The organism is Proteus sp. NMG38-2 (genome assembly GCF_020640995.1).
Lineage (GTDB): Bacteria > Pseudomonadota > Gammaproteobacteria > Enterobacterales > Enterobacteriaceae > Proteus.
Genome location: NZ_CP085481.1, coordinates 2,478,926 through 2,536,596, shown reverse-complemented (window position 1 = coordinate 2,536,596; position 57,671 = coordinate 2,478,926). Strand labels below are relative to the sequence as shown.

Genomic DNA, 57,671 nt, shown 5'->3' with positions numbered 1-57,671 from the left:
TATTTGATGATGAGAATGAATAAAACATTTTTTTAACAAATGTCACAAATATGTTGTTAACCCTATGCTATGCTTAATGGAAACACATCCTGTTTTAAGGGATATTTTCGGGAGGTTATATGAAATTAAGCAAGTTAGCAGGTCAAACAGGGATACTTGGTGTAGCTCTTTTACTTGCTGTTTCTTTTGGGGCATCTGCAGAAAGTGTCGATAATGTTAATAAAGATATTGTACGCTCTGCACCTTTTGCGAGTTGCGTTAATTTAGACAACAACCAACTTGTTACTAGAGTGAAGAATGATTATCTACAGAATCGTCTCCCCCGTTGGCAAGAAGATAAAAAGGCGTTGGGTCCGAAACCTGTAGCAAGTATCAATGCTAACGAAGTTATCAAGATGGATAATAACTATCAGATGGTGTTGAATGTTCGCGGAGCGAGAACAGATCTTCGTTACAATGTTCAAGTTAATTGCGACGAAAATACCATCACTTATGTTTCACCTAAATAATGAATAAGTGATAGTTTCCATTGTTAACAGATTGAAAAAAAGAGATAAACTTAAGTTTATCTCTTTTTTTGTCATTAAATTTTATCAAGAAAGTGCTATTATTTTTTCGCTTGAGGCTCATAAGGTAAACGAGAATAGTGTTGGCTTCTCGCTCGATAAAACATTAGCCTTTCTTGAAAATAAGCGTGAAGCGCTTGAGGCTGTTCTCGTAAAACTGCGTCAGCAACAACAGGCATATTATATCGCTCTTTAAAGGCAACACCTGAAGCGGCTAAGCTTACATTTATTTTGTCTTTTTCTTCTTGTGTTAATTCTGAAAGGTTATAACCCATCGTTCTCCTCCCTATAACAATACGAATAAAGTAAAAGAGCATGCTTATTAATGCAAGTAAATAAAGATATTAGTCATTATATAATGATAAAAAGCATCCGTATTATTTAGATGATTTTTTAATCAGTATCATTAAATATAACAATGAAAAATAAATATTCACTAATTGTTATACTACTTTATAGGTAATTTAAATAATGAAAATGATAAAAATCGCATTTATACACATAATTAAATCTATTTTAAAATAGACTAAAAAATAGTTTACCTTTGTAAAGAGTAAATAAATATAATGTTTAATTTGATTTAGATCAATGAACAAAACAAAGAAATTTGCATTAAAAATAGATAAATATTGTTAATTCATTGGGTGTGTGTGTGCTATGTGTTTGTTTTATATTACTTGATAGAGGGTTAAGGTAAGGTGTTGAAATATTGATATAAAAAAATGCCCTGTTGGGGAAACAGGGCGAAAAATAATACAACACCAGGGAAAAACATAGTATAAATAAAATTAACTAAATGGTTAATAGGTAAACTTACGTGATTCTTCATTTTTTTATTAATATAAAATAAATATTTAATACTCTTTAATTAGTACTTAAAAAAAAGGAGCGCTATTAATGAATAGTAAGTGAATAAAAAAGAGAACGGATACCAATCAATGATATTCGTACAGATGACAGACAAAAAGATATATTAAAATTTAAATATTTATATAATTTTATAAGGAAAGTTATAAAAAATACTTTTTGTCTTACTATAAAATATTATTAAGATTAAAGCACTTCATTGATTATGTAATACAAAGATTTTATTGTTAATGATTATAAAAAGCTTATTTCTTAAATGTTAATTATCATAATGATTAATCAAGATTAAAAAAATTACTTTAACGAATCGTTTTTATTTTTCATTATTAAATTTATTTTAGATAATAAAGAAAGTTATTTGTTGATGTTTTTTTGAGCTGTATGTTTTTTTTCTAAAATGACTGATTAACTTAATTATTAAAGTATTAACTTTTCTTTTTTGAGTTAATAAGATTAAGAGATATTTATTTATCTTAATGATATATATTGATTTTTTATTTTGTAATATTGTTTGTTTTAGTTAATGAGATAATTAAATTCAAATACTAACATATAAAAAAATAAACAAAAAACATACATTTCGCACAATCTTGTGTTACATTTAATTCGCTTTTTATACAGCAATTTTTGATATTACATAAAGACATACTTGGATCATTAATTGATTCAATTACACGGTGTTTATTCGTTTTTATTTCAATAGCGATGTAAGGATAAGTTATATACGTTATTATACAGGGGGATTAATTTGACTGGGCTAATAAACTTTGCAAATAGCATTTTATGGGGATATGTCCTTATCTACTTACTTCTAGGAGTCGGTATTTATTTTACTATCCGTACTGGGTTTATACAAATCCGACATTTTAATCATATGTTCTCTATTTTAAAAAATAGCCATAAGTCAGATAAATCAGGGATCTCTTCCTTTCAGGCATTATGCACAAGCTTAGCTGCGCGTGTAGGAACCGGAAATTTAACCGGTGTTGCCATTGCATTAACGGCAGGCGGGCCTGGTGCTATTTTTTGGATGTGGGTTGTTGCTCTAATCGGTATGGCAACATCTTTAATTGAAAGCACACTAGCACAGCTTTATAAGACAAAAGACGATGAGGGTAATTATCGCGGGGGACCTGCTTATTATATGACGAAGGGATTAAAAATGCGCTGGATGGGCGTTCTCTTCGCTATTTTCCTAATCATTGCTTTTGGTTTAGTTTTTAATGCGGTTCAAGCCAATTCGATTGCGCAAGCAACAGCATCAGCCTTTAATTTTGATCCATTTTATGTTGGCATCTTTTTAGTGATAACTAGCGGATTTATTATTTTTGGTGGTCTACGCTGGGTTGCTCGTGTTGCAGAGCTAGTTGTTCCTATTATGGCAACTGCTTATTTATTATTAGCCTTCTGGGTTGTTGCTGATCATATTGAACGTTTACCTGATGTTTTCCTTTTAATCTTTAAAAGCGCTTTTGGTTTACAAGAAGCTGCGGCCGGTGCGATAGGTTACGGCATTAGCCAAGCAATGACTCAAGGTATTCAGCGGGGCTTATTCTCTAACGAAGCCGGAATGGGATCGGCTCCTAATGCTGCCGCTTCTGCAACACCTTATCCGCCACATCCTGCCTCTCAAGGTTATATTCAAATGCTTGGTGTATTTATGGATACGTTGGTTATCTGTAGTGCAACAGCAGTGATAATTTTGTCATCAGGAGTACTCGATAGTTATCCAGAAGGCATTAATGGCATTCAATTGACGCAATTGGCGCTGTCATCAAGTGTAGGTGGTTGGGGAAGTACCTTTATTGCTATTGCTATTTTCTTCTTTGCTTTTACCTCGATTATTGCCAATTATGCTTATGCAGAAAGTAATATGATTTTCCTTGGGCGTAATCATACAACAGGGCTATTCCTTTTACGCTCAGCTGTATTAGCAATGGTGATGTTTGGTGCTTTGGCAGATATGCCTCTTGTTTGGAAAATGGCTGATCTCTCCATGGGATTAATGGCAATGACAAATTTAATTGCCATTATATTACTTTCAGGCGTTGCATTAAAATTAGTCAAAGATTACAACCAGCAACGACAAGCTGGTTTATTGCCAACTTTTGATATACGCCAATATCCAGAGCTACAAGCGGATATTGAAGATGGCATCTGGGAAAATAATATCATTCCTGATGAGCCTTTAGTTAGATGTGAAAAAGTCAGCAATAACTGAAGAATATAAAAAAAGAGTTAAAACGGGAAACCTATATTTTTTAATATGGGTTTTTTTATTACAATTTAACTTTGGGAACATTAACTCAAGGATCAGAAATGAAGTCTAGTCGGTATTACATTGGATTACTTATTGCTGTAAGTCTCTTAAGTAGTTGCGTTCAACAACCTGAGTATATTGATCGAGGCGATTATATTGCTAAAGTTATCCCTAATAAGCAGGATGCTAACGACTGTGTTAAATATTTAGTCATGCATTATACCGCGCTAGATGATGAGCGTTCATTGAAGGTTCTCACTGCTGGGCGAGTTAGTAGCCATTATCTTATACCAACACATCCCTCAACTATTGATGGAAAACCTGTTGTTATTTCATTAGTAGATGAAAGACAAATTGCTTGGCATGCAGGTGTTAGTCAATGGGGAGATGCGACAAGCTTAAATCATTGTTCTATTGGTATTGAGATTGTTAATCTGGGCTACCGTGATAATGGAAAATTTAGATATTGGTATTCTTATACCGCAGATCAAATTGTCACTATTTCAATGGTGATGAAAGATATTATTGAACGCTATGATATCGAGCCTCAAAACGTTTTGGGCCACAGTGATATTGCGCCTTTAAGAAAAGTTGATCCGGGTCCTTTATTTCCTTGGGAAAGATTAGCAAATCAAGGAATAGGTGCTTGGCCTGATAAACAGTTAGTACAAGCTTATTTAGCCGGTAGAGATCCTTCTGAGCCAGTTGATGTTGCAAACTTCCAAAAACTATTACAGCAATATGGTTATCAAACACCAACAGATGGCATATTAGATAATGATGCACAAAAAGTCGTTAAGGCTTTCCAAATGCATTTTAGATCAGCGAAAGCCAATGGGCTCCCTGATGCTCAATCAGAAGCTATTTTAAGGGCTTTGATTGAGAAATACCGAACTTAAAGTTTCCTTTGATGAATTGACAGTAAAAACACAAGGGATCAAAAAGCAAAAAGCGTCTCCACTATAGAAGTTGGAAGACGCTTTTTTTTGTGAACTTACAATCAGCGCTACAAATTACGAGCTATATACTAATTATTTTGCTGTATTTTCTACTGAAAGATTTTCTTCTTTAAGATTTAAGCTAACAAACAGTGAAATTATGAATGCAATTGCACCGGGTAATACCCAACCTAGACCATAATCAGAAAGCGGGATATAGCTAAATAATTGCAGTAAATCAGCATTTAACCATTTCAATTGTTTCAACGTATCGAAAAGGCTCATTAATACGATGATGGCAATAGTAAAGCGATAGGTAAAACGCGGTGATTTTAATTTGTTACGAATAAATTGCAGTAATACCAATGTGACTGATGTTGGATAAATCATCAATAACGCAGGAATGGTCACACGTAATAAAGTATCAAGGCCAAACGTTGATACAATTGTGGTCATTAATGTAAAGACAACAACCCAGAAGCGATAGCCTAAACGGTGGTGGAATGTTGCGAAATAGTCAGCTGCAGCACTTGTTACACCCACTAGAGTGGTCATACTTGCTAATAAAACAATCCCTCCCATTAGCCAAGTACCAACAGAGCCAAATAAAGCATCAACATAACGAGAGAATATTTGACCACCATTTGTGGCATTGAGTGCAGGATCTGCAAAAACAGAAACAGAATGGCTAGTGGCACCTAAATAGAACAGGCATAGATAAAGCGCAGCTAACAGTAAAACGGAAATGAGTCCTGCTTTTACGGTAATAAAACCGATTTGGCGTGGTTCAGTAATTCCTTTGGTATACAACGCACGCGCAACGATACCACCGAATGCCATGGCAGAAAGGACATCCATGGTTTGGTAACCGTCTATAAAGCCAGAGAAGAAACCATTAACAGCATAAAGACCTGTAGGCTCTCCAATAGGAGAAATAGGTTTAGCCACAACGGCAATGCCAACAACAACCAGCAAGACTAACAGTGCTGGAGTCATAAATTTACCAATAGCGCTGATCATCGTGCCTTGTTTTAGCATGAAGAACATACTTGTAATATTGAAAACAAGCGCGAAAGTTAGGTGTGTTGCGGTATTTTTCTCGATAAGACCTAATGGCAGGAAGCCCATTTCATAAGCGGTGTTAGTTACACGAGGCATCGCAAAAGTAGAACCTACGATAAGATATAGTGCAACCCAGAAAATGACAGCGACCCATGAAGGTAAATCAACAGAGAGACGTTCACCACGTCCTCGAATTGCAACAATGACTAAGGTAAGAAAAGGAAGTAAGACACCCGTAACAAGAAAACCTAAGGATGTGCTAAACCAAAGGCTTCCTGATTGAAAACCCGCCATTGGGGGGAAAATAATATTACCAGCGCCGAGGAAGAGTGCGAAAACCATCATTCCAAGAACGAGCATGTCTTTTGTAGAAAGCATAACTAAAACTACCTGTCTGTGAAGAAAATATATTAATGATTTATATTTGTTATTCTACTCTTAGCCTATTTAATAGCTGAATATGTTGTAAAAATGCAGTTTGAATAACGAAAAGTGAATTGATAGTAACAAATTCTGAAGGATATGTAAGAAGAAAGGCAGATTTAACGCTCATTTAACAGTAATTATAGAATAATAAAAGGCTATGTTTTTGGTCAAAAAGCAGTGTGATCCTCTGCTAAGGATCACAAATGCTATATAATTTTGTAGACATTCACGATAAAACACAAAAAAGATCGTGTTTAAATAAATTTATTGATAGCGACTGCAACACCGTGCTCTTCATTAGAAAGTGTGACGAATTTGGCGACTTTTTTCACTTCATCAGGAGCGTTTCCCATTGCAACACCTAAAGCAGCATATTTCAGCATTGCTAAATCATTACCTTGATCACCGATGCACATAATTTTTTCTGGAGTAATTTTTAAATGCTCAGCGACTTTTTGAACCGCACTTCCTTTATTGACATTAGTATTTAGTACTTCAATAAAATAAGGGGCACTACGTAATATGCTATATTGTTCGTAAATATTGGCAGGTAAATATTGGATGGCGTTATCTAAAACAACTGGCGCATCAACAATCATAAATTTACTAAAATACATATCAGATTGCATTTCATTAAGTGGGCGATAGTAAAGAGGTGTCCAAGATAAGAAGGCTTCTTGGCAAGTGAAATGGCTAATATGACGATTAGTAGTGTAAATTTTATTATCACTAATGACGTGAAAATGAACACCTATCTCACGAGCGAGATTTTCAAAATAGAGGTAGTCTTCAAAATTGAGTAAATCCTGAATAATGACTTCACCATTATCTGCTTGATGAATTTGGCTTCCATTATTGCTAATACAGTAACAATCAGAAGTATCAAGACCGAGTATCTTTAAATAAGGGGAGATGCCATTAAAAGAGCGTCCTGAAGCTAGCACAATCTTAACACCAGCGTCTTTTGCTCGTTGAACCGCATTGTGTACTTCGGGCGTGATTTCGTGTTGTTTGTTGAGTAAGGTTCCATCTAAATCAATAGCGATAAGCTTAATACTCATTAGCATCCCCATATTAAATAAAAGCAATCATGATAAAGGAAGGGCGAAGCGGTCTATCATCACATAGCTTGAGTATTATTTATGTGACATTAAGGGCTATCTGTATAATGTCACATAAATAGAAGAGTTAATCACAACAAGGTGATTGTAAATGTAAGGGTTGTTTGGTTTCTAATACGATCTCTTGATTTTGCCGAAAGTCGAAAGGCGTAATGCCATACTCTTTACGGAACATGTAGGTAAAGTGAGACTGTGAACCAAAGCCAAAATCGAGGGCGATATCAAAGATAGAGCGCTCACTGGTACGTAATAAATGAATAGCGCCAGCCAATCTACGCTGACGGATATACTTTCCTAAAGAGGTGCCTGTGACTTCTTTAAAGATTTTCTGCATGTGCCAAAGAGAATACCCAGAATAAGCCGCCAACTCTTCAAGATGGATAACACGGCCTAAATGCTCCTCAATCCATTTACTTAGCGCGCAAACCAATGCGAGATGATTATCTTGTGGCATTACAGTTCCATTTTATCAATGAAGTTAAGGTAAAAATCAAAATTAACTCCCTAATCTTATACAAAAAGTGGCAGACAGAGAAATCCATATTAATGGATAGCTATTTCTTATCATTGGCAAAATGTGTAATAAAAATAAAAAGTGTTCATTTTGCCGACAGTTTAGAGAAAAATAGTGCAAATTATCTCAATTCTGTCGAGGAAGCGTTTACCTTTCATTATGAAAGTTATGCTAAATTCACTCATAGAGATAATTGATTGCGAATTTTATAACAACAACTCTCCGTGTTGTTATCGTATTTAAGCGAATGCTTATAATGTTATTAATCATACTAACAAAATGTATTTAAAGGATTTTAAATTGAACGCAAAGAAAATAATTATTAGTTTAATTATTGCATTAGCCATTAGTTTAGGTCTCTATCTTATGGCTTTAGATAACTTTTGCGATCGCGGAGAAGACTTTCAGCAAGGTCTTTGTCGGTTTACCACATTATTCCCCTCCAAACATAGCTAAAAAATCGCTTTTCTTATTATTTTTCGCCTAGCATAAAATGTATTTGTTATTCAAGTCAGATTAGTGTTTTAATGGGGGCTTGAAATAAACAAAATCGTAAATATTAGTTTACACGTTAAGTTGATAAAATAATAAGAGAAGAGGATGTATGGCGAGAGAGTCGCAACAGACAGAACTTAAGCGCGGTCTGAAAAATCGACATATCCAGCTTATTGCGCTGGGTGGTGCTGTCGGCGCTGGTCTGTTTCTTGGTATAGCGCAAACCATTAATATGACTGGCCCATCAGTAATACTAGGATATGCTATTGGTGGTTTTATTGCGTTTATGATCATGCGCCAGTTGGGCGAAATGGTTGCCGAAGAGCCAGTTGCGGGTTCGTTTAGTCACTTTGCCAATAAATATTGGAGCCCTTTTGCCGGCTTCTTATCTGGTTGGAATTACTGGGTGATGTTTATTCTTGTTGGTATGGCAGAATTAACTGCAGCAGGAAAATACATTAACTATTGGTTGCCTGATATCCCTGTCTGGGTTTCCGTTGCTATCTTCTTTGTGGCAATCAACTTAATCAATTTGATTAACGTTAAAATGTATGGTGAAACCGAGTTCTGGTTTGCCATTATTAAAGTATTAGCAATTGTTGGGATGATTTTATTTGGGAGCTACTTGCTGGCAAGCGGTAATGGTGGACCTCAAGCTTCTGTAAGTAATTTATGGGAGTTAGGTTTCTTCCCTCATGGCTTTACGGGCTTTATGTCGGCATTGGCGATTGTTATGTTCTCTTTTGGTGGGCTTGAGCTGGTGGGGATCACGGCGGCTGAAGCTGAAAATCCAAAAGTCAGCATCCCGAAAGCGACTAACCAAGTTGTTTATCGTATTTTAATTTTCTATATCGGCTCATTGTTGGTGCTACTGTCGCTTTATCCTTGGACTCAAGTAGTAAAAGGTGAAAGCCCATTTGTCCTGATTTTCCATAATTTGGATAATTTCTTAATCGCAAATATTTTAAACGCTGTGGTATTAACAGCCGCATTATCTGTTTATAACAGCGGTGTTTATTCTAATAGTCGTATGCTCTATGGTTTGGCAAAACAAGGTAATGCGCCACATGCACTTTCTCGCATTAATAAACGCGGTGTGCCGGTTGTATCACTACTCTTGTCCGCAATTGCGACTTCATTGGGTATTTTAGTTAACTACTTATTACCTGATCAGGCATTAGAGCTATTAATGGCATTGGTTGTTACTACGTTAGTGCTTAACTGGATTATGATCTGTTTGGCGAATTTAAAATTCAGAGCCGCAAAAAACAAAGAGGGTGTAGAGCCTTTCTTTAAAGCGCTTTGGTATCCTTATGGTAATTATATCTGCCTTGCTTTCTTATGCATGATTTTAGTGATTATCTTATTTATGCCACAAGTGAATATTTCGGTGATTTTAATGCCATTCTGGATTGCATTCTTGTGGGTTGGATTTAAGATTTCCCGTATGAAGAAAACACCTAATAGTACTCAAGCAAGCCAAGATATTTAAAAACTGAGTTGATGGTAAGTTGGTGTGTTGTGGAAATATATATAGTGCGATAAATCTTAATAGACTCTTTAGCGTAGGACATATTATGTCTTGTCGGGTGATTAGCCAGACACTAATTTATTGCTCACATTTAGGGTTGCGAAAGTAAAGAGTAAAATTCGGGAGTACATCCGTACTCCCGTTTTCTTACAGGTGAAATTATGCAGATAATTAAACAATTAATAAAGAGAGTGTTTAGGCATTACTTGATGTAATGCAAAAAGGTTTTTGTGCTTACTGTGAATGTTCTTTAAAGCGAAAGCATATTGAACATTTTAGAACACGTGACTCTCATACAAATCTTACTTTTATATGGAGTAATCTTTTCGGTTCTTGCGGTGATTCAAGCCAAAAAGGTGGTTAGAATAGGTGTGGAATATATAAAGATAATGGTGCTGGTAGCTATGATGTTGAAAGCTTAATCAAGCCAGATGAAGATAATCCAAATGATTTTTTCTATTTTTAACAACAGGCAAGGTTCGAGCTAAAGATAACCTAAAAGATAAAGATTTAGTTAAAGCAGAAGAATCAATTCGTGTCTTTAATTTAAATGATGACTCAGTTTTGTTTAATAGTCGTAGAAGAAGTATTGAAAGTGAACAAAATGAAATAGATATGATGTATAGCTTATTTGATGAGTTTTCTGAAAAAGAGTGGGAAGAACTACTCACAACAGCATTAGAAAGAGTAAGTCAATTAGAATTTAGTACCGCTTTGACTCATGCTTGGCGTTATAACTGCCAGTATTAAAATAAAGATATACTCAGGATATTATCAAAATATTATTAAGTATATCTTTTGGTATTTTTATAGATCACTGCCAACGTAACCAAGCAAATAACACGTTACCGTTGTTATAAGTACCTGGTACATAGGTTGCTTGTAGTGAAAGATGCCCATAACCGACAGACACTAACGGCAAAGGAAGAGGCATCGGAATATAGTCATATTCATGGCGCGCAGTAATGCTCAGTGTAAATCCTGCCCCCATACGGAACCCGTCTTTATCGCCGGGATACCACATTTTCTCAAAACCATAGCCCATAATGGGCTGCACCCGGTTATTTGAATCCATAAATGCCATTGCATAAAGAGAGTGCCAATCGCCATCACTGTCATAACGATATTTCCCCATGCCAAAGCCCCAAGGCGTTTCGTTATAGCGATTAGTTTTTTCTCTATCGTAAGTAAAACGGTTATGCCAAGTCCATACTGGTAAATAGTAATTATATTGGTCGTTATCCCAAGTTTGATTGACATTACGCTTAAATTTCCCCCAATAACTCTCTTCGTTATTAGATTGAGATACATTATTGGTAGTTTGCTGTTTTTCTGTAGTAATAATCTGATGTGGAGGGGAATTATTTTCAGAAGCGAAAGCAGTTGTTGTTAACGTAAGCGAAAACAACGTGGTTGCTAAAACGCTAGGGTGAAAATAGGTTGAAAACATAATATAACTCCGAGTACGGCATTGCTATGATTCTGGTGATGACAAATAAACGTTACTAATAGTGTTATTTAATCGACAAGTATTTAAGATAAGAGGTATCTGAAACTTTACTTCTTAACTAAAATCTTAAGGGATATGAATCGGTTATAAAGAAAATAAACAAGTTTGTTGTATTTGTGAATGTGTTTATTTAAGACATTCAATATTGTTATCTTTTAATGGTAACGTATTGTTTTTAATTTAAAATTAATTTTTTATTAGATTGAAAATAAGGTGTTGATAAATAAGGGTAAAGAGATCTTATTTAAGATGAGTTATTTCCAATATAAAAAATTGACCAAATATCTATTTTTATGACTTAATTTAAATATTAGTAAAAATTTAATTTTAATAACATTAACTTATAAAAAAGGTATTTATTTTTGACAGGATGATAAAGTAATGAATAAAAAGAGTTAAATAAAAAAAAAGAAAAATTCTGTGTTGGTTTATAAATCGTTTAAGTTGTGTGGGTTTTATTTAGTGTGGTATCAGTTTTTTGGTGCAGATTATCCTAAAGCATAAACATTATTCACGCGTTATCAGGAGATAGATTACTTATTATTGAGATAATTTTTCTTGGCTAATGATAAGTAGCCGATGGGTATGCGTATCGCGATCTTTATCCCAGCAGAAAGCATCCCAGTTATTGTAAAAATCTTCAATACTGTTAATTAAGTGTAATGGTCTATCTTCCTCCGTTCCATCTGAGGCATAAATATAATGGCCTCTGCTAAAAGCCCATAAAATCATATCAATCCAAAAGCCTTTACCATCAGAAGTTTGCTCTTCATCAGTAACGACAATATTATGAATTTTTAAAAGATTACAGAAAAAAGTACGAGGTAATTCTCTTATAGCATCACGATGTTTAGGTATACGGGATCGCCAAACTTTTATTTGAGTACACGTTGTTTTTCCATAAACAATATCTTGTCGAAATCTAAGTTCAACAAGGTAGGCTGTTTCACTTTCTTTATCTGCGGTGATAAGTCTGTATTGATCTTTATGTAATGATTTAACTAAACGGTATCCAATTGGTGTGTCAAAACCTTCTAAATCAATATCTTTTACACCTTGGGTAATAAACTGAAGTGTATGTTCAATATTTTTAGCTGGTAGTTTCAACTTTTCATTAAAGTCTGCATCAGGAATAAGATAAGGCATTGATTGTCCATTATTCTGTTGCGATGGTTCATTTTTCATTTAGCCCCTCCGCATGGTGTGATTGTCCAGAAATGCATTATAAATACCTCATCTAGCAGATAATATATCGAACGTCGTTAAAACGAGTAAAATAAATTATTTTATTCTTCTTATTTGAGAATGACTAAAATATATTCTTTAAATTTATGTTTTCCACAATACAAGCCATCAGCTTAGTATTTATTATATACAACCTGAGCTGATTTATATTACTGAATAACAAGCCTCAAAAATAGAGAGTTAATAAATCGAGATTAGCTATCAAACTAGCATCTTTATCTTGAGCATGCGATACTCCTTATCGCCTGAATTTACAGGCTTTGGCTCGGGGCGCCTTATGGCTGAGATGAACCCGTATAACCTGATCTGGATAATGCCAGCGTAGGGAAGTCAAGGTAACTCTGCTGATTAACAGAGCCCGACTTTTCTGTAACTGGTAAAAGGAGGAGTTAATCAGTGAGATTCAATGCATTGTCTATCGCAGGCACCGATCCTAGTGGTGGTGCCGGTATTCAGGCTGATCTGAAAACATTTTCCGCACTGGGTGTCTATGGTACGACAGTAATGACAGCACTTGTTGCTCAAAATACCTGTGGTGTCCGTCGTGTCTATGATTTATCCCCCGATTTTGTTGCCGCTCAATTAGATGCTGTCTTATCTGATGTTCGAATTGATAGTGCCAAAATTGGTATGCTCTCTAATGCCACGATTATTGATGTGGTTTGTGACAAACTTCAGCAATATGCTATTCCTTTTGTTGTACTTGATACCGTGATGATTGCAAAAAGCGGTGATCCGCTATTACAGCCTGATGCCGTTAATAAAATGGTTAATCAGCTGTTGCCTTTAGTTGATTTGATCACGCCTAATTTACCTGAAGCGGCAGCACTGCTAGGTTGTGAGGTTGCTAAAGATGAAATAACGATGAAACAACAAGGTTATGCATTACTAAAACAAGGATGCAAAGCGGTGTTGATGAAAGGGGGGCATTTAACTGAAGATGAAAGCCCTGATTGGTTATTTACTCAAGATGGCGAGTGGCGATTTACTTCAAAACGCGTTAATACAAAAAATACCCACGGTACAGGATGTACTCTTTCAGCCGCTTTAGCGGCTATTCGTCCTCAAGTCGCTAATTGGCAAATTTGTGTTGAACAAGCAAAAGCCTATTTACAGCAAGCGCTAGAACATGCCGACAGTTTAGAAGTTGGGCAAGGTTTTGGCCCTGTACACCATTTTCATCGCTGGTGGTAATTTTACTTACACTATTACTTATCTTAAATAGAGCCTTTATGGCTCTATTTCTATTTGATGATCATACTCTTTAGATAATTAACACTGTCCTCAATATAAACAGCCTGTATATTGAGGAACTAAGGTAAGATATATTTTATTTTCAATAAGGGATGATATGAATACAGCCTTTCAAAAACCACGTTGGTTACGTGATTTACTTCGCTTTATTCCATTGAAAAGTCAGTTTGTGTTATTTGGTAATGTACGTGACTTACAAGCCAGTGAAGTTGCGCCTAATATGATAACGCCACTGCCTTTTAACCAGACACTTTATAACAGTTTGTATGAAGTGGGTTACGTTCATATCATCACTTATACGCCGTTAGCTGGATTTCAATGGATAGCTAATCCTACCCAATCTTTGCAAGATGGCGCAATGTTAATGCAACAACTAGGATTAACCGTTACGGGCGATCGCGCATCGGGTAATATTGATAGCTTAAATAGCGTATTAGAAAAATGGCAAACAATAACAGGCCAGCCGATTGCGTTATGTATCGATTTTGCCTCTTGCTTACTTTCTCATCGTGATAATCTGATGCCTGCCGAACATAGCTTGTTTACACAAGCATTAGTCACTTCTCATCAAGCTAAAGCAAGACCTGCAGGTGAACATAATCAGCCTTTCTTTAATACGGTTTTTTGGATCGTAGAAAAAGAAACTGATTTACCAGATTGGTTTACCGTTAATAATCCTCGTATTCGAGCCATTCCTGTTGCAAAGCCTGATAACCAGATCCGTAGAGTGCTAGCACCCAATTTATTGGTATCACTGGCGGGATTTTCATTACTGGCTGAAAATGAAAAAGAGCCACTTTTGAATGATTTTATTGATGAAACAGAAGGGCTACTACTGCTAGATTTAGTGGCAATAGTGCAATTAGCGCGTATTGAAGAAGTGGAAATAACGCGAATTAGTGATGCGGTAAGGCGTTACAAAGTAGGTATTACTGAAGATCCTTGGCAGAAAATCGATAAACAAAAAATTCGCAATGCACCACAAATTATACAGCGTCGTGTTAAGGGGCAACAACATGCCGTCACGCACTTACTCGATATTATTAAACGTGCAATGACGGGAGTAGGTAACAATAAAGGCGGAAGACCACGGGGCGTACTGTTTTTAGCAGGGCCAACAGGTGTGGGTAAAACTGAGTTAGCAAAAACAGTCACTCAACTGCTTTTTGGTGATGAAAGTGCTTATATTCGCTTTGATATGTCTGAATTTAGTGCTGAACATGCAGATCAACGTTTAATTGGCGCACCTCCGGGTTATGTTGGTTATAACTCTGGTGGTGAATTAACTAATGCTATTCGTGAAAAGCCTTTTAGCGTTGTATTATTTGATGAGATAGAAAAAGCCCATCCTCATTTAATGGATAAATTCCTACAGATTATAGATGATGGCGTATTAACGTCAGGACGTGGTGATCGCGTTTATTTTTCTGAAGCCTTAATTATATTTACCTCTAATCTTGGGATTTATCGCGTTGATAATAATGGCGAGAGAGTGGCAAATGTTCTACCTCATGAACCGTTTGAAAATGTCAGCCGTAAAGTAAAAAGTGAAATAGAACGTCATTTTAAATTGGTTTTAAATCGTCCTGAGTTATTAAACCGTATTGGTGAAAATATTATTGTTTTTGATTTTATTCGAGAAGATGTTGCAGAACAAATATTTGAACAAATGGTAGCAAATATCTTATCGAGCCTTGATAAGCAATCACTCATATTGTCGATATCAGAAACAGCTAAATCGACGTTAAAAACCTACTGTTTATCTGACCTATCAAATGGTGGTCGTGGTATTCGTAACCAATTAGAGGTTTATTTAATTAATCCTCTTTCAAGAGCTATTTTTGACAGTGATTTAGCAGTAGGAAAAGCCTATCAAATTGCGGATATTCAAATAGCTGAGATGACCAATATTATTTTAGTACCGCAGGCAGATTAATGCAGATCAGCTTATCTCGAATCCATTTCCCAGTCACAACATTGGGGCCAGGAAAACGAATTGGTATTTGGTTTCAAGGATGCTCTTTACGTTGTAAAGGCTGTTTATCACCAGATACATGGGAAAGAAAAGCCGAAAGCACCACAGTTGAGGCACTTATCCAACAAATTCAACCTTGGTTTGCATTTGCGAATGGTATTACGATTTCTGGTGGTGAACCTTTTGAACAACCAGAGGCGCTTTATGCGCTATTAATCGCATTGCGTCAGCAATTTTCGGGAGATATTTTTATTTATAGTGGTTATCACTGGAATGAGATAGAACCCCAAATCACTAAAATGTCAGGCTTAATTGATGCGTTAATGAGTGGTCGATATCAAGTAGAAAACACGCAAAGTTTGATGTTACGAGGTAGCGATAATCAGCAACTCCATTGTTTAACTGCACTGGGAAGTACACGTTTTAATGCTTTTGATAGAAGTGTGACCGAAGAAGATAAAGTGCTTGATCTCTCAATGGATAATCAAGGACGCATTTATCTTACAGGTATTCCTCAAAAGGGGGATATGGCTCGTTTGCGTGAATTATTAGCACAACAAGATGCACAATTAAAACAGATAAAAAGATAAGAGAGATGGAATAAAGGATGACCATGATACGTTTTTGTCCTCATTGCCGAACGGAGCGCCAGTTAACCGAAATTTTCTGTGCGGGACAGGTTAATAATAAGCCTTGTGGATGGGATCTAACAATTGAACCTATTCATGAGTCTGGGTGGCGTCCATCTCCTCCTATATCTTCATCCATTGATACACCTACGATTATTTCCGAGCTTAATCATGATCAGCCACGAAAATGCGTTAACGGGCATTTGATGGGGGAAGATGATTTTATCTGTTTTGAATGTGGTGCTGATCCTGCTGATGAGATTGAAAATAGCAGCATTACTGATAATGAAGCGTTTAGATTGATTGGTAATTGGCGTCTTGAGCAACGTATCAATTCTATTAATAGCGAAAGAGAGCGCTATAACGTAATCAATATCAAAACAGAGCAAGAAGGCGTATTAACACTCTATCTTAAAGGTGAAGAGCCTGATCCTGCTATTTATCAAGTCTTAAATCTGATCTCTACTGACCATATACCCGTATTTTATGAAACGGGTCGATGGGAAAACCGTGCTTGGCATGTTACCGAGCGATTAAACGGTGGTTCACTAAGCCAATTTATTGAGCGAGGTGATTTTTGGCAATCGGATGAAATTAACGTATTAGTTTCAGAATTAGGTACGGCGATCGCAGCGTTAACGGAACAGGGTGTACGTCATCGTGCTTTAAAACCCTCAAACTTGATGATCCGCGCTCGTGATCCCCTTGATATTGTGGTGATTGAATATGGTTCAGCATGTTTATCAGAATTCGATCTCGATATTGTCTCCCCACTTGAAATTTCACGTTATAGTGCGCCAGAAATATTAGCGGGTGGTGTTTCAGCAGCATCAGATTGGTGGAGTTTAGGGATAATTTTACTTGAGCAATTAACGCAAGGAGCCTGTTTTAAACATATCCATGATAATGCGTTTTTAATTCAAGTAATGACCAATGGTGTTGAATTACCAGATGATTTAGAACCTAATATTCAATTACTTTTAAGGGGCTTGCTCTGCCGCGATCGTTTTCAACGTTGGCAATGGAACGAAGTCAATGCGTGGTTACAAGGTTTAGCGGTACAAGCACCTGATGTTAATTATCACAATGGAAGCCAGCAATACTATCAATTTCAATTTGAAAATCATCAATTTAATCAACCTGATGCGTTTGCGATGATGGCGGCACAAGCACAATATTGGGATCAAGCAACAGAATTATTTATTCATGGTGAAATCACGACTTGGTTAAGCCAATTTGATAATAGTGGCAAGCAAATTACTCAATTGCAGTCATTAGTTGAAAAACAAGATATTGAGCCAAGTTTACGTTTTACATTCGCGTTGCGAATTTTAAATCCTAATATGCCACTGATTTATCGCGGTGAGATCATTACACCTTCATGGCTTTTAGAACATCCCTTATTAGGTTATCAATTAATTTGTCAGCCTCTCGCTACGGAACTTCAATCTATTGATGATACACATTGGCTTGTTCAGCTTTATTATCGTCAACGTACGGTTCGTGAAAGGGCACAACAACAACGTATCCCACTAAATGAAGAAAGCTTACAACTCTATTTATTAATCACCTCTTTAAGTCAATTAGTTGCGCGCTGGGAAATTATTCGTGCAGAATTCCCAGATGCTTATAATGAAAATCTACGAGCCTTAATCGATCGTAAGAATATGCATGAAAATGACTATATTTTGTTATTAAGTGCAGAAATTGGGCAATATATCACGATAGATTCACTGGTAAATAATGCTACTAAATTAGCCAGAGATCTTGCTATTAAGACGTTTGATAAACAACAAGCAAAAGTATTATTAGCCACACCTCGATATCAGCTGATTGAACAACTTAGTGAAAGAATAGGGGATTTTAAGCGAGTTAATATCGATATTATTGATAGATGGGCTGATGATTTTCTTTTAACTCGTAGGTTGCCTCTTGAACAGATTATTGTGATGCTCTGTATTCCCGTTGAGCAATGGCAAGTACCTGAATCGCAAAAATATATTTTAGAAGTATTACATTTTTTTGCTAAAAAATTAGTTTCCACAAGTCAACGGGGTAATTTAGTCAGAATGCGTTTAACGCCAAATGCAGGACGCGTTGATTTAACGGAATGCAGTTTTGATAATGAAAAAGCGACAAACTTACTTGAGCATTTAATTAACCGTAAGAAAAGACTGTTCTCATTAGAGGGTGAAGTATTACGTCAACGTGAGAAATTAAATAATCGCTTGTGGCTCTTGCAACAAAATACTCAGTCTTACCAAAGAGATACGGGTATTAACGGCATGTATTTAGGCTTTCCTTTTGTAGTGCTAAATACGCAACCTAATAAAATAAAACCACGTATTGCACCGCTTTTCTTGTGGCCTGTTTCCATGAATATTTTGGGTGGCACTCAAGGCGCTGTGCAAATTGGGTTTGATACAGAGCGTGCATCGGTACGTTTAAATCCTGCTCTTGCTAATTTTGTCGGTATTCCTGCGGTTAATGAATGGCAAAAAGTGCTCGATAGTTTGATGTCACAAACAGGCTTAAGTGTCAGTGAAATGATGCTCACACTTTCATCTTTATTAAACACATCAGATCATACATTAAGTCCATTACCTTCATTAACTGAGGATATACCAGAAAACAGTGCTTATATTCATTGTTCTGCAGTGTTATTTCACACCTCTTTTATTGGGCAAATGATAAGTGCTGATTTACAACAAATTGCCAATTTACCTATCAATGGTACTGCCCTTGCTACTATGCTGAAAGTGCATACGCCAGTACAAGCATTAGAAACACAAGATCCACTGAGCGATAACTATTTGTTGTCGTTGGCAGATCCTTCTCAAAATACCATTATTCAAGCTGCAAGAAAGCAGACAGGATTATTGATAGAAGGGCCTCCGGGAACAGGGAAAAGCCAAACAATAGTTAATTTAATTGCTGATGCAATCGGGCGACAAAAAACGGCACTTGTGCTTTGTCAAAAGCCTGCTGCTTTGGATGTGGTGTATAAACGATTAGTTGCTAATGGCTTACAAGATAGAGTATTGATTATTCATCAAAATCCTAAAGGGCGAGAGATTATTTCAGCGATCAGAGAACAACTGGCATTAGAGCGTAAAAGACAACTGATCGCAGATATAAAGCAAGACACGCCTTTTGAGCGTGATAGAAGGCTTAACTTAATTCAATTTTATGAAACAACCTTAGATGCTTACTATAAAGCGTTATATCTAACGGATAAACAATATGATTATTCATATCGAGAAGTGTTATCTGGATTACTCGAATTAGAGTCACAGCAAAAGTGGATAACAAGTTCGGATAAATTAACCACACTGCTTTCTCAATATAATAAAATAACCTTTGTTCAATTTATCGATAACTTAACGCTCTATGGTTTAGATTGGTATGCAATTAATTATGAACATACACCATTAAATAGCGTTGCTTTATTCTTGCCTGAAAGCACGTTATATCGTCAGTTCAATGAACGTATCATGCTATTTATTGAAGCAGAAAAGCAGCGTGATATGGCATATAGTTCGCCTTATCAACAAATCACAATTGATAAATTAACCGTTCACGAAACGACACTTGAACAGTGTAAACAGCGGTTAAAAAATCGCAATGAACAACAATGGGATAATTTATCGCGTTGGTTAACGTTATTTTTAAATGAACAAGGTAAGCAAAATAAAGGAGAACAGTTGATTGCTCAATTAGAGCAATTAGAGGCACGTTTACAGCAAATTGATAATGAAGATTGTGATCCTTTGATTTTCCGCTTACTTGCTCCGTTAGATAATGCAGCATTAGCAACGTTATCAAGAGCTGTGGCTGATAAAATTAAGCCCTCATTTCTGCGTTTCTTAAACCCTTATTATTATAGTAGAAACAGTAAGTTAAAAAGCTTTATTGCACAAAGTGGTAAAGAAGACAGAATTGAACATTATATAACACTGCATAAAACTATCATCACTGAACAACAATGGCGCTTGTTATATCAAGAGTTGCAACCTATTTACCAACAATTAGGAATAGAACAGCAGCTTAATCGACAAAATGCACAGTGGCAAAACACAATAAATACGACACTCACTGACCTTAAAGCCAGTGGTGATGATATTGCGATATTAGCGTTATATCCTCAGCCTGAACATATTGTTGAGTCGATTCAATCAGCGAAAAAACAGGGCTTTGAGCAACAATATTTAGAAATTGAAAATGCCATAGTTCGCGCTAAAGCACAGCAATCTAGCCTCGATAAATTAGCGGGTTTACAAGAAACCCTTACCGATCACTGCTATCAACAATTTTATGATGCGATCAAAAAAGGCGAATTGCTGACAACCACATTACAGCAATTAGCGTTAAGTTTGCCTTCTTTAAGCCAATTTCAGTTATTTCGAGAAAGAACGACACATTTTTCACCTAATGATTGGCAAGTTTTAGCATTATCACGCCAGTTGATTGATGAAAACTCATCTTCTGATCCTATCAAGCTTTTAAAAGCAACATTGAGTTATCTGTTTTATGTCGCGGTCAAAACTGACATTGAAATAAAAAATCCTGTATTAAAGACGCATGTTGAACAATTGCAGGAATATATTGAGCAACTGACGGATAGCTATCAGCAATTACAGCAAATTAATCGTGCATTATTAACTGAAAACATTGAATTATCAAAAATTGAAAGTGCGCGTCATTGGGAAAGAATAACACGCTTAGCTGGGCCTAGAGCATTACGGTTACGCGAATTTATTGATGAAGCAACACAAATGGGATTGTTAAGATTACGCCCTATTTGGTTGATGACGCCGGATGTGGCAAGCCAAATATTACCCCTAAAAGCAGGGCTTTTTGATAGTGTTATTTATGATGAAGCCTCGCAAATGCCGATTGAATTTGCATTGCCAACATTATATCGCGGTAAACAAGCTATCGTCAGTGGTGATGAGAAACAGATGCCACCTTCATCTTTCTTCAGCGGTAAATTTAATGGAAATGAAGATGACGAAGATAACGATAACGAGGAAGATGAACAACAAGAGAAAAGCGGTGAACAATGGGACTCCAGTCAAATTTGCCATTGCCCTGATTTGCTTCATCTTGCTCGAACCGTATTGCCTATTCATACTTTAGATATTCATTATCGCTCTGCCTTTCGAGAATTAATTAATTTCTCAAATTATGCTTTTTATGAGAATCGGCTAAATATTCCTGCTCAACACTCAGTAAAAACCATTAGTAAAGTAAAACCTCTGCATTTTATGGCGATCAATGGTACTTATGTAAATCAAACCAATGAAAAAGAAGCTTTGGCGATCGTCGAACATTTAGCAACATTGTGGCAGACACCCTTCGATAAACGGCCTTCGGTGGGAGTGGTGACGTTTAACCAAAAACAAGCTCAATTAATTAATCAACATATTCGTGATCGCAATGACTATGATGCGGAATTTTTAAAGGCTTATACGGAAGAAAGCGCGCGTTTGGATAACGATGAAGATATGTCGTTTTTTGTGAAAAACGTTGAAAATGTGCAGGGTGATGAACGGGATGTTATTTTGTTTTCGACAACTTTTGGTCGCAATGCACAAGGCACTTTTAGGCGTAATTTTGGAGTATTAGGGCAAACAGGGGGAGAGCGTCGTTTAAATGTCGCTATTACCAGAGCGAAAAAACAAGTCGTGATCATGTCATCAATGCCGATTGATGAAATCTCTGACTTATTAAGTACCAATAAACACCCTGAAATTCCGCGTGATTATTTACAAGGCTATTTAACTTACGCGAGTCATTGCCATCAGATTAATAAGCAAGATGAAAATAAACGCTTATTAGCGCGCTTATGTCGTACTCAAGCTAATGTGATAACGCAAGATCAACTGAACGATCAATTTGTTATTGATGTAACACGCTTTATTCAATCTCAGGGATACCATATTGCACCATCACAACAAGCGGGTATTTTCTCTTTTGACTGTTTAATTGAAGATAAACAGCAAGGGAAATTATTAATGGGAATTGAGTGTGATATGCCACAACATGAGTGGTTATCCCAAGCTTGTGCGCGTGAATTATGGCGAAAAGATATTTTGCGCAAAGTGGTGCCTTATCATTATCGCATTTCGTTGACACAGTGGTTTTACCATCGCCAAGAAGCACAACAACAACTTCTTGAAGCCTTACAACATGCCTCTTTACTGAATGAAAAAGTGAGTGAATGATGAGTTCATCAGTACATTATATTTCTATGAAAGAAACCAATGTTATTCGCTATCACCGACAATTAGCGAATAGTAAAAAACAATTCAAACAATGGCAGGCATTAGTTGAACAACTTATGTATCGAGATGAACGAGTGAACCAAATTGTCTCTGCTTTTGATGTATTGGTTAAAGATAACCCGCAATTGGAAGCGTTAGATGCTCGGGCAGTAGGTCGGTTAACAGATAAATTAAGCCAATTTATTGCCCCGTTACGACAGGATATGAAAAATTTACGCGAACAAGTGCTCGAAGAAAAAGCGCTTGCACGTCATATTCAACAGGGTAAACAAAAATCATCGGCGCTGTTAAGACAATTAAAATCACAATTAGCGACTGACAGTGTTTTGATAACTGAAATTGAGCGTAGTGAAAATATGAATGCTGAGGAAATCAGCATATTACTTTTTCGTGTGGCCAGTGAAATTGAAGTGCAGAAAGCGCAATTTAACCCAGTTCAAACTGAACTATTGGCACAATTAAAAGCGCAATCTGTATATAGCCAACAGTTATGGCAAAGTAATGAGCCTCAAAGCCCATTTGCACAACAATGTCATCAAATTGAGTTGATGATTGAAAAATTACGGCTTGTAGGAAATGAAGCCGAGGCCAATCACAATGCAAATCAGTTTATTGAAATGCAAAAGCTTGTTGATAGCAAAAAGCAGCGTTTACTAGCAGATTCAATGATCATGAATATGGCTGAAAGTTTGCGTAATAGCGTAAAGCGTATTGAATTAATGGAAGAACTAGCTCGTTTATGTGCAGAGCTTGAAAGCTTTGATGATGAAGAGATGGTGACACTTAGTCGGGATACTGAAGCGGTTGCCTCATTAGCAACAGCTGAACAGCTGGATATGATGATCATCAAGCTGAAACAGGCCATTGAAACTCATGAACAACAACTCTCAATGCGACAACAATGTGAAGCGGTATTGGCTGGTTTAAGTGAGTTAGGCTATGTGGTGCATGAAAATGCGGTAAATTCATGGATTGATAATGGGCAAGTTGTTGTGTCTCATGCCAAAATTCCTGATTATGGCTTAGAGTTAGGCGGGAAACAGGCGCGTTTTCAAGCGAGAACGGTGGCGTTAACACATCAACGAGATACGACGCGTGATAAAGATGTTGATGCTATTTGGTGTAGTCAGCATCAGCAATTACAAGCCATTTTGGCGAAGTCTCACACAGAGTTATTGGTTGAGAGAGCATTACCAGCAGGGCAAAATGCAATGAAGGTAATAGAAAGTGAAAGTACGGCTCATCAACATTTGGTCACACAAACGCAAAAACCAAAAACATTTAGTTGTTAGGCAATGAATAATAAAAGCCACTCAGTTTGAACTGAGTGGCTTTCACAGATAAATTTATCAATTAAGCAATAGTGACGGATTTATCCAAATAAACATCTTGTACTGCATTAATCAGGGCAACCCCGTCTTTCATTGATTTTTTGAACGCTTTACGGCCTAAGATCAGACCCATACCGCCAGCACGTTTATTAATAACGGCGGTGCGAACAGCATCTTCAAGATCATTATTACCAGAAGCGCCACCAGAGTTAATTAATCCCGCGCGACCCATATAGCAGTTTGCTAATTGGTAGCGAACTAAATCAATTGGGTTTTCAGTAGTGAGTTTCGTGTAAACACGCTCATCAGTATGACCAAAACCAATTGCTTTAAAGCCACCGTTATTTTCAGCCATTTTTTGTTTAACGATATCAGCACCAATAGTTGCCGCTAAATGGTTTGCCTGACCCGTTAAATCTGCACTTGCATGGTAATCTACGCCATCTTTTTTGAATGCTGGGTTGCGTAAATAGGCCCATAGTACAGTGACCATACCCAATTCATGAGCACGTTCAAAGGCCATTGAAATTTCTTCAATTTGGCGACGGCTTTCTTGTGAACCAAAGTAAATAGTCGCACCCACTGCAACAGCACCCATTTCAAAGGCTTGCTCTACGCTGGCATACAGTGTTTGGTCATATTGCGCTGGGTAGCTTAGGGTTTCATTGTGGTTTAATTTCACAAGAAAAGGAATTTTGTGTGCATAGCGACGAGAAACAGAAGCAAGAACACCATAAGTAGAGGCAACACAGTTACAACCTGCTTCAATCGCTAACTCAACAATATTTTTTGGATCAAAATAGAGAGGGTTTGCTGCGAAAGAAGCAGCTGCTGAGTGCTCAACACCTTGGTCAACAGGTAGAATAGACAGATAACCCGTTCCCGCTAAACGCCCGTGATTAAACAGGGTTTGCATTGAACGTAACACGCTATTAGGGCGATTATTATCAATCATGACACGATCAACAAAGTCAGAACCTGGCAGGTAGAGATTTTCGCTCGGGATGGTTTGGCAACGATGGTCTAATAATGATTTTGCATCAGCACCTAACAAACTTACTATATCAGTCATTACATACTCCAGTTCATGATGAGATGAGAGTGATTGTCATTTATCTACATTAAGATAACAAGTCACATTGAGGCGGTAACCGGCAGTGGATCGCTTCAGGTAACACAATAAATTCAAATTTATTCCCTAAAAGGGGTTCTCCATCTAAATTAAACACCATTTCATGAGAAGCACTAATGTTTACCCAGCGACTTTCTCGCTCAATTATCTTGTCATTTTTCTTGCTATCAAACATGCTGCTTAAAATAGAGGGGAGAAGTTCGTGAGCTTCAACAATGGTGATATTGAGTTTATTGTCATTAATTAAGGCTTCAGAGCATAATTTTTGTCCGCCACCCGCTTGACGGCCATTACCGATAGCTAAAATAAGAGACTCACCTTCCCAATGGAAATTTTCAGCTTCAATAGTGCAATAATCAGCTTTTAAAGAGTCGATACTTAAAAGACCATTAATAAAATAGGCTGCTCCTCCTAATGCTGATTTTAATGCCTCAGGGGTTTCTGTTGTGATTTTGGTTCCAAAACCACCTGACGCCATATTAATAAAATAGTGCGTCTTGTTCACTGAGATAACATCAATGGGAACAGCACGACCTTTAACCGCTAAATTAAGCGCATTTTCCATATCACGAGGGATTTGTGCGCTGGTGGCAAAATCATTTGCTGTGCCTAATGGGATAATGCCAAGTGTCGGTAAAGATGAGGGGGAAAGATGAATTAATTCAGAAACAACGCTATTAATCGTTCCGTCACCACCTGCCGCAATCACTGTTTCTGCCTGTATATCTATAGCTTCTTGTACAAAACGACGTATATCACTGGATTCCCAAGTTACTCTTACTTGGAGGTTAAAACCTTCGTTACGTAATTGGTAAACGGCTTTTCTCAATGCACCGTTGTTAGCGCTTTTTCCATTAATGATCAGCAAACTAATTTTACTCATTGATGAGTCCCTTTAATTGAATCACTCTTTTAAAGGTAATGGATATCGAGAAAATTACTATTTTTTTTACAAATGATAACGAAAAAGAGAACGTGTTTACGTAAAGGAGAGTTGATAACGGTGATGAAAAAAGAAAAGGCAAATCCAAGGGAGATTGGATTTGCCAAGGAGGTGGTTCCTAGTCTTACTGTATTCATTCTAGTTCTTTATTTTTCGGAACTGATGATACGGTAAACAAATCATTATTGATGTGATCTGTATTTGAAATTGACCACTTTAAATCAGATTATGACGCTTTACTTCACTTCTACAGCATCAATCTTATGCGGTTGACGTGTTGTTGTACCTTGTAGGTTGCGGATCAACAGTGCGAAATCTAAATCAACATCTTCCGGAACAGACAAATAAACCATATGACCATTACCTGGCGCAACATCCGTTGGCTGTTGTTTTTTGTTAAACAGCGATCCTAACGTGAACTGAATATTTCCAGTTGGTGTCATTAATTCTAGGCTATCACCTAAAACAAATTTATTTTTAACATCAACTTCAGCTAAACCGTTTACGCGTTTACCGGTGAATTCACCGACAAATTGTTGGGTGTCAGAGACAGAATAACCATATTCATAAGTTTGGTACGCATCATGGGTATGACGACGTAAGAAACCTTCTGTATAACCGCGGTGTGCTAAACCTTCTAATGTCGTTAGCAACGTTGGATCAAATGGTTTACCTGCAACAGCATCATCAATTGCACGACGATACATTTGCGCTGTACGGGCACAGTAATAGAAGGATTTAGTACGACCTTCAATTTTCAGAGAGTGCACACCCATTTGTGTTAATTGCTCAACGTGTTCAATCGCACGTAAGTCTTTTGAGTTCATGATATAAGTACCGTGTTCATCTTCGAACGCAGTCATATATTCACCAGGACGTTTTGCTTCTTCGATTAAGTAGACTTTATCTGTTGGCGCGCCAACACCTAAAGTAGGCTCAACGTTTTTAACTGGGATTGGCGTGTATTTTTCAACGATATTACCCACATCGTCTTCTTTACCTTCTTCGACTTTATATTCCCAACGGCAAGCGTTAGTACAAGTACCTTGGTTCGGATCACGCTTATTGATATAGCCAGATAGCAGGCAACGGCCTGAGTAAGCCATACATAATGCACCGTGAACGAAAACTTCTAATTCCATGTCAGGAACTTGCTTACGAATTTCAGCAATTTCATCGATAGAGAGTTCACGAGACAGGATCACTCGTGTTAATCCCATTTGACGCCAGAATTTTACGGTTGCCCAGTTAACGGCATTGGCTTGTACTGAAAGGTGAATATCCATTTCAGGGAAAGCTTCACGCACCATCATGATCAAACCCGGATCAGACATAATCAGCGCATCAGGGCCCATATCAATGACGGGTTTTAAGTCACGGATAAAGGTTTTTAATTTAGCATTATGGGGTGCGATATTAACCACAACATAGAAGCGCTTACCTAATTCATGGGCTTCTTGAATACCTTTGGCAAGGTTTTCGTGGTTAAACTCATTATTACGCACACGTAAGCTATAACGTGGCTGACCTGCATAAACGGCGTCTGCGCCATAAGCAAATGCATAGCGCATATTTTTTAATGAGCCAGCAGGAGAGAGTAATTCGGGTGTAAACATGGTTAATTTCCTGGTTCTGATTTCAAGTCAGTCCCCCACACATTGGGTAGGGGTATATCATAAAGGGGGGGATTCTAGCGCTTAAGTGTAGCGAGGTTCAATGTATTCCTGAAAAAATATCATCGAAATCGATAAGCTTGAGTCTCCCAACGATACCCTTGACCATAAATTGAGCGAATAAATTCAATTTGATCGTTAAGTTGCTCAAGTTTACGTCGTAAGTTTTTAATATGGCTATCAATGGTTCTGTCCGTCACAATGCGGTAATCATCATAAAGGTGATCCATTAGCTGATCACGAGTTAATATTTTTCCAGGTTGTGTGGCTAATGCTTTGAGTAAGCGGAATTCAGCTGTGGTTAAGTCGAGAATTTTATTGTTATATTGGATTTGATAAGCCTGTTCATCAATGACAACTAACTTATCGCTTTGAACAATATCTTGTGGTCGATAAAAACGGCGTAATAAGGTTTTGACTCTGGCGACCACTTCTCTTGGGCTATAGGGTTTACAAATATAGTCATCAGCACCAATCTCAAGCCCAAGCAATCTATCTACTTCCTCTGTTTTGGCGGTGACCATAATGATGGGAATATCGGAAAAATGACGTAACTCTTTGCAGATAGTAATGCCGTCTTTAACGGGTAACATCAGATCTAATAATATTAAATCGTAATGTTGCTGTTTTACACAATGGCTCACTTCGGCGCCATCTGCTAACCAATGAGTTTGATAACCTGATGCTTGAAGGTAATCAATAAGTAATTGGGCAAGTTTAGGCTCGTCTTCAACAATCAGGATTGAATAGGGTGATTCAGATGCTGTCATTTATTGGCTCAATAGTTATAGGCTTAGAGATCATCAGAATATGCGGGTAATTCTATAAGAATTTTCATGCCACCTAAAGATGAAGGCATAGCACTTATTTTACCATTATGAGCTTCAACGATATTTTCGCAAATCGCAAGACCTAATCCAGAACCTCCACTGGCACGATTTCGTGAGCTTTCTGTACGATAAAAGCGTTGGAAAACGGCTTGATACTGTGATTTATCTAATCCAGGTGCGCTATCTTCTAAGGCTATTAATACGCAGTTGTTCTCTTTTTTTGTCTTGATATGTAATTGCCCACCAGCATAGGTATAGCGCACACTATTTTCCAATAGATTATGAAAAAGCTGAATAAGTCGGTCAGGATCGGCTTGTACAATTAATGGAGAGACATCATCTAATTCAGTGTATAAGGCAATATCTTTGGTGTGATATGTATGACGATAAGAAGCAACAGCTAATAAAATCACCTCATTAATATCAATAAAATCTTTACGATAAGTGAGTGAGCCTCTATCGGATAATGAAAGTTGGTGGAGATCATTCACCAGTTTTGTCAGGTTTGTTACTTCGAATAACAGAGAGTTTAATGTCTCTGGCGTGGGCTTTCTTACGCCATCTTGTAACGCTTCTAATTCCCCTTTTAAAATAGCGAGGGGGGTACGTAACTCATGTGAAATATCAGCCATATAATCACGGCGAATTTGCTCATTTTTCTCTAGTGTGCTGGCGAGTTGGTTAAAGTCTGTGGCGAGTTGGCTGATTTCATCTTTACTACTGGGTGTGACGCGAACAGCAAAATCACCGGCGGCTAACTTATGTGTGGCTTCGACCAGTCGTTTAACGGGGCGTATCATATTGCGAGAAAGGATCAATGTAATAAGTAAAGCTAAAAGAACCGTTAAACCTGCAATTATCCAACTGGTACGCAGTTGTTGTTTATCAAAACTGATATCCGCTTCACTACTGATCTTATCTGCGGCACTGACAATCACCCAACCCACAATTTCATCATGGGAAGTAATTGGTTTTTTGAATGTTTCTTCAGGAAACTGATTATCATGACCAAATAAGCGCTTCATGTTTTTATCAACAATCCAAAACTGTGTGCGCCAGCCTTTTGGTGGTGGGCCTTCACTGCTTTGGCTTATTTGGTCAATACTGCGTAATATTTGATAAAGAGAACGATCATCTCTATTAAGAAAACGCCAGTCGCCAGTTAAAGCATATTGATCTGTTAAGGCTTCAGCTAAAAGAGTTGCACGCTGTTCACTGTTTTTCTTGATATAGCCAATAAACCCTTGTTGAAAGCTACCTCGAATACCAATATGCATTGCAAGAACCACAACCATACAGGTAGCGAAAATGACCAAGAACAGCTTGCTTCTCAGTTTCATGCTTTAGCCTCTTTCTTGCTGAAACGCCGTTGTTGCCAACGTTCACGCAATCCATCAAAAAATAGATAAATAACTGGGGTTGTATAAAGGGTTAAGAGTTGGCTCATTAATAACCCGCCTACGATTGTTATCCCTAAAGGTTGTCTTAATTCTGCACCATCTCCACTTCCTAACATTAATGGCAATGCGCCAAATAATGCGGCAAGGGTTGTCATAATAATTGGGCGAAAACGTAATAAGCTGGCCTGAATAATGGCTTCTTTGGCTGACAATTTACCCTCACGTTGTGCGGTGATCGCAAAATCCACCATAATAATGGCGTTTTTCTTCACAATACCAATCAGCAACATAATGCCAATAAGCGCAATCAAGCTAAAAGGTGTATCAAAAAGCTGTAACGCTAATAAGGCGCCCACACCCGCAGAAGGTAGGGTAGATAAAATGGTCAGCGGATGAATATAGCTTTCATACAGCACACCTAATACCAAGTACACAGTCACAATAGCTGCTAAGATCAGAATAAGCTGTGACTTAATAGTTTCTTGGAAGATCTGTGCAGTACCTGCAAAGGTGCCCCTTACGGTATTGGGCACGCCCAACTCGGTCATTGTACGTTCAATAGAATCAATTGCATCAGCTAATGTATAGCCTTCAGGAATATTAAAGGCAATAGTTGAAGATGCAGATAATCCTTGGTGATTAACACTTAATGGCGCATTAGCTGGATACCAACTTGCAAACGCGGATAATGGAATGCGCTCACCTTGATTATTGACCACATACATTTTATCTAACGCAGAGACATCTTGTGTGTATTGCTCAGAGACTTCCATGACTACTTTATACTGATTTAATGGTGCATAAATGGTGGATATCTGACGTTGACCAAAAGCATTGTTCAGCAAATTATTGGCATCACTGACATTAATACCTAATTGTGACATAGTATCGCGATCGTAAGTCAGTGCCATTTCAGCACCTTTATCTTCTTTATCAGAGTTAACATCCACAAGCTGAGGTAGTTCACCCAAAGCTTTACGGACAATCGGCTCCCATTTACGCAGCTCGCTTAAATCATCAGCTAATAATGTAAATTGATAACTGGCATTCGCTTGGCGCCCACCCGCTCTAACATCTTGCACTGGCATTAAAAAGAGGTTAGCGCCAGGTTCATCAGCAAGTTTGGCACGTAAACGATTGATCACTTGATTGGCACTATCAGTACGCTCTGACAGTGGATTGAGGGAAATAAACATAAACCCACTGTTAATACGACCGCCTCCCGTAAAACCCGTTACGCTATCCACGTCTTTATCTGCATTTATTTCTTGCATAAAACGGGTCATTTTTTCTTTCATTGATTGGAATGAAATACTTTGGTCAGCACGGACAAATCCCATTAAACGACCCGTATCTTGATCGGGGAAAAACGTTTTTGGTGCGCTGATGTATAAATAAGCATTTAAACCTAATGTGGCAAGAAAAATAGCCATAACCCAGCGTCGATGGCGCAATGCCACTTGTAATGTGACACTGTAACCTTGTTGAGCGCGGAAAAGTAACTTACCAAAACCGCGTAAATGCGATTGCGCTTTAGGTTTCATTCCTTTAAGTAAATGCGCGCACATCATGGGTGTTAGCGTTAGAGAAACAAATAGCGAGATAGCAATAGCGGTTGTTAAGGTAATGGCAAATTCTTTAAATAATCGCCCAACAAGACCATCCATTAACAGTAATGGAATAAAAACGGCAACAAGAGAAATACTCATCGAAAGGACAGTAAAACCAACTTCGCCAACCCCTTTTAAGGCGGCATCTTTAGGTTTTAAACCATTCTCAATATGGCGAGAAATATTTTCCAGCACCACAATAGCATCATCAACCACAAAGCCTGTCGCTACGGTTAATGCCATCAATGAAAGGTTGTTTAAACTAAAGCCACAAAGATACATGGCTGAAAAAGTACCAATTAATGAAACGGGTACAGCAACTGCGGGGATCAGCGTGGCGCGACCGGAGCGTAAAAATAAGAATACAACTAAAATCACTAACGCCACAGCAATGGTTAATGCGCGCTCAACTTCCGCTAATGATGCGCGAATAGTCGGTGTTCTATCTTGTGCGACTTTCAAGTCAACGCTTGCGGGAATAAGCTCACGTAATTCTGGAAGCTCATCACGAATGCGGTTAACCGTTTCAATAATATTAGCGCCTGCTTCACGACGAATAACCAGCAAAATAGCCGGTTCACCGCCACTCATTCCTGCTGCGCGTGAGTTTTGTACCGAATCGGTAACTTGTGCCACATCGCCTAAACGCACAACTGCCTCTTGATTGTAATGCACGATCACAGGACGATATTCCGCCGCTTTACTTAGCTCATCGTTAGTTTGGATTTGCCAACGGCTTTCATCGTTATTGACAAAGCCTTGAGGCCGCCGCACATTCGCTTGGTTAATCGCTTTTCTAACATCATCAAGGCTAACATTTTGGTTAAATAACGCATCAGGATTGAGAGCGACACGTATCGCTGGCAATGAACCGCCACCAACCGAAACTTCACTGACACCTTCAATCTGCGAGATTTTTTGTGCCAACCTTGTTGAGGCGAGATCGTAAAGCTCCCCTGTATTTTGGGTATCAGAAGTGAGCGTTAAGATCATAATCGGAGCATCTGAAGGATTCGATTTATAATAACGCGGACGGCTTGGCATACCTGAAGGCAACAAGCTTTGTGAGGCATTTAACGCTGCCTGTACATCACGAGCTGCTGTATTGATATCTTTGTTTAAATCGAACACCAGTGTAATGCTGGTACTGCCAAGCGAACTGCTTGATGTCATTTCATCAATACCCGCAATTCGCCCTAAAGAGCGTTCAAGCGGTGTTGCCACAGATGACGCCATAGTTTCTGGCGACGCCCCAGGTAATGAGGCGTAAATATTAATAACCGGATAATCAACTTGAGGCAATGGGGCAACAGGGAGCAACATAAATCCTAATGCACCACATAGCGAAATCGCCAAACTGAGTAACGTAGTTGCTACGGGTCGTTGAATAAAGAGGGCGAAGAACTTCATGATACAGCCCCGTCATTATTCTCAATATGTTTATTGCGGTTTACATAGAGTGATAATTTATCAAATAGTAGATAAATTACTGGCGTAGTAAACAGAGTTAATATCTGGCTCATAATTAAGCCACCAACCATACAAACCCCTAATGGCTGACGTAATTCTGCACCCACACCGGTGCTTAGCATTAAAGGTAAAGCCCCGAGAAGTGCGGCCATTGTTGTCATTAATATTGGACGAAAACGTAATAAACACGCTTGATAAATAGCCTCGTAAGGGGTTAAACCTTGCTCTCGTTCGGCGGCAAGAGCAAAGTCTATCATCATGATCGCGTTTTTCTTTACGATCCCGATAAGCAAAATGATCCCAATAATCGCAATAATATCAAGTTCATTACCCGCGGCCATTAATGCAAGTAATGCACCGACACCTGCCGTAGGTAGCGTAGATAAAATAGTAATAGGGTGAATGAAGCTCTCATATAACACACCGAGTACGATATACATTGCCACAATAGCCGCGATAATCAGCCATAAAGTGCTAGAAAGCGCACTTTCAAATGCCAACGTCGCACCTTGGAATTGTGTGGTGATATCTCTTGGCATAGAAATTTGCACTTCAGCCAATTTTACTGCTTTTACTGCTTCTTCAAGCGACGATTGTTCAGCGACATTAAATGAAAATGTTGCTGAAGGAAATTGCTCTTGGTGATTAATAGAAAGTGGCGCTAGGCGTTGTTCTACGGATGCAATAGATAATAAAGGTACCATCGCACCATCTTTGCCAGTTAAATGTACGGCTGAGAGCGCCTGTAAACCATCACCACTGCGAATATCTTGTTCCAATACAACGCGGTACTGATTTGCTTGAGTGTAGATAGTTGAAATTAAACGCTGACCAAAAGCATTATAAAGTGCGTTATCAATCTCACTCATTGTAATACCTAAGCGACTTGCAGAATCTCTGTCTACTTTGATATACGCCATCATACCGCCGTCTTGCCAATCACTGCTAATGTCGGTTAGTTCTGGACTATTTTTTAATGATTGGGAAAGCTTTGGTACCCAATGTGCCAATTCATCTAATGATGTTGCTTGCAACGTAAATTGATATTGAGTACGAGATACTTGCGTATCAATTGTTAGATCTTGAGTGGGTTGCAAATAGAGCGTTATGCCTGAAATAGAGGCTATGCGTTCTTGTAGACGAGGAATTATTGTATCAATACGCGAGTCGCGTTGATCAAGGGGTTTTAATGTGATTTGTAATCGGCCCGTATTGAGAGTTGCATTACTGCCATCAATGCCGACAAAACTGGCAATATTATCAACTGCAGGATCATCAATCAGTTTATCAACCACTTGTTGCTGTTTTTCAACCATTGATTGATAAGAAATAGATTGTGAGGTTTCAATGGTACCCTGCAATAATCCATTATCTTGTAATGGGAAAAAACCTTTAGGAATAAACATATACAGCAAAACAGTTAACACCAAAGTGCTGAGTGCAACACCAAGCGTTATCCATTGATGGTTTAATACACGTTTTAGCCAAACGGCATACACGGCAATCATCTTTTCAAAAAAGTGTTCACATGCTATTTCAAAACGATTGTGTTTGATTTCATTTTCAGGTTTTAGCAATCGTGCACACATCATTGGCGTTAATGTTAGCGAAACCACCGCAGATATTAAAATGGCGACTGCAAGGGTGATTGCAAACTCTCTAAATAAGCGACCAACAATATCCCCCATAAATAACAGAGGGATCAGTACGGCAATAAGAGAGAAAGTAAGCGAAATAATGGTAAAACCAATCTCACCAGCCCCTTTTAGCGCTGCAGTTAATGGTTTATCACCACGCTCAAGGTAGCGGGAGATATTTTCAATCACAACAATGGCGTCATCGACAACAAAGCCTGTGGCAATCGTTAATGCCATTAAAGTGAGATTATTGACAGAAAAACCGCAGAAATACATCACTGCGAATGTACCAACTAATGAAAGTGGTACGGCAATGCTTGGAATTAAGGTTGCGACACCATTACGTAAAAAGAGATAAATTACCATCACCACAAGGGCGATAGCTAAACCAAGCTCAAATTGCACATCTTTAACTGACGCGCGGATCGTTGTGGTTCTATCAGTTAAGATCTCAACATTCACTGATTTAGGTAAATTAGAGACTAAATCTGGTAATAAATTACGAATATTATCAGTGGTATCAATAACGTTAACGCCGGGTTGACGTTGAACATTTATAATAATCGCCTGTTCATTGTTGGCCCATGCACCTAACTGATTATTTTCAGGTGCTTGTTCGATAGTTGCGATATCAGATAAACGAATAGGCGCATCATTTTTATAGGCAACGATAAGTTGGCGATAATCTTCTAATGATTTCATTTGGTCATTAGCCGATAAGGTTACAGAGCGAGTAGGGCCATCAAGGCTTCCTTTCGCTGAGTTAACGTTCGCATTATTGATTGCTACACGAATTTTTTCGCTATCTAAACCGTAAGACGCCGCAGCTTGTGCATTGAGTTTGACTCTAACTGCGGGGCGCTGGCCACCCGCTAATGCGACTAAACCAACACCATTAACTTGTGAAATTTTTTGCGAAATACGGGTTTCAACCATATCTTGCAACTGTGTCATCGGTAATGTTGAGCTAGTTACCGCTAAAGTTAAAATTGGTGGATCAGCTGGGTTTACTTTGCTGTAAATCGGTGGGTAAGGCAAATCAGAGGGGAGTAGATTCGTCGCTGCATTTATCGCAGCTTGTACCTCTTGCTCTGCAACATCTAATGGTAAGGTTAATTGGAACATCAGTGTGATCACCGATGCACCACCAGAACTTTGTGATGACATCTGTTTTAACCCAGACATCTGCCCAAATTGGCGTTCAAGTGGTGCAGTGACAGCTGATGTCATTACATCAGGGCTTGCTCCAGGATAGAGAGTAACAACCTGAATAGTTGGATAATCAACTTCAGGTAAGGCAGACACAGGCAACATACGATAGCCGACAATCCCTGCTAACAGTATGGCGACCATAAAAAGGGTTGTTGCAACAGGGCGCAGAATAAATAGGCGAGATGGTCCTCCACCTGTACCGTGTGTTTTTTCGGTCATTACGCTTTCTCCGCAACTACACGGTTATTTTCTTGAGTCTTTGGTACAGAAGGTGTCACGATTTCGACTTTTGCACCTTGTGTTAATCTATCCACACCATCCGTTACAACACGCTGATCTGCTGATAAACCAGACGCTATCACAACTTTTTCTGCATTTTGTAAGGCAACTTCCACGCGTAATTTGCTCACTTTATTTTCGTTATCCACAACCCAAACAAAGTGACCTTCATTACCCATTTGCAAAGCAGCATTCGGAATAACAACTGCTTTTTCTAATGTGGTGACATAAAGACGGACATTGACGAATTGATTAGGAAATAATGTTGTCTCTTGTTGTGGGAAGCGCGCTTTTAACTTAATAGTGCCAGTTGTAGCATCAATTTGGTTATCAACACTAAATAATTTTCCTTGAGCTAATTCAAATTGGTTATTTCTGTCTAATGCAGTGACAGGCAAATCAGTATTGTTTTTACGTGCTTGAATGACTTTTGCTAAATCTTGTTCTGGCAATGTAAAAAGCACATCAACAGGGTCCATTTGATTAATAACCACAATCGGCGTTGATGAACCACCTGAAATATAGTTACCCACATCAACTTGTTTTAAACCCACTCGACCTGAAATAGGAGCTGTGATTTTGCTGTAAGTGAGTTGCAGTTGTGCATTACTGATAGAGGCTTCATCAATACGAATGCTCGCCTCAGACTGTTTTACTAAAGCTTGCTGATTATCTAGCTCTTGTTGTGAGACTAAATTGGTTTTTGCTAATTTCTGATAACGTGCTAAATCAAGACGTGCGTTAGCTAATGTGGCTTGATCTTTTGCAAGTTGTCCTTTGGCTTGGGCTAATTGCACTTCAAATGGACGAGAGTCAATTTCTGCTAATAAATCACCTTGTTGAACGTGTTGCCCTTCCGTGAAATGCAAAGCCATTAATTGACCTTCAACTCGACTTGTCACCGTGACGCTATTGGTTGCTTTCACTGTACCTAAAGCCGATAAAAATTGAGGCACATCTTCTTGTATTGATGTTGCGACCTGAACGGGCGGCATAGGAGGGCGACGAGATCCAGTTGTGCTTCGACTTTGTGAGCTTGTTGCTTGAGTTCCTTTATTTTCAGCTGTAGCTGTTTTTGCTGCATTAAATTGCCAATAGGCGTAAGCACCTGCGGCTACGATGATTAAAGCGATAATAAGAGAAATTCTTTTTTTAGCATTTTTATTTTTATTCATTACTTTTGTGATCCCACTGGCAACTAGCTAATCAGAAATACTGAAATGAAATTTTGGAATAGTGACATTCTACCTGTTTCTACACAGTTAAAAATGGAGGAAATATGGAAATTAAGTCAAGGAATGTGTTTTATTGGCGTTATTTTAAGCAGTTAAAATGAAATGATACTGGCATTATTTTATCGTTGTTATTCAATAAGCCATTATTTATTAAAAAACAGACAAACAACAGCGTGGCTTAATTGTTTATATAGGGATAATTAAGTAGAAAATAATTTATTGATAATCAGTAAGTTATTTTGCTTGATGCTTTTTTAATCGCATAACTATTTTGTACAAATGCCTGTAACTATGATAAAACGCAATAGTTAGTTATAATTCTTAGATAATTATGCTTTCCAGTGATAGAATGCCAACCTTGTTTTTCTCTGTGTTTGAACTCTTTTCAAAGAATAACAATCCAGTATGAAATTCACCGAGCTTTAACTCTGTCTTAAAATAATCATTTTTGTAAAAATTAGCCTAAATATAAAGGCGTAATAAAATAATTAGAGGTTTTTAGTGTCAACTGCAAACACACCTGACGATGGACAAAAACCGAGCCTGAATGCATTTAAACAGCCTCGCGCATTTTATCTCATCTTCTCAATCGAATTATGGGAACGTTTTGGCTATTACGGTCTGCAAGGGATCATGGCCGTTTATCTGGTTAAAATGCTGGGCATGGGTGAGGCAGAAGCAATCACCGTTTTTGCTGCATTTACCGCATTGGTTTATGGTTTTGTTGCTATCGGTGGATGGCTGGGTGATAAAGTCCTTGGTACAAAAAGGGTTATAATCCTCGGTGCTATAGTTCTGGCAATTGGTTATGCAATGGTGGCTTTCTCAGATCACGATAAAGATGTGATTTATTGGGGGCTTGCAACCATTGCTGTAGGTAATGGTTTATTTAAAGCAAATCCATCCTCATTACTTGCAACCTGTTATGAGAAAAACGATCCGCAATTAGACGGTGCATTTACGATGTACTATATGTCTATCAACGTAGGCTCGTTCTTATCTATGTTAGCAACACCATGGTTAGCAGCTAATTATGGTTGGGATGTAGCATTTGCCTTAAGTGTTGTAGGTATGCTGATCACCTTAGCAAACTTTATGGTTTGCCGTGGTTGGATCAAAGATAAAGGTTCTAGACCTGATTTTGAACCGCTTAACTATTCAAAATTATTATTAACGCTGGTGGGGATTGTTGCATTAACTGCACTATCAACATGGTTATTGCATAATAATGAAGTCGCAAGTTGGTCTTTAGCTGTGATCTCATTAGGTATCATCCTAATTTTTGCGCGTGAAACCTTTATGATGAAAGGGGCTGCTCGCCGTAAGATGATTGTGGCGTTTTTACTGATGGTTGAAGCTGTGGTCTTCTTTGTTCTTTACGATCAAATGCCAACGTCTTTAAACTTCTTCGCAATCCATAATGTTGAACATTCCCTTTTAGGTTTCAGTGTTCAACCAGAGCAATTCCAGTCACTTAATCCATTCTGGATCATGTTAGCAAGCCCATTATTAGCGGCTGTGTATAACTTTATGGGTGATAAACTACCAATGCCATATAAGTTCACCGTAGGGATGTTCTTAAGTGCGACTGCATTCTTAGTGTTACCACTGGGTGCAAGCATGGCAAATGAAGCAGGTATTGTCTCTTCATGGTGGTTAGTAGCAAGCTATGGTTTCCAAAGTATTGGTGAGTTAATGATTTCTGGGCTTGGCCTTGCAATGGTTGCTCAACTTGTACCACAGCGTTTAATGGGTTTTATCATGGGTGCTTGGTTCTTAACTTCGGCAGCCGCTGCAATTATTGCAGGTAAAGTTGCAAGTTTAATGGCGGTACCAGAAGATGTTCAAAGCGCACATGCCTCATTAGAAATCTATAGCAGTGTCTTCCTACAAATCGGTATTGTGACAGGTGTTATTGCAATCTTAATGCTTTTAACTGCACCAATGCTGAGTAAAATGACACAATAATTTGTAGCATTAAAAAACGAAAGCTGAAGAAAATAGAGGATGCCAAAAGGCATCCTTTTTTGTATTTGTTACCATAAAATGTAGCACAAAAAAATACCGCCCATATTAAGGGCGGTATTGTGTAAGGGGATATTAATAGAGCATATTTATACATTGATAAAGACTTAACCAACTACTTTATCAATTTGTAATGCAACGTCTTTTTTACTAGTAGTTGGCTTTACCGCAGTCCAACCTTTATAAGCTAAAGGTAAGAATGCGACAGCAATTGCTAAGAATGAGACTCCAGCGACATAATAGGCACCCGCCATTGCTGTCTTTTCTAACCATGCACCAGTTAACATTGGGGTTAATCCACCAAACACGGCATAAGCCATATTGTAAGCAAAAGACAACCCTGAAAAACGAATTGATGGTGGAAATGCTCTTGTACTAACAATTGGTGTTGTGGCAATCGCACCAACAAAAAAGCCCATCAATCCATAATTAAATGCTAACTGAATACCCGACATTGCTGTATCTAAACTGCCATAGAAATGGAATGCAGTAACAATCAAACCACCCCATGATAATGTCATTGAAACTCGTGTTCCTAATTTGTCGCCAATCCAGCCCCAGAAGATACAACCTAAAGTTAAGGTTAATGTTGCAACACAGTTCGCTTCCAATGAGGTAGTTCTATCAATTTTGTAAATCCCTTCAACAATTACACTAGGTGTCATCAATATGGTGACAACAATGGCTGTTGATAAAGACCAAGTTAATACAGCTGTAATTAAACACGCTTGTTTATGGTTTTTAATGACTGAAATTACAGGCATTTCTTGTGCTAAGGCTTTTTTTGCGGCCATCTCTTTAAAGATAGGAGTTTCTTGCAAGAAACGACGTAAGTAAACAGAAATTAAGCCAAATATCCCACCTAAAATAAAGGGAATACGCCAAGCAAAATCATTAACTTCCTGAGCGCTATAACTACGCTGAACGATAATTGCGACGATCGAACCTAATAAAATACCGCCCGTAATACCTGACGTTAATGTCCCAACACCCAAACCATAACGTTGTTTTGGTGTATGTTCTGCAATAAAGACCCAAGCACCTGGCATTTCACCACCAATAGCAGCACCTTGCATGATACGCATCAATAACAGCAATAATGGAGCAGCGACGCCAATGCTGGCATAAGTAGGTAATAAACCAATAATTAATGTTGGAACGGCCATTAAAAAGATACTTAAAGTAAACATACGTTTACGGCCAATAATATCGCCGTAGTGTGCCATAATGATGCCACCCAAAGGACGAGCAAGATAACCGGCTGCAAAAATACCCAATGTCTGCATCTGTGCAATAAAGGCGTTATCACCAGGAAAGAACAAGTGGCTCAATGTTTTCGTAAAGAACACGAAGATTACGAAATCATAGAACTCCAAAGTTCCTCCTAGTGAGGATAAACCCAACGTTTTATAGTCGTTGCGATTTAATGGTCTTGCCGTAGGTTGACTCAACGGCTGAGTGGAGTGTGATTGTGATGTCATAATAACAACCTATAATAATCATCGTGATAAAATTAATAACTAATAAAGTCACAAATATATTCTTTTAGGATCAGCAAATAAAACAGGGTGGAAATAAATAACAGTAGATGGTTATTTATAGGCTATTTACGTGAGAAAGAATAATGTTGTGATGATGGTTTAAGTTATAACAGGAAGCTCTTAATGATGTAAATAGGTTAAAATAAAACAATTAAATAGACTTAAAAGTCACTAATTTGTGGGTTTAATATCTTAATTGTTTCGTTTTTGTAATATATTATATTAATAAATTGAAGTTATTATATATAATGTAAAAATATTACGTATTATTGTTTTTGGGATGGATTTTAATATCTCTAAATAAAAACGAGGTGATATTGAATATATTTATTATGCTTTAAATAAACAATTAAATAATAAAAGCGCTATGAATTTAATTTATTATTTTTTGTAAAAAAAGTTATTATTAGATAATTAAGAAAGTTATTCGTATTAATAGTGAAAGATATGATCTGATAGGAAATAGATTATTAGCATATTCTACTATATGTTAAATTCGATTCCTGTGATTTTAAAATTCAAATAATTAATAATTTGTGAAATTTAATGCCATTTAAATTTATAATCATAATCATATTTTTGTGTTTTTATGCATAATGTGATTTTTTAGAACAGTCTCTCAAATAAAAAAATAAAAACAAAAATAAGCATCAAAAAAGTTATTTTTGATTATAATTACAACAGTAAGTCAATTGATATGTCGGAGGATTTATGGTCTCTATCTCAATGAGTGCTATTCTCTTAGCTGCAATTGTTCTGTTTGCCTCACTTTCTATCGTTGCATTAGGTGGTGGTTTAGCGTTAAAAACCATACTAAATAACACTAAACACACTGATAATTATGCACTGAGTGCTTCTGTTAAAAAAACGTTTATCACATCGCTGATCATCGTATTGCTACTTGTTTACTATTACCTTTCAACAACGGTTTAATTATTTATTGTTAGTCACACAAAAAAACGCCACTGTATTTTATTAACAGTGGCGTTAGTGTAATAACGTATTATTGCGTGATTTTAAACTAGGAAGATAGTGGCTAAACCTAAGAAAATAAAGAAACCACCTGTATCTGTAATTGCGGTTATCATAACGCTTGAACCAATTGCAGGATCTTTACCTAATTTAATCATGGTCATTGGGATCAGTACACCCATCATGGCAGCCATTAAGAGGTTTAATACCATCGCCATTGTCATTACCGCACCCATAGCAAGGTCGCCATAGAGGAGGAAAGTGACAATTCCCATTATCCCTCCCCAAACAATACCGTTAATAAGGGCGACACCAAGCTCTCTTAAAATTAAGAATGAGAAGCTTCCGGTTTGAATTTGGTGCAGTGCTAAGGCACGTACAATCATTGTAATAGTTTGATTACCCGTGTTACCTCCAATACCTGCAACAATAGGCATTAGTGTGGCAAGCGCAACTAATTGTGAGATAGTATCTTCAAAGACACCGATAACACGAGAGGCAACGAAAGCGGTACATAAGTTGATAGCAAGCCAAGTCCAACGTGTTTTAACGGCTTGTCCAACTGGAGCGAAAACGTCCTCTTCTGGGCTCAACCCCCCCATACGACGAATATTGGTATCGCTCTCTTCATGCATGTTATCAACGATATCTTCAACAGTTAATCGCCCCATAAGAAGACCATTGCTATCAACCACAGCGGCTGAAATTAAGTCATAACGTTCGAACGCACCCGCCGCATCTTCGCCTTTTTCTTCTGGCATAAAGCTCACAGTATCTGTTTTCATTACATCTGATACAAGTTTGTCAGGAGATTGCGTTAAAACAGTGGTTAATGGAAGTTCGCCCAACAGATGATTTTTATTATCGATAACGAAAATTTTATCCGTTGCTTCAGGAATAGAGCCTCGTTGGCGTAAATAGCGTTGTACAGTTTTTAACGTGACATTGCCTCGCACAGTGACGAACTCAAAGTCCATCATTTGACCAACGCTGTCTTTTGGATATTGCAGGACTTCTCTTATCCTATTACGCAGGCTTGGTTCTAAATAGGTAAGAAGGCGACGCATTGTATCGCGTGGTAAGTGCTCTGCAATGTACGCTTGCTCATCCACATGTAATGTGGCGACCGATCGTAATAATTCACGGTCGGTCATATCTTTAATTAAGCTGTCCCAAACGGCGACAGACGCTTCGACTAAAACAGCACCACGTTCATTATTATCAACCAAATGCCACAATGCGAGACGCTCGTCATAGGGAAGGGCTTCAAGAATATCTGCAATATCTGCCGCGTGTAGATCTTGTAGTAATTCTCGAACAGTGGTGATTTTTTCATGAAGTTCGTGGTGGCTCAGCCTATCATTTTCACTTGCTTCCCCTAAAACGGTTTCAACAAATTGATCATCTTCAAGAAAGATACTCAAAATTTGCTGACGCAGGAGTGCCACTTTTTGTGAATACGGATTGATGGCAGCCGCAGTATCATTGTTGATAGCTGTTTGAGACATGTTATTCCTTTTTAATTCTTACGAGGGAGATAACCATTGACACTAATTATTCCATTTTAGGATGATTATCGGTCTTCTCCGTATAAAAAATATGAATCTTGAACAATATTGCGTTGGTGATGTTCATATTATGGTCACAAATCAAACCTATGTTGTTATGTGATAGTTGTTGTATGATAGATGCAACAAAAGACGCATTGACTAGCGTCTTTTTCTTTATAATATCATATTGTTAAGCAGATTCCTCTTTTATATCTAGTTTCCAGCCCGGAACTGACTGCCAATGCTCTTGTTCTTTTTCTAAATCCAACTCCATCAATGTGTTATCGGAAAGATATTTTTTAGGAAAATAAAGAGTCCAATGATTTTCATCAGTAGCTAAACGCAAAGATGCTGGTTTTGTCGTCGATTGTCGCTGATTATTAAGTAAAGTTGCTAATCTAAGTATTTGTACGAGTGGGAAATATTGTTTCTTTTTATAAAGATTAAATTTAGGCAATTCATCTAGCTTAATCCCTTTTCTGTGATAGCGAACTAAGGTTGTTAATAATAGCTGTTGTTCTTGGTTAAAACCTGGCAAATCTGTATTTGAAAGGATATAAGCAGAATGGCGGTGCAATCCACTTAAATTAATGCTTAATCCGACCTCATGTAACATGACAGCCCAAACTAAAATGGCTTCTAGATCAGGGCGAACGAGTTTAGGATTTTGTTGCGCCCATTGTTCGTAAAGGGACTGCATGGTTTCAAGTACACGTTTTGCTTGCTCTCTATCAATATTATAGTGCTCGGCAAGGCTTTTTGCTGTACGTTGGCGAATATCTTGATGGCGAAATCTGCCTTCCATTTCATAAAGCACACCTTCACGTAGAGCACCATCAGATAGGTGTAGTGCTTTTAATCCTAAAGAATCAAAAATACCGCATAAAATAGCCAAGCCTGGTACAAAAACATGCTTACGCTCATCGGATAACCCCGGTAATGAGATGTCTTTAAATTTCTTAAAGCGCAACACTTGTTTTGTTAACATAAGTAGACGTTCGGGGGTGATAACACCGTCTTTTTCGCCAAACTCAACTAAGATCTCATGAGCCGCTTTAATGGTGCCCGATGCGCCTAAAGCAACATCCCATCCCGTCATTTTATATTGCCATGCAATTTTTTCCATTTTACGTGCTGCTTTTTCTCGTGCTTTACGAAAAGCAGATTCACTAATTTTTTGCTCAGGAAAAAATTGACGACTAAAACTGACACAACCCATGCGCTGGCTTTCAATTAAGATCGGCTCAAAGTTTTCACCAATAACCAATTCTGTTGAGCCACCACCAATATCAATAACGAGTTTTCGACCTTTTTCTGATTGTGTATGTTCAACGCCCATAAAGATAAGTCGTGCTTCTTCATGTCCAGAAATAATTTCGATAGGGTAAGGGATAACTTCTTTTGCCCGTTGGAGAAAGACTTTAGCGTTAGTCGCAACACGCAATGTATGTGTGCCAACGACAGTAACATTTTCGGCAGGAAAGCCCTGTAACCTTTCAGCAAAAAGAGAAAGGGCGGAAAGCCCACGTAACATAGACTCTTCGCTTAATTCATTATTATCGTCAAGGCCATCAGCGAGATAAACACGCTGTTTTAAGCGACTTAACACTTGCAATGCGCCATTAACAACGCGCGCAATTATCATATGAAAACTATTAGAACCGAGGTCAATAGCTGCAATTTCTAAAGGACGTGGTGAAGAGTCATCTTGTGATAAAGGCATAAAATTACGCTCGTGATCCGGGTTGTTCTAACAATTTAATGTACTCATAGACAGCAAGCTGGGAACGAATTTTACGTTTATTTCCACGAGGAACATAGTTATTTGTTAAATCTTTATCAATAAAACGCGCTTTAACGGTGTCATTAAATTGAATATCTAATATATCAAGAACACGTTGTTTCAGTTGAGGATCAAGCAAAGCCACTGCAACTTCAATACGATAGTCAAGATTTCGCGTCATCCAATCGGCAGAAGATAAGAAGATTTTTTCATCACCTTTATTAGTAAAAACATAAACGCGATCATGTTCTAAAAAACGATCAACGATACTGGTAACTTGAATATTCTCACTAAATCCTGGCTGATTAGGAACTAAAGAGCACATGCCTCGCACTAAAAGCCGGACTTTGACTCCCGCTTCTGATGCGTCATAAAGACGATTAACCAACTCTTCATCGACTAAATTATTCACTTTTAATGTAATCCCTGCGGGATGCCCTGCTTGAGCACTGTGAATTTCATTAGTAATTAGTTGGTTTAAAAGAGTTCGTGAATTTTGAGGTGAAACCATCAAATGCTCAAAAATCACAGGGCGATAAGGGTTTTCTATAAAACTAAAAACGCGACGTACTTCATTGGTAATTTCAGTATTCGCAGTTAAGAGCGAATAGTCAGTATAAAGGCGCGCTGTTTTTTCGTTAAAATTCCCAGTACCAATATGGGCATAGCGAATAATTTCACCATCTTCTAAGCGAGAAATAATAAATAATTTCGCATGAATTTTTAAACCTGGAGCTGAGAATATAACGTGAACACCCGCTTCTGTTAGGCGTTTTGCCCAATGAATATTGGCCGCTTCATCAAAACGAGCTTGTAACTCTACAACCACAGTGACTCGTTTACCGTTGTGTGCTGCATGGATCATGGAATCTATAATTCGAGAGTCTTTTGCAACACGGTAAATATTGATTTTGATTGAAATAACGCTTGGGTCAAAAGAGGCTTGGCGCAACAATTCCAGCACATGCTCAAAAGTATGATAAGGGTAATAAAGCAAGACATCACGTTCCCTAATGGCGTCAAAACCATTACGGAAATTATCAAACCAAATATGGCGTAAACGTGGAATTGGTTTATTTAATAGAAATTTACTACCTTCATTTGGAAAGTTAATAAAGTCTTTAAAGTTATGATAACGTCCCCCTGCAATAACGGAGTCGTTATTTGATAAACCTAATTTACTGCGTAGTAATGCTACCATTTCATCTGGCATATCACGTTGGTAAACAAAACGCACAGGCTCTGCGGTAAGGCGTTGTTTTAAGGTTGAGGACATCATTTCAAGTAAACTTGATTCCATTTCTGTCGCAAGATCGTACTCCGCATCTCGCGTCATTTTCATAGAATAAGCATTCAATGAGTCATAATCAAAAAAACCTTTAAAAACTTCATCAAGGCAGTAACGTAAAATATTATCCAATAAAATCATGGATTTTTTCTTACTACGTCCTTGATCCGTTGGCAGAATAACAAAGCGAGGAACTTTATCTGATGGAATTTCTAATAAGGCGTAATGAATAGTTTGCCCTTGTGCAATTTCAACGGCCAAATAGGTATAGTCGTCTTTAAGAAACTCAACCAAATTGGTTTCAGGATTAATTAAAATGGGCGTAATGTGTTTTCTTAAGTTTTGGCGAAAATATTGGCGTAACCAGATTTGTTGATTAGGTGAGATTTGACGTTCATTGATTAAGAAGATTTGATTTCGTGCCATCTCAAGCAATAAATCGTTATATAAAGCATCAAACTCTTGGTCAGCTTTAGCCACTTTTGACTGAATTTTTTTGATAAGATGGCGAGCATGACTTGAAGCAGAGCGAGAGCCTCGCTCTTCATTAATTAAGATACGGCGTTTAACATCAGCAAAACGGACTTTATAGAACTCATCAAGATTATTTGAATAGATCCCCAGAAACCTGACTCTTTCAATTAACGGGTTTCGTTTGTCAGCCGCCTCTTGTAATACACGTTCATTAAACGCAAGCCAACTGATCTCTTTATCAATATAGAGTCGTTCCTGGGACATCTGAACTCCAACTAGGGTTAAAGTTAAATCTTAATATCTGAATAAATCAGACATGTTGCTTAATAGTCGCACCCGGTTTGACAAAATTTTCGGGTTTTGCTTCTTTGGCTTTTTGCTCAAAATAAGGTGCTTGGAATGTACACATTCTAATTGCAGAACGATAGGCACCGTTAACAAAAAACTCATCTATTAAATCACCTTCTTTTTTAAAGCCAAGCTTTTCATAAATATGAATCGCTTTAGCATTCTCTTTATCAACGATTAAATAGAGTTTGTATAAATTAAGTACAGAAAAAGCATAATCCATCGCCAATTTTGCAGCTCTTGCGGCATAGCCATGACCCTGATGTGCAGGTGCAATGATAATTTGGAATTCGGCACGACGATGAACATAATCAATTTCAACCAACTCGACAAGTCCCACTTTAGTGCCTTCACTTTCAGCAATAAAGCGGCGTTCACTTTGGTCGTGAATATGTTTTTCATATAAGTCACTTAACTCAATAAAAGCCTCATAAGGCTCTTCAAACCAATAGCGCATAACGCTGGCATTGTTATCAAGTTGATGGACAAAAGAGAGATCTTCTCGTTCGAGAGGACGTAATTTTATAGGTGGAACTTTCCTACCACCGGACATAAGCACCTCGGTGAATGCATTGAATAAAAAAGAGAAAAGGGTGACACAAAAAAAGTCACGCGGGCTACAGTGTAGCACAATGTGACTTTTTAGCTTAAGCGAAATAGTTAATCAAGGCTGTCGAACAACGCGATATCATCAAGGAAAGCTTGATTATTCTTCATAGTCAATCGGTCTTCAGCTAACCAGCTGATCGCTAATGGGTAGATTCGATACTCTTCTATTTGTATTTTAGCTTGTAATGATTGTTCAGTGTCATCCGGCAAAACAGGAATACGTGCCTGAATAATCATTGGGCCACCGTCAAGTTCTTCTGTAACAAAATGGACGGTAACGCCATGAAAAGAGTCTTTATTTGCTAAAACTTGGCGATGAGTATGCAGCCCTGGATATTTAGGAAGCAAAGAAGGATGAATATTTAATAATTTATGCTGATAATGAGTGACAAAATAAGATGATAGAATGCGCATGAAACCTGCTAAAACCACAATATCAGGCTGATAAGCATCAATTTTTTCTATTAGCGCTTTATCGTAATCAGCTCTATCATTAAATTCGGTTGGATCAACAAAATAGGCTGGGATCTCAGCCTTTTTTGCTCGTTCAAGGCCAAAAGCATCCGCTTTATTGCTGAAGACAGCAACCACATTACCTGTGATTTTATGTGCCCTACAGGCGTCAATAATCGCCTGTAGGTTGCTGCCGTTTCCTGAAATAAGGACAACGATATTTTTCATTCACATGTTTTCATTAGTTAATAATAACTTGTGCTTCACCTGCGGCTTGTGGTGCAATTTCACCGATGAGCCATGCATATTCACCACATTTTGCAAGGTGTGCTAATGTTTTTTCAACATCATTTGGGTTAACTGCAATTAATAGTCCGACACCACAGTTAAAGGTGCGGTACATTTCATGTGTGCTAACTTGTCCTGCTTCTTGTAACCACTTGAAGACAATCGGCCATTCCCAACTGTGACTTTCGATGCGAGCTTGCGTATTTTCAGGTAGTACGCGAGGAATATTTTCCCAAAAACCGCCACCTGTAATATGTGCAACTGCATGAATATCAACATTCTCAATTAATGACAGCAGTGATTTCACGTAAATACGTGTAGGCGCTAATAGGTGATCAGCAAGTGATTTGTCACCTAATGATGTGCTATCTGCTTGTGTATTACTGACTTCAAGAATTTTTCTGACTAATGAATAGCCATTAGAATGAGGGCCACTGGATGCTAAAGCAATTAATGCATCACCTGCTTTAACTTTACTGCCATCAATAATCTCTGACTTTTCAACCACGCCAACACAAAAGCCTGCGATATCATAATCATTGCCATGATACATACCGGGCATTTCTGCTGTTTCGCCACCCACTAACGCACAGCCTGATTGTTTACAACCTTCAGCGATACCTGTTACAACTCGTGCTGCGGTATCGACATCTAATTTTCCTGTGGCATAGTAGTCAAGGAAGAAAAGGGGTTCGGCGCCTTGAACAATTAAATCGTTGACACACATTGCGACTAAATCAATACCGATGTCATCATGGCGATTTAAATCCATCGCAAGGCGGAGTTTTGTACCTACACCATCGGTGCCTGAAACTAAAATAGGTTCGCGGTATTTAGATGGAATTGCACATAGTGCACCAAAACCACCTAAACCCCCCATAACTTCAGGACGGCGAGTTTCTTTTACTACACCTTTGATACGATCGACTAAAGCATTACCTGCATCAATATCGACACCGGCATCTTTATAGCTGAGAGAGGATTTGTTAGTCACGTAGAGCCCTCACGGCAAGTTGCTGTTAAGAAAAAATGTGTGCGGGCGCTATTCTAACAGGCAAAGCAAACGTTTGCGAGGATCTTCTTTCTGGGTCACAATTATTCATGTTGGCGTGGTTAAAAGCTGTGCGCTTGATCAATATCAATAGAAAAACGATGGAATGTTGGCAAAAAAGCGGTATAATCTCGCGATTTTTTTGTCAGGCTGCGTCGTACATTAGGAGAAATTATGAAGATCGTTGAGGTAAAACACCCACTCATTCAACATAAATTGGGGCTGATGCGAGATCATGATATAAGCACTAAGCGCTTTCGTGAACTGGCTTCAGAAGTTTCCAGTCTACTGACGTATGAAGCTACCGCCGATTTAGCAACAGAGACGGTAACAATTGAAGGTTGGTGTGGTCCGGTAGAGATAGAACAGATTAAAGGAAAAAAAATCACAGTAGTTCCTATCCTCCGTGCAGGTATCGGGATGATGGATGGAGTATTAGAAAATATTCCTAGTGCCCGAATCAGTGTTGTTGGCGTTTACCGCGATGAAGAAACCTTAAAACCCGTCCCTTACTTCCAGAAATTAGCATCCAATATTGAAGAGCGTATGGCTCTTGTTGTTGACCCTATGTTAGCAACAGGCGGCTCTATGATTGCCACAATTGATTTATTAAAAAATGCGGGCTGTACTTCAATTAAAGTATTAGTACTGGTTGCTGCTCCAGAAGGTATTAAGGCATTAGAAGAAGCTCATCCAGATGTGGAGTTATACACTGCATCGGTTGATAGCCATCTTAATGAGCATGGGTACATCGTTCCAGGTCTTGGCGATGCTGGTGATAAGATATTTGGTACAAAATAATAATTAAGCCGACTTTGATAGTCGGCTTTTTTTTGGACCACTTATTTGTTCTATACTCTAAATATTTTAAGGTGCAGTTAGATGGCTAGGGCGAATGGGTCTAGTCAGCAACATGGCGACTTAAAGTAAGACGAGTATGAAGTTAAAAATACAAACCAATTTCACATTCATATTAAAGAGAGGTCGTAAGCATGACTCGTCGTGCAATCGGGGTAGAAGAGCGCCCACCATTATTACAAACAATTCCGTTGAGCCTTCAGCATCTGTTTGCAATGTTTGGCGCTACCGTACTTGTGCCAATATTATTTAAAGTTAATCCGGCAACAATATTGTTATTTAACGGGATCGGAACCCTGCTTTACCTCTTTATTTGTAAAGGACGCATTCCTGCTTATTTAGGTTCAAGTTTTGCGTTTATCTCACCTGTGCTTTTGCTGTTACCATTAGGGTATGAATTAGCACTTGGGGGATTCATCGTCTGTGGCGTGTTATTTTGTCTTGTGGCAGGTATTGTAAAAATAGCAGGGCGAGGCTGGATTAATGTGATGTTCCCACCTGCGGCAATGGGCGCAATCGTTGCCGTTATTGGTTTAGAGTTAGCAGGAACCGCAGCAGGAATGGCGGGTTTATTACCAAGTGCAGATGCGCCAGTTGATAATCAAACATTGCTTATCTCTATGGTTACTTTAGGTGTCACTATTTTAGGTTCAGTGATGTTTAGAGGATTCCTTGCAATTATTCCTATTCTTATAGGGGTATTAGCGGGTTATGCACTTTCTTTCTTCTTAGGGGTTGTTGATGTAACGCCTATTAAAGAAGCTAATTGGTTTGCACTACCAACATTCTATTCACCACGTTTTGAATGGAGTGCTATCTTTATTATTCTTCCTGCGGCATTAGTGGTTATTGCTGAACACGTTGGTCACCTTGTTGTGACAGCAAATATTGTGCAACGCGATTTAATGAAAAATCCGGGCTTACATCGTTCTATGTTCGCAAACGGTTTCTCTACCATTATTTCTGGTTTTTTTGGTTCAACGCCAAATACCACATATGGTGAAAATATTGGTGTTATGGCAATTACCAAAGTCTATAGCTCGTGGGTTATTGGTGGTGCAGCAATATTTGCAATCTTATTATCCTGTGTGGGTAAATTAGCCGCCGCTATTGCTGCTGTTCCTGTTCCAGTGATGGGTGGAGTATCTTTATTACTTTATGGTGTCATTGGTGCATCAGGTATTCGTGTTTTGTTAGATTCAAAAGTGGATTACAACAAACCGCAAAACTTGATATTAACTGCCATTATTCTGATTGTTGGTGTGAGTGGTGCTTCAATTCACATTGGTGCGGCTGAATTAAAAGGTATGGCTTTAGCAACAGTAGTGGGTATTGTTTTAAGCTTAATCTTTAAATTAGTCAGTGTTGTTCGACCTGAATCAGAATTTGTAGATAACACGATTGAATCAGTCAGTGGTACAGCAAATAAAAAATAAGTGATATGTTGAAGTTAACGAAAAAGGCGGATTATATCCGTCTTTTTTATTGCATCTTGTTTTTATGTTAAAATTAAAAACTGAGATATTTAACTTTTTAAGTGTTTAAAACTTAGAAAAGCATCAATAATTCAATCATGATGTTTATTTAAATTAAATAAATGAGACAATGGATGTCTGTTCTTATGCGAAATAGGCATTTAGTTACTATTTAAGTGGCATTCGTTTTAAGGTTGGAAAAGACTCAAAAAAGGTATAACGCAATTTATGGAAAAACTCATTGAAGTTTATGATTTCATAACATCAAAGCAGATATTTACCACAATATTCTTAGTTGTTGTGTTGCTGGTGGTATGGTTTCTCGCCAAGATGATTTTCCGTCGGATTGCAAAGCGATTGCTTTTTTTATTTACTGAACTTTCAGATGAAGAAACGATAGAAGACATTGCTAAAAAGAGTGCTTCTATAGTTGCAGTAACATTAGTTCTTTATATTAATCAGTTATTACCATCTTTTTCACATGAGATGAATGTTATCTTTGAGACGGTTGCTCGTGCTTTTATTATTATCAATATTGCCTCATTGCTTAATAATGCTCTCGATATTTTTAACATTAGACATGCAAAAAAGGCGTGGCATCGGAATAATTCCATTAAAGGTTATATTGAAATTGCCAAAATCGTCGTTTGGATAATTTCTTTTATCCTGATCATTGCACTTTTTACTGAACAATCACCACTTATTATTATCTCAAGTTTTGGTGCCATTGCTGCGGTATTAATGTTTGTTTTTCAACATACTCTTATCTCATTTGTTGCCAACATTCTTATTTCTAACGGTAAAGTTTTAAAGCTTTATGATTGGATAGAACTGCCAAGTAGTAATATCAGTGGTGAGGTGATTGATATCGCATTACACACTATCACAGTCCGTAATTGGGATAATACGATTTCACGTATTCCGACAAAGGATTTTTTGACAGAAAAATATACTAACTGGCAACCGATGTTTTCATCTGGAGGGCGTCGGATTAAACGTAGCTTTTATATTGACCAATCTTCGATTTCATTTGCAACGGAAGAATTAGTCCTTGAATTAAAAAATACTGCACATCTTCGTAAGAGCATAGAAACAATGCTTGAAGGAAAAGAAGAAGAAATTGGTGATATTAATGCATGGCTAGAAACAAAAGGGGTGACCAATTTACAGTTATTTAGAAAGTACATGTTAAATTGGATAAAAATGCGTGGTGATGTTAGGCCTGATATGTATTTAGTGATAAGAACAATGCCACCAACACCCATGGGATTACCCGTAGAGTTATACTGTTTTACCAGAGCGACAACATGGGTAGAATATGAAGAAACGCAATCTGAGATTTTTGAGTATATAAATGCATCAGCTAAATATTTTAAGCTTGATATTTATCAGCAGCCTTCAGGTAATGATGTCGCGAAATTAAAATTCAGATAATAAAAACATTAATTAGACAAAGAATACTTTTTGGGTTTTACGCTAAATAATTTGAAGTATAGCTTGGCAACTCCTGTAAATAAACAAGGTCAATGTTAGGGAAACTTGAAGCATGAGTGTTCATAAAATAGGCTATCACGAAAATCTTGCTGTTATCTTAATCAGTGTCATGTGCTTTTTTAATATTGGTTCTGACCTTGTGAGAATTTGTGTTAGAATCACCACGTTTATTAAACTATTCAGGTGAGGTGCTTCTGAATACGCCGTCACAGCTATCATTACCACTATCTCTGCCCGATGACGAGACATTCGATAGCTTTTATGCAGGGGAAAACGCGTCATTAGTCGCGGCAATTCGAACCGCCATTCATCAATCTCATGGCAGTTATATCTATTTCTGGTCCCGTGACGGAGGTGGAAAGAGCCATCTATTACATGCTGCATGTGCTGAACTTTCATTAAATGGTGATGCTGTTGGGTATGTTCCGCTTGATAAACGAGCCTATTTTGTTCCCGATGTCCTTGAGGGCATGGAGCATTTATCATTAGTTTGTATTGATAATGTCCAATGTATTGCAGGTGATGAAGAGTGGGAACTCGCCTTATTTAATCTTTATAATCGAGTTTTAGAGCATGGTCGAACTTGTTTATTAATTACCGGGGATAGACCACCTCGCCAAATTGAATTACAACTTCCTGATTTAGCATCTCGTCTTGATTGGGGGCAAATTTACCGTTTGCAGCCATTAAGTGATGAAGAAAAAATTCAAGCATTACAATTAAGGGCAAAGCTTCGTGGTTTCGAATTACCTGAAGATGTAGGTCGCTTTGTGTTAAAACGTCTTGATAGAAAAATGCGAACACTCTTTGAAATGCTTGATGAACTTGATCACGCTTCTATTGTAGCTCAACGTAAACTCACTATTCCCTTCGTGAAAGATATTCTTAAACTATAGCTTTTACCTCAATACTATCCCTCATCGAATTAGGTGAGGTGAATAACACAAATTTTCCTCTATTGTTTAAATTAAACCAATTAAAGGTAATGATTTTTCGTTATTTTTAATGGTGTTTTTTTGTATTAAAAACTATAAAAAAACCGCTTGTCTTTATAAAAGGCAAGCGGTGAGAAATACAAACAATAAAGGAGGAGGGTTAAATAATTAGTGTGCTTCTACTACTTTAGTTTTCTTCTGAGGTACCAGTAAGAAAATCAGATAAAGTGCAGTAATTGCAACTGTGTAGCCTGTGAAAATTAACCAGAATGATTTCCAGTCAACAGCACCATTTGTGGTATATAAGTCAATGACCCAGCCACTTAACATTGCACCTAAATAAGTACCAAAACCGTTCACTAAGGTCATAAACATACCTTGTGCAGTGGAACGATATTGTAATGGGATCTCTTTTTCTAAGAACAGTGAACCTGAAATATTAAAGAAGTCGAAAGCACAGCCATACACAATCATTGATAATAATAAGACGATTTGTCCCAATGATGTGTAGTCGCCGTAAGCAAAGAAACCGAAACGTAAAATCCAAGCAATCATACTAAATAAAACAATAGTTTCGATTCTTACACGTTTTAGTAACAGAGGTAGGAATAAAATAAAGACAACTTCTGAAATTTGCGAAATAGATAAGAATACAGAAGGATAACGTGCAAAGAATGAATCATCAGCGTTTGGTAATGCTGCAATATCTTGCAGGAATGGTACACCAAAAGTATTCGTAATTTGCAGAACAGATCCTAACAGTGTTGCGAAGAATAAGAAAACAACCACGTTTTTCTTTTTGAAAACTTGCAAAATATTAGAAAGACTAAATGCCACTTCTTCTGTTTTAGCTTCATTTTTATCAACAGTTTTTGTTGCAGGTAAGAACATGGCAAAAACAGCGAGAATAATAGACGCAATCGCAGCCACAAAGAGTTGATGATAGCTATTACCTAAACCTAAGAAGCTAATAACCCACATGGCCGCGATAAAACCGACTGTGCCGTAAACACGGATCTTTGGAAAGTAGTTGTTAGGTTCTAAATGTTTTTGCTCTAACAGTTCAAAGATGATGCTGTTTGCCATTGAAATACTTGGCATAAAGAATAATAAATGCAGCAGGGTAGCAAAAAATAATGTAGTAACAGTCGTCATTTGCGACATTAACACTAATGCTAATGCGGAAAAAATATGCAGGGTAATAAATACTAATTTGCGGTTGTTTATTTTATCTGCAATAAATCCCATAATGACAGGTGCGATAAGTGAGGCAAGCCCAAGAGCACTGAAAATAAGCCCAACATCACTACCTTTAAAATGCAGTTCTCCAAAGAGGTACGAGGCAAATGTTACTAGCCAAGATCCCCATATAAAGAACTGGAGGAATGAGACAAGTTTTAATCTAAGTACGATATTCATCTGTTTTCCTATTAGCCTAGCAATCACCCGACACCATAATGATGATTGGTTAGTTTTAATTGCCCATAATGTTGGCTATAACGTTGTTTATTTCATATACATCTATAACTTCATTTCACACCGATTAATTGTCATCAAATTAAAAATTAACAACTAAAGAAGAGATAGAGTAAATAACAAATTGAAAGTTTATTGCTGTATTGCAGTATTATTTAAAATGTATTTTTTTTGTTAATTTCTTTCTTGGATGATAATGGAAAAATAGAGTGGCGAGAATTTAGTGTTTATCAACTCTGCTATCATATTTTCTGATGCCCATGATATGTAGGAACGCATTTGTGTAAAGAGACTTGAGTCACAATATAAATGAAACACATGATTATTTTTTTCTTTTTAAGGTGACCTATAGTGGGATAGTGTGATCTTGATAGACTTTCCAAAAAATGACGATTTATTAGCCATAAAAAATATGAAACTGAGATGAATTTTTTTGAAGGCAAAAAGAGATTGATTTTTTTCTGTTGAGGAAATAAAGAACACTTTATTAATTGCTGTGATTACAATTTAATAACATTTGGTAATTTATGCCTAAATGGGGAAAAGAGAGTAAACGGTTGCGGATTAATGATAAAACAAAAAATAAAGCCTATTTCACACATCGCAAAGTATAGGCTTTAATTTTCGGAACTTAGCTATAAATTCTAGCTCTTAGCTAAATAACTCTTTCACTTGCTCTGGTGGGCGACCTAAACGGGCTTTATTCCCAACAATCACAATAGGGCGCTCAATAAGTTTAGGATTTTCATGCATTGCTTGAATTAATGCATCTTGCGATGTTTCGTCAGCAAGTTTGAGTGTTTTATAGATCTCTTCTTTTGTACGCATTAATTTTCTTGCATCATCAAACCCTAGCGCTTTAAGAAGTGTTTTAATTTCTGTTACTGAAGGCGCTGTGTCTAAGTAGAGATTAATCTCAGGGGTTACTTGCATTTCTTCTAATAAATGTAAGGTTTCACGGCTTTTTGAACAGCGTGGATTATGATAAATCGTCACTTTCTTGGTCATGTTGTCCCTTATTTAAATTGACTGTCTCTTTGCTGTATTTTTCTTAACTGGTCAATACGTGCATCAAAGCGTGCTTGGTCGTTACTGCCCAGTTTAACTTGTCTGCTTGCATCACCTAAATAACGGATCGCTGTTTCAAAGTCACCTCGGAGTGCTAAATCTTCCGCATAAGCCGCTAATTCATGAGCTCTATCACCTTGTTTAGCTGAGTTTTCTGCCATTAATTGCCAGCCAATAGGATCATTTGGATTATCAAAGGTATAACGATAAAGCAGACGATTAGCTTCGTTATATTGTTTATTATGTATATAAGAATTAGCCAAGTTAGCAATAATAACGTTGTTATTAGGGTTCTGCTTTAATACCAATTGCAATCTTGCGACAGCATCATTTGCCCGATTTTGTTCTAAATCGATATCTGTCATTGCATCAATAAGCCAAATATTATTAGGCTCTTTTTCTAACATTGGAGTGAGTAATTTTCTTGCGTCATCAAATTTACGATCACGAGAGTAAATGAGTATTTGTGCATAGTTAGCCGCTAATTTTTCAAGCGTAGTACCTTGCTTAAACTGATCAAGGGTTGTTTGAAATGCATTATCCGCGGTGGG

At 37.7% G+C, this 57,671-nt stretch carries 43 protein-coding genes and 1 riboswitch (2 of these 44 running past the window's edge); of the genes, 19 read left to right on the top strand and 24 right to left on the bottom strand.

The window, feature by feature from the left end:
* Both LG402_RS12025 and yebF read left to right on the top strand, forming a co-directional pair.
* Nucleotides 1-23: the end of a YoaH family protein gene (locus LG402_RS12025; protein WP_072068479.1), read on the top strand. Its footprint begins 160 nt before the window's first position; 23 of the gene's 183 nt are visible here — the last part of the coding sequence; the start codon falls outside the window, past its left edge; the stop codon is at nucleotides 21-23.
* 96 nt (nucleotides 24-119) lie between these two features.
* The gene (yebF, locus tag LG402_RS12020) at nucleotides 120-509 is read left to right on the top strand and encodes a protein YebF (protein WP_166540584.1); all 390 of its coding nucleotides are present in this window, start codon (nucleotides 120-122) and stop codon (nucleotides 507-509) included.
* A gap of 98 nt (nucleotides 510-607) precedes the next feature.
* On the opposite strand, the gene LG402_RS12015 is transcribed toward yebF, so the two are convergent.
* Nucleotides 608-841, bottom strand: a complete 234-nt coding sequence (locus LG402_RS12015; protein ID WP_109407750.1) for a DNA polymerase III subunit theta — start codon at nucleotides 839-841, stop codon at nucleotides 608-610.
* A 1,340-nt stretch (nucleotides 842-2,181) separates the two neighbouring features.
* Between LG402_RS12015 and LG402_RS12010 the strand changes: the two genes are divergently transcribed.
* Nucleotides 2,182-3,654 (top strand): alanine/glycine:cation symporter family protein, encoded by a 1,473-nt coding sequence (locus LG402_RS12010; protein ID WP_227335552.1) that lies wholly within the window; start codon nucleotides 2,182-2,184, stop codon nucleotides 3,652-3,654.
* A gap of 98 nt (nucleotides 3,655-3,752) precedes the next feature.
* Nucleotides 3,753-4,592, top strand: coding sequence for an N-acetylmuramoyl-L-alanine amidase (locus tag LG402_RS12005; protein ID WP_166540583.1), 840 nt, complete (start codon nucleotides 3,753-3,755; stop codon nucleotides 4,590-4,592).
* 132 nt (nucleotides 4,593-4,724) lie between these two features.
* On the opposite strand, the gene brnQ is transcribed toward LG402_RS12005, so the two are convergent.
* The 3 genes from brnQ to LG402_RS11990 form a co-directional block, all read right to left on the bottom strand.
* Nucleotides 4,725-6,071: a branched-chain amino acid transport system II carrier protein gene (brnQ, locus tag LG402_RS12000; RefSeq protein ID WP_109407747.1), complete on the bottom strand. Its 1,347-nt coding sequence runs from the start codon at nucleotides 6,069-6,071 to the stop codon at nucleotides 4,725-4,727.
* Nucleotides 6,072-6,373: 302 nt separating this feature from the next.
* Entirely contained in the window at nucleotides 6,374-7,180 is an 807-nt protein-coding gene (gene yidA / locus LG402_RS11995) for a sugar-phosphatase (RefSeq protein WP_227335550.1), read from the bottom strand.
* 127 nt (nucleotides 7,181-7,307) lie between these two features.
* Nucleotides 7,308-7,694, bottom strand: a complete 387-nt coding sequence (locus LG402_RS11990; protein WP_006533085.1) for a helix-turn-helix domain-containing protein — start codon at nucleotides 7,692-7,694, stop codon at nucleotides 7,308-7,310.
* Nucleotides 7,695-8,033: 339 nt separating this feature from the next.
* On the opposite strand from LG402_RS11990, the gene mgrB reads away from it, so the two are divergent.
* The 4 genes from mgrB (at nucleotide 8,034) to LG402_RS11970 (ending at nucleotide 10,530) form a co-directional block, all read left to right on the top strand.
* A complete protein-coding gene (gene mgrB, locus LG402_RS22270) occupies nucleotides 8,034-8,210 on the top strand; it encodes a PhoP/PhoQ regulator MgrB (RefSeq protein ID WP_227335537.1) in 177 nt (58 codons plus the stop codon).
* A gap of 148 nt (nucleotides 8,211-8,358) precedes the next feature.
* Nucleotides 8,359-9,741: an amino acid permease gene (locus LG402_RS11980; RefSeq protein WP_088495270.1), complete on the top strand. Its 1,383-nt coding sequence runs from the start codon at nucleotides 8,359-8,361 to the stop codon at nucleotides 9,739-9,741.
* Between the two features lie 253 nt (nucleotides 9,742-9,994).
* Complete coding sequence (locus LG402_RS22355) at nucleotides 9,995-10,144, top strand: retron system putative HNH endonuclease (RefSeq protein ID WP_227335535.1); 150 nt, start codon at nucleotides 9,995-9,997, stop codon at nucleotides 10,142-10,144.
* A gap of 200 nt (nucleotides 10,145-10,344) precedes the next feature.
* Nucleotides 10,345-10,530, top strand: a complete 186-nt coding sequence (locus LG402_RS11970) for a hypothetical protein (RefSeq protein WP_227335533.1) — start codon at nucleotides 10,345-10,347, stop codon at nucleotides 10,528-10,530.
* A 64-nt stretch (nucleotides 10,531-10,594) separates the two neighbouring features.
* Here the strand turns inward: LG402_RS11970 and pagP are convergent, their stop codons facing one another.
* Complete coding sequence (gene pagP / locus LG402_RS11965; protein WP_166540578.1) at nucleotides 10,595-11,230, bottom strand: lipid IV(A) palmitoyltransferase PagP; 636 nt, start codon at nucleotides 11,228-11,230, stop codon at nucleotides 10,595-10,597.
* A 600-nt stretch (nucleotides 11,231-11,830) separates the two neighbouring features.
* Nucleotides 11,831-12,475, bottom strand: a complete 645-nt coding sequence (locus LG402_RS11960) for a hypothetical protein (protein ID WP_227335530.1) — start codon at nucleotides 12,473-12,475, stop codon at nucleotides 11,831-11,833.
* A gap of 316 nt (nucleotides 12,476-12,791) precedes the next feature.
* Nucleotides 12,792-12,880: riboswitch (TPP riboswitch) on the top strand.
* Nucleotides 12,881-12,931: 51 nt separating this feature from the next.
* Between LG402_RS11960 and thiD the strand changes: the two genes are divergently transcribed.
* The 5 genes from thiD to LG402_RS11935 all read left to right on the top strand — a co-directional run bounded on the left by thiD (nucleotide 12,932) and on the right by LG402_RS11935 (nucleotide 23,972).
* On the top strand, nucleotides 12,932-13,729 hold the full coding sequence (thiD, locus tag LG402_RS11955) for a bifunctional hydroxymethylpyrimidine kinase/phosphomethylpyrimidine kinase (protein WP_227335528.1): 798 nt from the start codon (nucleotides 12,932-12,934) through the stop codon (nucleotides 13,727-13,729).
* Nucleotides 13,730-13,886: 157 nt separating this feature from the next.
* Nucleotides 13,887-15,725: an AAA family ATPase gene (locus tag LG402_RS11950; RefSeq protein ID WP_227335526.1), complete on the top strand. Its 1,839-nt coding sequence runs from the start codon at nucleotides 13,887-13,889 to the stop codon at nucleotides 15,723-15,725.
* Nucleotides 15,725-16,354: a 4Fe-4S single cluster domain-containing protein gene (locus LG402_RS11945; protein ID WP_227335524.1), complete on the top strand. Its 630-nt coding sequence runs from the start codon at nucleotides 15,725-15,727 to the stop codon at nucleotides 16,352-16,354. Before LG402_RS11950 ends, LG402_RS11945 begins: the two co-directional genes overlap by 1 nt.
* Before the next feature lie 17 nt (nucleotides 16,355-16,371).
* On the top strand, nucleotides 16,372-22,620 hold the full coding sequence (locus tag LG402_RS11940; protein ID WP_227335523.1) for a protein kinase domain-containing protein: 6,249 nt from the start codon (nucleotides 16,372-16,374) through the stop codon (nucleotides 22,618-22,620).
* A complete protein-coding gene (locus tag LG402_RS11935; RefSeq protein ID WP_227335521.1) occupies nucleotides 22,617-23,972 on the top strand; it encodes a hypothetical protein in 1,356 nt (451 codons plus the stop codon). Before LG402_RS11940 ends, LG402_RS11935 begins: the two co-directional genes overlap by 4 nt.
* 61 nt (nucleotides 23,973-24,033) lie before the next feature.
* Here LG402_RS11935 and fbaB read toward each other — a convergent pair whose 3' ends face one another.
* The 8 genes from fbaB to LG402_RS11895 all read right to left on the bottom strand — a co-directional run bounded on the left by fbaB (nucleotide 24,034) and on the right by LG402_RS11895 (nucleotide 37,372).
* A complete protein-coding gene (gene fbaB, locus LG402_RS11930; protein ID WP_109407737.1) occupies nucleotides 24,034-25,083 on the bottom strand; it encodes a class I fructose-bisphosphate aldolase in 1,050 nt (349 codons plus the stop codon).
* 49 nt (nucleotides 25,084-25,132) lie between these two features.
* Nucleotides 25,133-26,026, bottom strand: coding sequence for a lipid kinase YegS (yegS, locus tag LG402_RS11925; RefSeq protein ID WP_166540571.1), 894 nt, complete (start codon nucleotides 26,024-26,026; stop codon nucleotides 25,133-25,135).
* A 296-nt stretch (nucleotides 26,027-26,322) separates the two neighbouring features.
* Nucleotides 26,323-27,702 (bottom strand): tRNA 5-hydroxyuridine modification protein YegQ, encoded by a 1,380-nt coding sequence (gene yegQ / locus LG402_RS11920; RefSeq protein ID WP_072068445.1) that lies wholly within the window; start codon nucleotides 27,700-27,702, stop codon nucleotides 26,323-26,325.
* A 119-nt stretch (nucleotides 27,703-27,821) separates the two neighbouring features.
* Nucleotides 27,822-28,529, bottom strand: a complete 708-nt coding sequence (baeR, locus tag LG402_RS11915) for a two-component system response regulator BaeR (protein WP_109407735.1) — start codon at nucleotides 28,527-28,529, stop codon at nucleotides 27,822-27,824.
* Nucleotides 28,530-28,552: 23 nt separating this feature from the next.
* A complete protein-coding gene (baeS, locus tag LG402_RS11910) occupies nucleotides 28,553-29,929 on the bottom strand; it encodes a two-component system sensor histidine kinase BaeS (RefSeq protein WP_166540570.1) in 1,377 nt (458 codons plus the stop codon).
* The gene (mdtC, locus tag LG402_RS11905) at nucleotides 29,926-33,009 is read right to left on the bottom strand and encodes a multidrug efflux RND transporter permease subunit MdtC (protein ID WP_227335520.1); all 3,084 of its coding nucleotides are present in this window, start codon (nucleotides 33,007-33,009) and stop codon (nucleotides 29,926-29,928) included. The genes baeS and mdtC overlap by 4 nt, the downstream gene beginning before the upstream one ends.
* On the bottom strand, nucleotides 33,006-36,137 hold the full coding sequence (locus LG402_RS11900; protein WP_227335518.1) for an MdtB/MuxB family multidrug efflux RND transporter permease subunit: 3,132 nt from the start codon (nucleotides 36,135-36,137) through the stop codon (nucleotides 33,006-33,008). Before LG402_RS11900 ends, mdtC begins: the two co-directional genes overlap by 4 nt.
* Nucleotides 36,137-37,372 (bottom strand): MdtA/MuxA family multidrug efflux RND transporter periplasmic adaptor subunit, encoded by a 1,236-nt coding sequence (locus tag LG402_RS11895; protein WP_227335517.1) that lies wholly within the window; start codon nucleotides 37,370-37,372, stop codon nucleotides 36,137-36,139. Before LG402_RS11895 ends, LG402_RS11900 begins: the two co-directional genes overlap by 1 nt.
* 561 nt (nucleotides 37,373-37,933) lie before the next feature.
* On the opposite strand from LG402_RS11895, the gene dtpA reads away from it, so the two are divergent.
* Nucleotides 37,934-39,400 carry a dipeptide/tripeptide permease DtpA gene (gene dtpA, locus LG402_RS11890; protein WP_166540566.1) on the top strand — a complete coding sequence of 489 codons (1,467 nt, stop codon included), beginning with the start codon at nucleotides 37,934-37,936 and terminating at the stop codon, nucleotides 39,398-39,400.
* 164 nt (nucleotides 39,401-39,564) lie between these two features.
* On the opposite strand, the gene LG402_RS11885 is transcribed toward dtpA, so the two are convergent.
* Nucleotides 39,565-40,938 (bottom strand): MFS transporter, encoded by a 1,374-nt coding sequence (locus LG402_RS11885; protein WP_227335509.1) that lies wholly within the window; start codon nucleotides 40,936-40,938, stop codon nucleotides 39,565-39,567.
* A gap of 771 nt (nucleotides 40,939-41,709) precedes the next feature.
* Here LG402_RS11885 and LG402_RS11880 point away from each other — a divergent pair.
* Nucleotides 41,710-41,931, top strand: a complete 222-nt coding sequence (locus tag LG402_RS11880; RefSeq protein WP_166540565.1) for a hypothetical protein — start codon at nucleotides 41,710-41,712, stop codon at nucleotides 41,929-41,931.
* An 83-nt stretch (nucleotides 41,932-42,014) separates the two neighbouring features.
* Here the strand turns inward: LG402_RS11880 and mgtE are convergent, their stop codons facing one another.
* From mgtE to purM, 6 genes are all read right to left on the bottom strand, one after another.
* Entirely contained in the window at nucleotides 42,015-43,478 is a 1,464-nt protein-coding gene (gene mgtE, locus LG402_RS11875) for a magnesium transporter (protein WP_109407727.1), read from the bottom strand.
* Between the two features lie 232 nt (nucleotides 43,479-43,710).
* Entirely contained in the window at nucleotides 43,711-45,243 is a 1,533-nt protein-coding gene (gene ppx / locus LG402_RS11870) for an exopolyphosphatase (RefSeq protein ID WP_227335507.1), read from the bottom strand.
* Nucleotides 45,244-45,247: 4 nt separating this feature from the next.
* Nucleotides 45,248-47,329, bottom strand: a complete 2,082-nt coding sequence (ppk1, locus tag LG402_RS11865) for a polyphosphate kinase 1 (RefSeq protein WP_109407726.1) — start codon at nucleotides 47,327-47,329, stop codon at nucleotides 45,248-45,250.
* A 46-nt stretch (nucleotides 47,330-47,375) separates the two neighbouring features.
* Nucleotides 47,376-47,966 carry a spermidine N1-acetyltransferase gene (gene speG / locus LG402_RS11860; RefSeq protein WP_072068434.1) on the bottom strand — a complete coding sequence of 197 codons (591 nt, stop codon included), beginning with the start codon at nucleotides 47,964-47,966 and terminating at the stop codon, nucleotides 47,376-47,378.
* A gap of 107 nt (nucleotides 47,967-48,073) precedes the next feature.
* Nucleotides 48,074-48,703: a phosphoribosylglycinamide formyltransferase gene (gene purN / locus LG402_RS11855; RefSeq protein ID WP_166540563.1), complete on the bottom strand. Its 630-nt coding sequence runs from the start codon at nucleotides 48,701-48,703 to the stop codon at nucleotides 48,074-48,076.
* A gap of 13 nt (nucleotides 48,704-48,716) precedes the next feature.
* On the bottom strand, nucleotides 48,717-49,757 hold the full coding sequence (gene purM / locus LG402_RS11850) for a phosphoribosylformylglycinamidine cyclo-ligase (protein ID WP_227335505.1): 1,041 nt from the start codon (nucleotides 49,755-49,757) through the stop codon (nucleotides 48,717-48,719).
* 231 nt (nucleotides 49,758-49,988) lie between these two features.
* On the opposite strand from purM, the gene upp reads away from it, so the two are divergent.
* The 4 genes from upp (at nucleotide 49,989) to hda (ending at nucleotide 54,537) form a co-directional block, all read left to right on the top strand.
* A complete protein-coding gene (gene upp / locus LG402_RS11845; RefSeq protein WP_072068431.1) occupies nucleotides 49,989-50,615 on the top strand; it encodes a uracil phosphoribosyltransferase in 627 nt (208 codons plus the stop codon).
* A gap of 191 nt (nucleotides 50,616-50,806) precedes the next feature.
* Nucleotides 50,807-52,108: a uracil permease gene (gene uraA / locus LG402_RS11840; RefSeq protein ID WP_166540562.1), complete on the top strand. Its 1,302-nt coding sequence runs from the start codon at nucleotides 50,807-50,809 to the stop codon at nucleotides 52,106-52,108.
* Nucleotides 52,109-52,375: 267 nt separating this feature from the next.
* Nucleotides 52,376-53,581 carry a mechanosensitive ion channel family protein gene (locus LG402_RS11835; protein ID WP_109407722.1) on the top strand — a complete coding sequence of 402 codons (1,206 nt, stop codon included), beginning with the start codon at nucleotides 52,376-52,378 and terminating at the stop codon, nucleotides 53,579-53,581.
* 248 nt (nucleotides 53,582-53,829) lie between these two features.
* Nucleotides 53,830-54,537, top strand: coding sequence for a DnaA inactivator Hda (gene hda / locus LG402_RS11830; protein ID WP_166540599.1), 708 nt, complete (start codon nucleotides 53,830-53,832; stop codon nucleotides 54,535-54,537).
* Between the two features lie 207 nt (nucleotides 54,538-54,744).
* Here the strand turns inward: hda and LG402_RS11825 are convergent, their stop codons facing one another.
* The 3 genes from LG402_RS11825 to LG402_RS11815 form a co-directional block, all read right to left on the bottom strand.
* The gene (locus LG402_RS11825; RefSeq protein WP_166540561.1) at nucleotides 54,745-55,995 is read right to left on the bottom strand and encodes an MFS transporter; all 1,251 of its coding nucleotides are present in this window, start codon (nucleotides 55,993-55,995) and stop codon (nucleotides 54,745-54,747) included.
* 708 nt (nucleotides 55,996-56,703) lie between these two features.
* Nucleotides 56,704-57,060 (bottom strand): arsenate reductase (glutaredoxin), encoded by a 357-nt coding sequence (gene arsC / locus LG402_RS11820; RefSeq protein ID WP_166540560.1) that lies wholly within the window; start codon nucleotides 57,058-57,060, stop codon nucleotides 56,704-56,706.
* Nucleotides 57,061-57,068: 8 nt separating this feature from the next.
* Nucleotides 57,069-57,671, bottom strand: partial view of a tetratricopeptide repeat protein gene (locus LG402_RS11815; protein WP_227335503.1) — the 3' portion only. It continues 870 nt past the right edge of the window; the window shows 603 of its 1,473 coding nt (coding positions 871-1,473); its start codon lies off the right edge, out of view; it ends in the stop codon at nucleotides 57,069-57,071.

Bases quoted from the DNA above. Each gene is read 5' to 3' on its own strand.
- brnQ (WP_109407747.1), bottom strand. From the start codon at position 6,071: ATGCTTTCTACAAAAGACATGCTCGTTCTTGGAATGATGGTTTTCGCA.
- LG402_RS11940 (WP_227335523.1), top strand. From the start codon at position 16,372: ATGACCATGATACGTTTTTGTCCTCATTGCCGAACGGAGCGCCAGTTA.
- LG402_RS11945 (WP_227335524.1), top strand. From the start codon at position 15,725: ATGCAGATCAGCTTATCTCGAATCCATTTCCCAGTCACAACATTGGGG.
- LG402_RS11935 (WP_227335521.1), top strand. From the start codon at position 22,617: ATGATGAGTTCATCAGTACATTATATTTCTATGAAAGAAACCAATGTT.
- ppx (WP_227335507.1), bottom strand. From the start codon at position 45,243: ATGCCTTTATCACAAGATGACTCTTCACCACGTCCTTTAGAAATTGCA.
- LG402_RS12005 (WP_166540583.1), top strand. From the start codon at position 3,753: ATGAAGTCTAGTCGGTATTACATTGGATTACTTATTGCTGTAAGTCTC.
- LG402_RS11885 (WP_227335509.1), bottom strand. From the start codon at position 40,938: ATGACATCACAATCACACTCCACTCAGCCGTTGAGTCAACCTACGGCA.
- LG402_RS22355 (WP_227335535.1), top strand. From the start codon at position 9,995: ATGCAAAAAGGTTTTTGTGCTTACTGTGAATGTTCTTTAAAGCGAAAG.
- fbaB (WP_109407737.1), bottom strand. From the start codon at position 25,083: ATGACTGATATAGTAAGTTTGTTAGGTGCTGATGCAAAATCATTATTA.
- uraA (WP_166540562.1), top strand. From the start codon at position 50,807: ATGACTCGTCGTGCAATCGGGGTAGAAGAGCGCCCACCATTATTACAA.
- mgtE (WP_109407727.1), bottom strand. From the start codon at position 43,478: ATGTCTCAAACAGCTATCAACAATGATACTGCGGCTGCCATCAATCCG.
- pagP (WP_166540578.1), bottom strand. From the start codon at position 11,230: ATGTTTTCAACCTATTTTCACCCTAGCGTTTTAGCAACCACGTTGTTT.
- LG402_RS11825 (WP_166540561.1), bottom strand. From the start codon at position 55,995: ATGAATATCGTACTTAGATTAAAACTTGTCTCATTCCTCCAGTTCTTT.
- LG402_RS11895 (WP_227335517.1), bottom strand. From the start codon at position 37,372: ATGAATAAAAATAAAAATGCTAAAAAAAGAATTTCTCTTATTATCGCT.
- LG402_RS11835 (WP_109407722.1), top strand. From the start codon at position 52,376: ATGGAAAAACTCATTGAAGTTTATGATTTCATAACATCAAAGCAGATA.
- LG402_RS11880 (WP_166540565.1), top strand. From the start codon at position 41,710: ATGGTCTCTATCTCAATGAGTGCTATTCTCTTAGCTGCAATTGTTCTG.
- upp (WP_072068431.1), top strand. From the start codon at position 49,989: ATGAAGATCGTTGAGGTAAAACACCCACTCATTCAACATAAATTGGGG.
- baeR (WP_109407735.1), bottom strand. From the start codon at position 28,529: ATGACAGCATCTGAATCACCCTATTCAATCCTGATTGTTGAAGACGAG.
- LG402_RS11900 (WP_227335518.1), bottom strand. From the start codon at position 36,137: ATGACCGAAAAAACACACGGTACAGGTGGAGGACCATCTCGCCTATTT.
- ppk1 (WP_109407726.1), bottom strand. From the start codon at position 47,329: ATGTCCCAGGAACGACTCTATATTGATAAAGAGATCAGTTGGCTTGCG.
- yebF (WP_166540584.1), top strand. From the start codon at position 120: ATGAAATTAAGCAAGTTAGCAGGTCAAACAGGGATACTTGGTGTAGCT.
- mdtC (WP_227335520.1), bottom strand. From the start codon at position 33,009: ATGAAGTTCTTCGCCCTCTTTATTCAACGACCCGTAGCAACTACGTTA.
- yegS (WP_166540571.1), bottom strand. From the start codon at position 26,026: ATGAGTAAAATTAGTTTGCTGATCATTAATGGAAAAAGCGCTAACAAC.
- LG402_RS11950 (WP_227335526.1), top strand. From the start codon at position 13,887: ATGAATACAGCCTTTCAAAAACCACGTTGGTTACGTGATTTACTTCGC.
- purN (WP_166540563.1), bottom strand. From the start codon at position 48,703: ATGAAAAATATCGTTGTCCTTATTTCAGGAAACGGCAGCAACCTACAG.
- arsC (WP_166540560.1), bottom strand. From the start codon at position 57,060: ATGACCAAGAAAGTGACGATTTATCATAATCCACGCTGTTCAAAAAGC.
- LG402_RS11980 (WP_088495270.1), top strand. From the start codon at position 8,359: ATGGCGAGAGAGTCGCAACAGACAGAACTTAAGCGCGGTCTGAAAAAT.
- yidA (WP_227335550.1), bottom strand. From the start codon at position 7,180: ATGAGTATTAAGCTTATCGCTATTGATTTAGATGGAACCTTACTCAAC.
- LG402_RS11990 (WP_006533085.1), bottom strand. From the start codon at position 7,694: ATGCCACAAGATAATCATCTCGCATTGGTTTGCGCGCTAAGTAAATGG.
- speG (WP_072068434.1), bottom strand. From the start codon at position 47,966: ATGTCCGGTGGTAGGAAAGTTCCACCTATAAAATTACGTCCTCTCGAA.
- LG402_RS11960 (WP_227335530.1), bottom strand. From the start codon at position 12,475: ATGAAAAATGAACCATCGCAACAGAATAATGGACAATCAATGCCTTAT.
- yegQ (WP_072068445.1), bottom strand. From the start codon at position 27,702: ATGTTTACACCCGAATTACTCTCTCCTGCTGGCTCATTAAAAAATATG.
- baeS (WP_166540570.1), bottom strand. From the start codon at position 29,929: ATGAAACTGAGAAGCAAGCTGTTCTTGGTCATTTTCGCTACCTGTATG.
- LG402_RS12015 (WP_109407750.1), bottom strand. From the start codon at position 841: ATGGGTTATAACCTTTCAGAATTAACACAAGAAGAAAAAGACAAAATA.
- mgrB (WP_227335537.1), top strand. From the start codon at position 8,034: ATGTATTTAAAGGATTTTAAATTGAACGCAAAGAAAATAATTATTAGT.